Here is a 57671-nt window from a genome sequence, read left to right as displayed (position 1 = left end):
CCACCCGGACTTGTCAGAGCGTAATCCTAAGGCGCCACGCGAGGCTTATGATGCATTTGAAGATCTGGTTACCCGCTTTCCTAATAGTAAATATGCAGCCGATTCAAAATTACGCATGCAATACTTATCTAATGCGTTGGCGCGCCATGAAACGCAAATTGCGAGTTATTATTTACGCCGTGGAGCCTATGTGGCCGCTGTCAACCGTGCAAATGGCGTACTCATTGAGTACCCGCATGCTCCGGCTACACGCGACGCACTGCGAATCATGGTGCAGGCTTATGATGCGATGGGACTGAAAAGTTTGAGCGACGATTCGCGACGCGTGCTAGACAAAAATTTTGCAAAGAATGGTGATAGGTCAGTAGTCAAGCAACCCTCTGAGAATAAAAAATCATGGTGGCATTTTTGGAAATAATGCATAGAATTCATAGTTGATGCTCGAGATGGATCGTAGAGTATGGCTTCATGGCGCGCTAATAATTGCTTACTATAGCCGCACCTCCTGAGGAGGCATTCAACTTTGGGTTGTCAATGTGCCATAACGAGTCAGCACAAAGTTGTCCACGTTATCGGTCTTTTTACCCCACGTACAAAGATTAACCTGAGTCGAATTGATGCTGATGAACCGTCACATCAACATCTACCAGCAACATGGCACTTTATTCGTGGTAGACGTCGGTGGCTTCTATGACGATATGCAATATTTCTGGGGAACGTTATATTTGGCAACCAAGCTAGCCAGTCAATAATGTTTGACTGGGTGTTGTTCACACCTTTGTCGAGCGCATTTTCCGCATGTTGGACCGGATCGACCCGGCCCTCAGCGTAGTGTATATATCTTAATGATTTAAATTTTTTTTTGTCAAAGCTCTATTGAGAGTCAGGCTCGATTTAAATATTAAGGTAAATAAATCGTGACTGACCGTTCGCAGCAACAGTAGTAAATCAGGCAGATTTAAAGCCCCATTCGAGGGGTTGTCCATTATTGACAACCACTTTTCAGTGAACAGCATCCTGCACTACAGCTGGTTAATCCACATCCAGATCAGAAAATAATTGAGTGGACAAATAACGTTCACCAAACGATGGAATCATCACTACGATCATCTTGCCAGCATTTAACGGACGCTTGGCAACTTCAATAGCTGCCCAAACAGCTGCACCTGAGGAAATTCCGACCAGCAGACCTTCTTCCTTTGCCAGACGCCGTGCCATATTGAGTGCATCTTCATCTGTAACACGTACTGCTTCATGGAATATGTTGCTGTTGAGAACTTCAGGTATAAAACCTGGCCCAATACCTTGAATGGCGTGCGGGGCAAGCTTACCACCAGTAAGTACGTGCGAGGCATCGGGTTCCACGGCAATGACTTGCACAACCGCATATATTTCTCTCAATGCTTCACCCACACCAGTGATAGTGCCCCCAGTACCTACACCAGCAACAAAGATATCAATCAGACCGTCCGTGTCGCGTATAATTTCTTCGGCAGTGGTAGCTCGATGGATGCCAGGATTGGCACGATTTGAGAATTGTTGCAAGTTTAGGTAGCGAGAGTCGGCTAAAGCCATTTCTTTTGCTTTCTTCATTGCCCCGGGCATGCCGCCTGCGCTTGGAGTTAGAATGAGTTCTGCACCATAGGCTTTCATCAAAAGACGGCGCTCACGACTCATGTCTTCCGGCATAACGAAAGTGCACTTATAACCGCGAGCTGCGCAAACCATAGCAAGGCCGATGCCGGTATTTCCAGATGTTGCTTCTAGAATAATGGTGTCTGGTTTGATCATGTCTTCTCGTTCAGCAGCTTCGATCATTGACGCGGCAATACGATCTTTGACGCTGAGCGCGGGGTTAAAGTACTCCAACTTGGCGAGGATAGTGGCATCTATGCCTTGGGTCACGCGGTTTAATTGTACTAACGGTGTGTTGCCTATCAGCTCTAGAACATTTTTTGCAATCTTCATCTGTACTCCCTCTTTTCCTTCATCTGTACTCCCTCTTTTCTATTCATATTGCAGCATACAAAACATGATTAGTACGTGTGCCACGTTGGCCAAATAATACCTTGGACACCTCTAAAAACCAATAGATTTAAACCTTTCGACCTGTACTTTATGAATGCGGCCAAAGCTAGTTCAGCTTTTTCAGATGGATTGCATATTTTTGCTTATTCCATCTCGTTGTGACCATAGGTTCCACTTTTTAAGTTTTCCTGTTAAGAATGTCAGAGAGTCGCAATTTAAGACCATTTGAAATAAACTAGGCGACTTGAGGTCGTTGCTGGCTGCCATATTTTCTCAATGTGGGCAAAGATGTACTCAGTTCGAGTGCGGGTTTTGGAAATGCGATATTCCGCTTTTCCTTTCATGCCTAAAATGTGTGGTTGCGCACCCCTGCGCTAAACATGGTTGCGGTATCCCGTTTTCAGCAGAGCATCCCGCACAGCACTCGAGTAATATTTTACGAAACGGTTAATTACATAGTAGAAACTATAGTGCAATAAACTAAATTCACCGTGATATGCATGAATCATTATTTAAATGAAATAATTATGACGATTAAAAATAGCAAATTAGATAAAATTGTGCTTGATGCACGTATAAATGCAGAGAAACGTACTATGGGATATCGAGAGCAAGCGCTTAAGATGTATCCTTGGGTTTGCGGTCGTTGCGCTCGTACCTTTTCCCGTGAAAACCTTCAATTACTGGAAGTTCATCACAAAAACCATAACCATGATTATAATCCCACAGATGGTAGTAACTGGGAACTTTTATGTACCTATTGCCATGAAAATGAGCATTCGCGAGTTAAGGATTCAGCAGGTCGTTCCGCAGCTCAAAACCCAGAATCGCTTGCCACTTTTAATCCTTTCGCAGACCTTAAAAACATATTAAAAAAATAATATATGGCATTTACCATGAATAGAGCTGCGGTCATTCATAATCGTTTTGCTCCATTTGACGATTAGCCTGCTTACCCCGTTTCTAGGCAAGGCAAGGCGCGAGTAAAAATTGAACGCAGCATATTTTGATATGTAAATGATTATTTTTAGGTGAAGCGGTATGGCGGCGAAGACTAGATTTTAGAGGTGCCATTCAAGAGATTAACGTTTGCCAGGTAACATACCCTTCATGCCGCGCATCAATTTACCCATGCCACCTTTGCTGAACATTTTCATCATCTTTTGCGTTTGTTCAAACTGACTTAACAACTGATTGACGTGCATCACCTGCACCCCCGCTCCGGTGGCTATGCGGCGTTTGCGCGAAGCTTTAATGAGTATCGGGTTGGAACGTTCTTGCATTGTCATTGAATTAATGATGCCTTCAGTGCGATCGACGGCGCGGTCGTCCATCTTGGCGCCTGCCGCAGCCTGGCCAAGTTGTGCGGGTAATTTATCCATCAAAGCAGACATGCCGCCCATTTTTCGCATTTGCACGATTTGCATTTTGAAATCATTGAGATCAAACCCTTGGCCACTTTTGATTTTTTTAGCTAGTTTGTCAGCCTCGGCCTGATCAACTTCACGGTGAACATCTTCAATTAGAGACAATACATCACCCATGCCCAGCACGCGCGAAGCCATACGCTCTGGGTGGAAGGCTTCCAAGCCATTGGGTTTTTCACTCACGCCAACAAACTTGATTGGTTTTCCGGTGATATGCCGTACTGACAGGGCCGCACCACCCCGTGCATCGCCATCCAGCTTGGTGAGGATAATGCCGCTTAGTGGCAGCGCCTCACCAAATGCCTTCGCGGTATTCACAGCATCCTGACCGGTCATGGCATCCACAACAAACAAGGTTTCAATCGGATTAAGGGCAGCGTGTAATTGCTGAATTTCTTCCATCATTGCGGCATTGATCGCAAGGCGACCCGCAGTATCCACAATCAACACGTCGTGGTGGTGCTTGCGCGCGTAATCAAGCGCCGCTAGTGCTATATCGCGCGGCTTCTGGCTGATGTCAGAGTCGAAAAAATCGACTTCCAGTTGCTGCGCAAGGATGCACAATTGCTCGATAGCAGCAGGACGGTAAACGTCGCAACTAACAAGCAAAACTTTTTTCTTCATCTGCTCGCGCAGCAATTTTGCCAGTTTTCCACTCGTAGTTGTCTTGCCTGCACCCTGCAAGCCAGCCATTAGGATCACGGCTGGCGGCACGGCTGTGAGATTCAACGCATCGTTGTGTTCGCCCATCAGTTTGGTCAGCTCGCGATGCACGATACCAATTAATGCTTGTCCAGGCGTCAGGCTGCCCAGCACTTCCTGTCCTAGCGCAGCCTGCTTTACCTGGGAGGTTAGTTCTTTAACTACAGGCAGTGCTACGTCAGCTTCCAATAGAGCCAAGCGTACATCACGCAAGGCATCCTGGATGTTGCTTTCAGATAAGCGCGCTTGTCCCCGCAGGTTTTTTATTACGCCCGAAAGGCGTTGTGTAAGGTTGTCTAGCATGATATTGCTCCTGTTTTCCGCAGCATTGGCTATAGTGTAGAATCCGTGAAGTCTAAAACATCCTGACTAAAAATGTCGAATCTTACATTCTATGTAATCACTTTTCTTGCGTACAGCGTGTTAGCGGTTTATTTTTGGCGTGCACAATCTGCGGGAAAAATAGATGTTATAAACCGTGGCATGATTGGCCATGCCGTATTGCTGCCGCTAGCACTCCATGCATACCTGCTGTATAGCAATTTATTCAGTGGTGGTAATCTGAACTTGGGATTAATTAATGCGTTATCGATGATATTGTGGCTGACCATGCTGGTATATTGGGTAGCACATTTATTTTATCCGATTGCCAGCCTGCAATCGTTAGTGTTGCCGTTGGCAGCAGGTGGTGTGGTACTACCTGCGCTGTTTCCTGCGGCCCATCCCTTAACTAATAATCATTCATTTATCTTTGATGCGCATATTCTCGCAGCGATATCCGCATACAGTCTGTTTACCATCGCGGTGCTGCATGCAGGCCTGATGTCATTGGTGGAAAAACGCCTGCATCAGGCTACACTACCACTCGTACTGCAAGGCTTTCCTCCATTGCTCACCATGGAAACCTTGTTATTTCGCATCATTGGCGCGGGCTTTGTTTTACTCACTATGACATTGATGTCAGGTGTTGTATTTTCCGATCAGTTATTTGGCAAACCGTGGCAATTCAATCACAAAATGCTGTTCGGTTTCATTTCCTGGTGTGTGTTCGCAGTGTTGTTACTGGGTCATCAGTATAAAGGTTGGCGCGGTCGTACTGCAGTACGGTGGACAATGAGCGGGTTTGTTTTCTTACTGCTCGCTTATCTTGGCACTCAATTCGTGCTGGAAGTGTTGCTGCATCGTTAATGTTACTTGCCATAACTCTGTGAAGTGTCGTAGAATCTGCGCCCTTCGGCATTTGCTCACGATAAAGTAGAAACTATGGTTATTATACGATTTGCACGTGGCGGTTCTAGGAATCGCCCATTTTACAATGTGGTTGTAGCTGATTCTCGTAATCGCCGTGATGGTCGATTCATCGAGCGCGTTGGTTTTTATAATCCGGTTGCCCCTGACGGCCCTGAAGGCATGCGAATTCAACTGGATCGCGTGGCTTTCTGGCAAGAAAAAGGTGCGCAGTTGAGCGACGCCGTCGCCAAGCTGATCAAGCGCGCTGGTGCAGCAGCAAAAGCATAATCAAGCAGACTCCATGATAGTCATGGGGCGCGTGATAGGTGCGCAGGGTATCCTCGGCTGGGTGAAGATTAAAACTTACACCGAATCCGTGGATAGTCTTGCCAACTACCCAGTATGGTGGCTGGGAGACGAGAAGCATCCATGGCGGGAGGTAAGTTTTGAAACTTTTGCTGTGCATAGCAAAGGCTTAGTCGCCAAATTCCCTGGTATTAACGACAGAACTACCGCTGAAAAATATAAAGGCCTACTGGTGGCTGTACCGCGCAGTAGTCTGCCTCAGCAGCCTGAGGATGAATATTATTGGTCGGATCTAATTGGACTTACGGTAATCAATCTCGCAGGAGAATGTTTGGGGATGGTGGACAACCTGATGGATACCGGTGCTAATCAAGTACTGTGCGTGCGGGAAGTCTCGCTCGAAGGAAATCGGGGGGAATTATTAATCCCGTTCATAGCCAGCGCGATCAAGCAGGTGGACTTGACTAATAAAGTGATACATGTCGATTGGTCAGCCGATTGGGCATCAAGGCATTGAACTGCAGCGATGCGCTTTGATGCTATTACGTTATTCCCGGAAATGTTCGACGCAATTACTCAATATGGGGTGACGAGGCGTGCGGCGGAGCAAGGTAAGTTTGTGCTTCGCACGTGGAATCCACGTGATTTTACCAGCGACAAGCACCGCTCTGCGGATGATCGACCTTATGGCGGCGGTCCAGGGATGTTAATGTTGGCAGAGCCACTAGCTCAGGCAATCGCAACGTCGAAACAAAGCCAAGCCCAAGCTGGCGTGGTCAAAAGCTGCGTAATACACATGTCACCACAAGGACGACAACTAACTCACGAAGTGGTGAAGGAGCTTTTGTTGCGGAATGATGGATTGATTCTGCTGGCAAGCCGTTACGAGGGTGTAGATGAACGTCTAATACGACAGCAAGTGGATGAAGAGCTTTCCATCGGGGATTATGTGCTATCGGGTGGCGAGCTGGCAGCAATGGTCCTGATAGACAGTTTGGTGCGGCATTTACCTGGTGTGCTAGGAGATGCCGAATCAGCTCAGCAGGATTCGTTTGTAAAGGGCTTGCTGGATTACCCGCATTATACTCGGCCAGAAATTTTTGAAGGCGAGGGAGTACCGGACGTTTTACTCTCCGGGCACCACGCTGAGATAGAGAAGTGGCGGTTGAAACAGGCGCTAGGACGGACCTGGCAACGCCGCCCAGATTTGCTGGCACAACGTCAGTTAACAAAACAGGAAGCTCGGCTACTGGCAGAGTACCAGCAGGAACAAGCGTCCGTACAACAAGAGGAAGTACAATGAATCTTATCGCAATACTTGAACAAGAAGAAATTGCCCGCCTGGGAAAAGTAATTCCAAGTTTCGCCCCTGGAGATACTGTTATCGTTAGTGTCAAGGTGGTTGAAGGTGAACGAAAGCGGTTGCAGGCTTATGAAGGTGTAGTGATTGCAAAGCGCAATCGTGGCCTGAATTCATCTTTCATCGTGCGGAAAATTTCCGCTAGTGAGGGCGTAGAACGTACCTTTCAAACCTATTCAACAGCCATCGCTAGTATCGAAGTAAAGCGTCGTGGCGACGTACGTCGTGCCAAGCTCTATTATTTGCGTGATCGTTCCGGAAAATCCGCACGCATCAAGGAAAAACTTCCTGCCCGTAAAGCGGCTAAAGTCAGCAGTTAGTCAATCCCATTTCTATTTAAGAATTTGAATTGGTAAGTCGATTGCCTCCGGTGAAGCCGGAGGTTAATTGATGGAGGTATGTCCAAGGCTCTGGTGAACAATAATCCGCTTAAAAGAGGCTAAGCCGAATGGCACTAAGTTATGCTTATTAGCAAGGTTGGGCCATTGTAAAATCCACGCCAGTTCTAGATTATGTTATATCTTTAGATGCGTTGAAGTCCCTTGATTTCTTAGTGGTATTCGGTATAAGCCAAAATCGTATTGGTTGTAACGTTTGTTTTCTAGCTTTTGAAGTAATACCTAATGAACCTCTCTCAAAGCTCTAGTTTCTAGGCAGGCAACACGTGAGTAAATAAATTTTAATTACTAAATCTTTATATATAAGTGGTAATTATTCGAATAATCCCAGTGTTGTGTTGAACCGAGGGGTAAGCAGGCAAGCCGTAAATGGCAAGTCGTAAAATTGGATTTTTTGAGGTGCCCACATGAACATGTGTAAACATTAAATACCATTCAACAACATAACACTTACTTTGTAGCCTCGCTTCCTGAAGTATTTTTCCTGAATACCATGCTTGCGCAATGTAAAAATATTACGTGTTCCCGTCGCTTGGGGGTATAAACTACTTGATATTCACATTTTCATCTTGTTTAGTTTAGACTCTGACACTTTTCTATCCTGAAGCTCTTGCTTTTGGATCGGCAAATAAGTTTTAATACAACTGACATGCAGGTCAACCAGCTGTGAGCTAACCAGCGAAGTTGAGGTTGACCTCATTAAATCAGCCCAATGTTCGTATATGCAAATCAAATGAATTATCAGGCAAAGATACCTACGCCGTTTGGTATGCTTGGTATCCGTTGTGATATAGAAGCGCTTATCGGTATCGACTTTCTTGAACAGGATGCCTCGCCACAATTACCGAGCCAAGCGTTCGCTCGAGAGGCGTGCATACAATTGCAGGCCTATTTCATTGATTCGAATTTCAATTTTAATCTTTCACTCAAGCTAAATGGCACTGCCCACCAAACAAAAGTGTGGCAAGCAATGTCTGCAATTCCATCTGGGCAAACACGCAATTACGGGGAGCTCGCCAAGTTGCTCGCTTCCTGTCCGCGTGCGGTTGGTCAAGCGTGCGGTGCAAATCCCATACCCATTGTCATTCCCTGCCATCGCGTAGTTAGCAAATCGGGTATCGGCGGCTTCATACACCAGCGTAAGGGGGCTGCGCTGGATATAAAACGCTGGTTGCTGGCACACGAAAAACTATCAAACCGAAGAGATTTATGGGTCACGCTTGTTATTTAATAGCTAAGTCGCAGCTACCTGTTTGTCAAGTTTCGCCTGTCTATAAACGCGTTTTAACAATTAAATCTGGTGTGCTTGTGACCCATTTTCATGACTGGATGAGCATGAGGCAGATTCAAATCTGCTGCGGTAGAAGGTGATTTGTAGCTATATTAGATCGGCATCGGAACAGAAACGTATTCACTCAACGATACCCTGTAAATCAACTCGCGCCCCAATCTCTCTATTTTCTGAGGTCATATCAAGCGGCAAAGTAATTAATGTTGTGATTGTTTGAAAATGGAGGGGTCGAGCTGGTGTCTTTGAAGTAGTTTATAAAACTCGGTTCGATTGCGTTTGGCTAAACCTGCAGCTTTGGTCACATTGCCGGCCGTAATTTTTAGCACACGTACCAGATAATCTCGTTCGAAATGCTTACGCGCATCTTCGAACGAAACTAACCCTTCTTTCTCTTCTTTTTGCATGGCATCGTGTATCAGTACGGGAGAAATGAGTGGTGCGGTGCTTAAAACAACGCATTGTTCAACAATATTCATCAGTTGCCTCACGTTACCAGGCCAAGAGTCACGTACTAATATTTCCATTGCATCTGGAGAAAATCCATTAATGTCTTTATCATATTTTGCGCAAAGCAAGCTGAGAAAATGGTTTGCCAGCAAAGGGATATCTTCACGCCGTTGTGACAAGGCTGGGATTGTTAGCGCTACGACTTTTAGTCGGTAATAGAGATCTTCGCGAAAACTGCCTGCACCGATTTCAGCCAGAAGGTCACGGTGGGTAGCTGAAATGATGCGTACATCCACCGGAATAGTTTGCGCTGATCCTACAGGGCGTACTTGTTTTTCTTGGAGAACGCGTAATAATTTGACCTGTAGCGGAAGCGGCATATCACCAATCTCGTCAAGAAGCAGCGTGCCCCCCTCAGCTAATTGAAACAAGCCCTTGTTATCTCGAACAGCGCCGGTAAATGCCCCTTTGACGTGTCCAAATAATTCTGATTCCAATAACTGTTCGGGAATTGCTGCACAATTGACAGCTACAAACGGCCGATGATGGCGTTTGGATGCATCGTGAATGGCATGGGCAAACAATTCCTTGCCGGCGCCACTTTCTCCGTAAATTAGCACGCTGGCATCGCCCTTTGCAACGAGTTCTGCCTTGGTGAGGATATCTTCCATTACAGCGCTTTGGGTGATAATTTCTTTGCGCCAAGTCGCTTGAGATTCTACTTTTTGGAGCGTGGTGCCTGGTGTCAGTCTGAGAGCCTGATCAACCTGATCCAGCAGAATTTTGCTATCGAAAGGCTTGGTCAGGTAGCCAAATACACCTCGCTGCGTCGCGTTAACTGCATCAGGTATAGTGCCATGTGCTGTCAGAATGATTACGGGTAAAGTAGGCATTGTACGGTGAATATTCTCGAACAACTTCATTCCATCCATGCCGCTCATTTGCATATCGCTAATAACCAGTTGCGGACGTGACACGTCTAAATAATTAAGAGCTATCTCGGCACTTTGTGCTAATTCTGTTTTATATCCTGCGGCCGTCAAACGAATGGAAAGCAGCTCTAGCAGGTCTGTATCATCATCGACTATGAGAATTTTTTGATTGGATTCAGTCATTTTTATCATTGCGCTCAAGGCTTATCCCTCAGTATGAGACTTTTTTCCATACTTTTGATGTCATCAATTTTTTTTTCTAAAACTTCAGAATGCTTTTGCTCTTCTTTAAGCTTTTGCGATAGCTCCTTAACATTTTTCAGTTTTTGCGTTTGCTCATCCATATTCTTTAACTTTTGTGATAGCTCCTTCACGTTTTCGTTAATAAGCTGTTGTTCAGCAAGCAGTGCTGACAGTAGATGTTTAAAGCTAAGCATGCTAACCGACAATTTTGCGTCCTTCGGAAATTTATCGAGCAGATCAAGTGCCGCGCTGGTATCACGGAAGGATGTATCGGGCAGTACAAGAAGTAGTGCTAGTTCTGCTCTAGCAGCATCGCTTTGGGTCAATTCTAAATTTTGTTTTACTTTGTTGTGCTCTTTAATCAGTTCTGTTACAGGCATTTTTCGGATGTGATCATAATATCGCATTAACACTTCCAGTTGGCTGGGTTTAATAACAAGAGGTTGAGGAGGTGGTAATGGTATGGTTGAACATGCATTCAGGGTGACCAACATCACTGTTAGAAAATACCATGATTTTTTGAGGTTAAGGTTCATGAGTAACTTTCAGGATCATGGATTGGTAAGGTAAGGCGGAAGTGGGCGCCTTCCTTGGTTGTCTGCACTAGATCAATATTACCTCCATGAGAAAGAGCGTATTCACGCGCAATTGATAGTCCTAACCCCGTCCCTTGAACATGGCTGTCTGGCATTATTCGGCCCTGATAAAATGGCTCAAATACTTTGTCCTGATCTACATCATCTATACCTGAACCGGCATCTATTATGTCTAGTTGTACCGAATCGGTAAGTTGAGTTGCCGATATTTTTATGCGGCTGCCAAGTGGTGAAAATTTAATGGCATTTGATAAAAGGTTGTCAATTATGATTCTGATTTTTTGTTCGTCACAGTCGATCACCAATTTCGTGCAAGCTAAATCGATTTTCAGGTTTTTATTCATAATGGCGAGATTGTGATCTTGTAATACGACGCTTAAAATATCAGTCAAGTTCGCTTGATGCTTCATAAATGCAGATTTTTCGGTCTGCAATGCACTGTAATTTAATAAATCTTCGATACGCTTTTGCAATTGTATACTGTTACTGTGGATGATATTAGCGATCTGCTGTTGTTTTACTGTCAGTTCCCCAACCACACCTTCCGCAAGCAAGTTCGCTCCTTCACGCATAGATGTGAGGGGTGTTTTGAGTTCATGAGAAACGTGTTGAAGAAATCTGGTTTTTTGCTCTTCCAATTTCAACAAGCGCCGACGCATCCAATCAAGACGTTCGCCAAGGTACATTAAATCCTGTGGGCCATCGACAAGTATGGTTTTTGATAACTCACCCTGTCCCATGTTGCGGATAGCTCCGTCAATTTGACGTATTGGTCGTGTAATCAGCCATGAGAAGCCAAGCACCAGCAAAACTGCGAACGGTATTAAAGCAAACAACTCCCAAAGCATAACTGTGTGTGCATCCTCCGCCATCTTCCGCATTCCATCCATCTCTAATTCTATTAATGCATAACCGAAATCTGAAAAGCTGCGCGAAAAATCCAGTAGCAATGCGAAGCTTTGGAAGCTTTGATCCAGCTCGCGTAATTTCTCTGGCGCTTGACTTGCAGCTGATACTTTTTGGAAAATTTCGATTTCCAGCAATTGCAGTTGCTCTAACATCTGCTTCTGCTCAGTACGTAATGAGAGTTGAAATAGGTTTGTGGTTGTTTTTTCGAATTTAGTGTGTGCTTGGAAATATCCCTCAAGCAAGGATTTATCTCCAAGAATAAGCGTCTGTCGCACACTTCGTTCCATTACATTAATTGCTTTTGTTAAAGTATGGCTGGCAAGCGTGATTTGCACTGACTGATAAACAGCCTTGCGACTATGGTCTGCTAAACGGTCGATGGATACGGCACTATTAATAAGCGCAAAAATGAGCGGCAGGCTAACAAGTGCAAATCCGAGCAGAATCAGTTTTCGGAAGGATTTTGGATTGTGCCAAAATCGTCTTAAGGCGGTGGCAGCAAATCCACCTTCCGTTCCCGCAGTCTCAGTGGTTATGAATCGCCCCCATTATTTATTCGGTATCAGTAAAAAACTATAGACGATATGATCATATGGTCGAAGTCGACTAGAGCAATGAGTTAGTACATCCAATTTATGGTAGCCCATTTTTTGCCATTATTATGTGCGCAATCGGTTTATGTGGATTAAAAAAACCAAGTTGTCATAATAGTCAGTTATTCTACCCTGTTTGTAGCAATGAGGCTGACTGAAGATAGTGGACTCCAACGGGTAAATTAACTTATGCTACTTCAGTAATATTGGGCTGCCGCTATCTGGGAGGCGGATTATCCCCTTGCCAGTCGTTTGACAGGAATGCCCCGGAACATCGCGTGCATGATCAGATTATTTGTCATCCGTCTCCTGACGACATAAGCGGCCAGTTCACCATTGACTAAATCCTTCCAGGCTGACAGTTATATCTCAGTTATCGTCATCGGTCATGTGGGTAATATATAGAAATATAGTACTTTTTGCTCTCAAGTGAAAAAATAGATTCCAACACACTGAAGGACTGAATCAAGTTGGACAAGTCGTGTGCTACTAGTTCAGATAGTTTGTTTGGTTATTATATGTTTGCATTTTGCCCTCGACAATCAGGTGCACCACTGTTAAATTTCGCTTCCCGATTGCATTGAATGGATATTTTATTTTTATGGAAAAACCAACACAGCATCACCGCCTACTCATTCTTGGCTCCGGACCCGCTGGATATACTGCCGCTGTCTATGCGGCGCGTGCCAACCTAAATCCTGTGTTGATAACCGGCATGGCGCAGGGTGGACAGCTTATGACTACCACCGATGTGGACAACTGGCCCGCCGATGCGATAGGTGTGCAAGGTCCCGATCTGATGACACGCTTTCAGCAACATGCTGAACGCTTTGAAACACAAATTATTTTTGACCACATTCATACCGCCAAGCTGCAACAAAAACCATTCACTTTGATTGGCGATGCTGGTAGTTATACTTGTGATGCACTTATTATCGCAACTGGCGCTTCAGCACAGTATCTGGGTTTGCCTTCTGAAACAAAGTTCATGGGTAAGGGTGTGTCTGCTTGCGCCACCTGTGACGGATTCTTTTATCGCGGGCAGAATGTGGCAGTAATAGGGGGCGGCAACACTGCAGTAGAAGAAGCGCTGTATCTTTCCAACATTGCGCGTCATGTCACGCTGGTACACAGACGTGATAGTTTCCGTGCTGAGCGCATCACAATAGATCACTTGATGAAGCAGGTTGAGCAAGGCAAGATTACGCTGCAATTGCATCAAGTATTAGACGAAGTGTTAGGTGATGGCAGTGGTGTAACTGGTATGCGTCTTAAACATACGCAAACCGGTCACATGCAAGACATTTTGCTGGCCGGTGTATTTATTGCAATCGGCCATAAACCTAATACAGACATTTTCACCGGCCAGTTAGATATGGAAAATGGCTACATAATAACGCGCAGTGGATTGAATGGAAATGCTACAGCCACTAGTATTCCCGGCATATTTGCAGCAGGTGATGTTCAGGACTATATTTATCGCCAAGCTGTAACTAGCGCCGCTACTGGATGCATGGCAGCCTTGGATGCGGATAAATATTTAAGTGAACAGAGCCATTAAATGAGCAATGAAGAAAGAGACGGATCAGCCTGCACTTATTAATTCGGAGTTATTTCAGCAGGCACTGGATGGTGTTATTCCATTGACGCCATCCAATCGTATCTCTTTGACTCAACCGCCACGTCGGGTACCGTCACGTAGTACTGCAACTACCACCAATTTAATTAAGGATATGCTCTCCGATAATGATACAGGGGGAGATGTTCCAACCGAGTTTGTTCGTTCGGGCATGTCGCGCATGACTCTGCGTAACTTGCGACGTGGTCGATGGCCGATGCAGGACACCCTGGATTTACATGGTTTCCACAGTGATGCGGCACGTAAATTGTTGCTTGAATTCTTGAGTGATGCGATACAGCATAATCTACGCTATGTGTGTGTGATACACGGCAAAGGATGGCAAGCAGATGGTAAAGAAGGAGTGTTGAAAAGTCGTGTGCGTCATTGGCTGTCCCAATATTCAGAAGTGCTGGCATTTTGCGAAGCGCCTAGAAATGCTGGTGGTAGTGGCGCGGTTTGGGTATTGCTAAAGGCAAGTGGGCACAGCAGCGGCATGTCTGAGTAAATCGTGTCATGGTACGGGTGACATTAAGGATGAGGGCTGGATGACTTAAATTGAGACCTTTCGGATCGGTATCTGTTGTTTATTGTCTTGACTGAGGGTGCCACTTTACATAGACTTCGACGGCTTTGCTGCCATCAGCAAAATTGCCAATGCTTGTTTTAAATTGTTATATTTTAAATTGTCAAACAGGAAAAAATTATGCCCACCATCGATGTTAATGGAAAAACCTATGAAACCGACAAAGACGGTTATCTCGTCAATTATGACGAATGGAACGTGGACATCGCTAAATTCATTGCACAGGCCGAAGAATTGGAAATGACCAATAATCATTGGGAAATTATCCTATTCTTGCGCGCGTACTATAAACAACATCAAAGCACTCCAAATATTCGTGAACTAACTCAAGCAGTCAGCGAAGAATTCAACGAAGAAAAAGGCAAGAGTCCGTATTTATATGATTTGTTTCCTTCAGGTCCGGCGGAACAAGGATGTAAGATTGCTGGATTGCCCAAGCTTTTTGTAGATCCAAATGCACATACAGTTATTTAAGCTGTATATTGCATTGAAAAAAATGGCTGGCAATGCATGTTAGAGATTCTAAGAGTTTGAATAGTCAATTCAAAACTCAATCATTTTAAAAAATTACCTGAATACTTGATTCAGCTGCCAGCTGTTTACTTTGTAACAGTTGTAATTTATGTGGGAGCTGCGCTTGACCAGTGAGCTTAAGGTTCAAGCGTAGTCTCATCCATAATCTTACTCAGTCCAATCTGCTATTGTATTGTCTATGTTCTGGCTGCTTCAGTGCTCGAAGAAAGGCATGTTCTGGATAGGCGCTCAGTCAACGCATCAAGTTTACAGTATGTGTAATAACTTCCGTGCAGCTGACTACTTTTAATGCTACGCTAACTCAGAATGATTTCAGGTACCCCTAAAATCGCAATTTTCCAACAGCCATTTCGCGGCTTGCCTCCTTAACCTGTTTTGCCATATTACAGCGTTATTCTAAAAAATAATCACTCACATGTATCAACTATAACGTTGCACTCTATTTTTTAATCGTACCTTGTCTTGCTCAAAAACATGATTTGCAGAGACGCCCATGTGTAGTTTGTTCACGATGTGAGATTTGACAGGTGTGCTTTGATATTCGAATTGATTAAAAACAATATGTAGCGCTGAGTTGGCTGGGAAGATGGTTTTAACTTGATGCTAAAACTTTGGCGTTGAAATCTGGGAATAATGAATGGTCTTTGAGAATATTGCGGTTCAACTTAACTTGTAAGTCGAAGTATTTGCGTCAGATTGATTCCAACGCAAATATCTTCTTTAATTAGCTAAGATAATCAATGATTAGCGTGCTGCATTGGCCAGCGCGGCAAGCGTGTCAGCTCCTAAATCGGCACTGTAGTAACCCAAATTTTCGCCAGTTTCATCGATACTTACCTTCGGCAACAGTCCAGCATCTAGTAGCGATTTATTCTTGGCAGCACGATGTGCGTCGTTAGGATCAACGACGCCTGCATTGTTATAAACGTTAGAAACAGCGCTACCATCTTTCTTTGCTGTGTCATCGTCCAGTGTGTATATGGTGCGTTCGTTAAGGAGGGATACAGCATAAGAATCATACTCATTAAGTAGGAAAGCCAGAACGTTTCTGCCGAGTACTTCTTTCTGATTAGTTGATTTTACATGCAAGATTGCGCTTTGTACTACGCGGTGAAAGGCAAGTGTAGGCAATGTATTAATTTCGTCACTTCCAGGGACGATTTGTGTGTTTTTATTAACAAAATCAATAAGTAATCCGCGCAGCTCTTCAATGTTTACACCGCGGGATTGCAATGCCTCTACTGCCGAAGCATTATCCAACATGGCAAGCAGCAATTGCTCCACTGAGAGACTTTTATGCCGCTTTGCGCGCGCATCGATGATGATTTGCTGCAGATTGGTTTCAAGTTCTTTGCCGAGCAAATCTGCCCGATAGAGTTTCCACATTTATGTTTCCTCCAGTTGAGTTGTTGCGATTGTCATTAGTTGTTCGGCTTACACCGAATCAGTTCTACGTTAATTTAAGATCAATGACTATTTTTAAGTATATTAAAAAAGTATGTGGTGGGCAAATAAAATGTCTAACGAATAAGGTTTAGATAGTGATTTCGGTTTAGATCGTGATTTCAAGTAGTGATAATGTTATGAGCACGAGACGCGACCACTCTTTTAATTCATTCTGAATACAAGGCTTAGGTTATTGAATTATCTCTTCGAGCTGAGTCATCTCTGCAGGTCGATTAAATCTATATTTCATGCCATTTTTACGGATCGCTAACAAATGAAAATTAATATTTTCTGGTGTCAGTTCCACGCCAAAAGCTGGTTCACCTTCTCCTGACAAGCGGGCCAATATTTGGTGTCCTAATTCTTTCTTAAAGTGCCCTGCTTCCCAATAATTATGGACTATAGTCTGTTTATCGCCTGCAGGTGGGACAGTCTCACGTGCAAAATGGTGGTAGCCGCTGAAATCCCACAGGGTTACCTTATCATTGTTATAAGCAGCGACTAGGTGCACCAGCTTTCGCTTCCAGTCTTCGAACAAATCCCAGCTATTAGTGATGCGGAAAATTTCTAGTAAATGAGCATGATAGGGATAGATAACCACTTTAACTTGGACCTCATGGTCTCGCGCAACTTCCAGAATGGCGGTCACGTCCTCGAAAGCAGGGGAGGTATGAGTGTCCCGAGAAAATAAGTTTTTTGGCCGCTTCTGATAGGCACGCATATTCTCGATATCACGTTGTCGGAACAAGTTGAAATATCCCTCCTTGCGCGCAATCCACGAGTAATCATGCATAGGATTAAAACCAGCTGCAGTTAAATGTGCTATCCCTGGCTTGCCTTGTACACGCATGGTGTTGATGCTATGCACTACAGCGTCCAGAGAAGCCAGAGTGACTGCGCCATCAAGCATCATCTGAAACCAGCGTTTATTATTGATCTGTCCATCTGGCTTAAGCAAAAGCCGATGAATAATTTCTGGCTCCCAATTGCTTGCATCGGGCGGCACCAGGAAATCCATGAAATCTACCCCCAGCACGATTGTCTCGGGGGAGTGGGTTGTTAAGACATGCTCTAAGAGACGACGGGCAACACGGGTACCCGTGCCCGGCAGCGCCAAGTTGTATACTGGTTGAGCTGATTCTGGCCAAGCCTCATCTTCGGGGTCGAAGCCTACCTCTGCCCGAGAGTTACCCAAAATAAGTGTGCGCGGTGAATGTTTCAATACTAGGTAAGGTTTCACCAATCCGCCTTGAGTCGCACTATGAGGCTTCCATTCACCGTCGTTATATGGTCGATAAAGTCCATAGGGGTCGACCCAGTAATTAAGTGTCATAGCCCCGATGAGCAAGATTAGTAAAGCAAGAAACCAGATGCGCAAGTAAGTTGCCATAATCAAAACTGGTAATAGAGGAATTGTGTAGCTTGAGATAACGAAAGTACACCAGCTATTGCAAGTATTGCCATCGCCAGTCCCCAAGTAATGGTTGGTCGCCATTCCAAACGTGCTGTAACTGCTTTTGGATCGAATTCGAGCCCTGGGCGATGGCGGCGCATAAGCTCTTGGGTATTCGGTAGAAATAACGCGATAGCTAATAGGCAGATAACCCATCCCCAAGTAAATATGAAACGGCTTCCGCCCCCGAGAGAAAACTGAATGCCGAGATTTTCCAGCATTACAGCGGCTCCACCAAGACTTGACTGAAATGCTGCAGGCAAGCTGATACCATGCAATCCAATCATGCCAGAAAGCATGCTCAATGCACCTTCAAGCGTGGTTGCACGGAAAAACACCCATGCCACTACAACGGCAATGAAAGTGGATGCCCATGCCATAAGCATTCCCCATTTCCCTGTATCTCCAAGATTAGGAAAATATATTTTGCATAGGGAACGCCAACCATGGTTGATAGCCAGATACAAACCGTGCAGTCCGCCCCACAACACAAAGTTCCAAGACGCTCCATGCCACAACCCACCTAGAAGCATGGTAACCATTAGATTAATCTGCCGCCGCATGGGGCCTTTGCGATTGCCTCCTAAGGGAATATATAGGTAATCCCGCAAAAAACGCGATAATGTCATATGCCAACGGCGCCAAAAGTCGATGATATTGGCTGCTTTGTAGGGTGAATTGAAATTCAGTGGTAGCACGATGCCAAACATCCTTGAAAGCCCGATGGCCATATCTGAATAACCGGAGAAATCGAAATACAACTGTAGGGTATAAGCCAATGCACCACCCCATGCGGCCAGTAAATCCAACTTTTCTCCAGAATCTGCAGCATGAAAAGCGACATTGGCGTAGGGTGATACGCCATCTGCCAATACAGATTTTTTGAACAAGCCTATCGTGAAAATGGTCAAGCCGATGGTCATATTGTCCCAGGAAAAACGGTATGTCTCGGGACGAGCGAATTGAGGCATCATTTCCTTATGATGCAGCACGGGACCGGCAATTAGATGCGGAAAGTAAGTGACAAATAACAGGTAGTGGATGAAGTTGTATTCCCGTGCCTTACCCGACCAAGCGTCTACCAAAAAAGCAATCTGTGTAAACGTGTAAAACGAAATACCTAAAGGTAAAAGTATGTCTTGTAGAGACCAACCCGTATCTAGAATAAGGTTGGCTGTATCAAGAAAGAAATTGGCGTATTTGTAGTAGCCTAATAGCAACAAGTCAGCAATAATGCCAACCGCTAGAATAGAATTCTTACGATGATTCTGATCCGTATTGTGTGCCCGAGCTAGAGCGTAACCGATCCCATAGTTGAAGCAAATTGAAACCAGCAGCAAGCCTACATAGGCGGGGTTCCAATACCCATAAAAAATTAGGGAAGCAGCACCCAGCCAAGCAGCTGCAAGCTGTCTGCTATAGGCACCTAAGCGAAAAAAAACGATCGCCGTAACAGGTAGAAACAAAAGCAGAAATGGATAGGAATTGAATAGCATTGTTAGTTACGGGAATTGCTATTTATGTCTCATGCTTTTGTTGGCAAGTTGGTTCTGTCGCATTCACCGCAAAATGAATATTGCGCGCGAGTAAATACGTCTGTACTTAAATCTAGCTTAATGGATACGAAGTGTATCAACGAACACACACCAAAATCCTGTCTACCGGGAAACGTGTTTTTTTAGCATCGAGCATACTGTTTTGCGCAGTCATTTAAAATCAGCCAGCATATCCGATGCTAGTACGTAGCTCTTACCGGGATAGAATCGACTATTAGAGTTGGGGCTGCCTCAGTTATGAAAGGCGGGGGATTTCACACCTCAGGTCGCTAATTGAAAATTTTTCTCATATCCCTTACTTCTCATGCTGCTGTAGCCATTGCTCCAGCATCATCAGCACCCAAATCATCACGCCGTAATAAGATGCATGTCCCGAGCGGTGTTGTTCTATTAATGAATCAATATATTCTGGTCTAATATAACCGCGCCCTCGCAAAGATTTCAAGCTATCGTAGGTCAATTCTTGTAATGGGACATAAGTTTGCATCCAGACGCCAAAAGGTAAACCAAATCCTTGCTTGCTCTTTGTGAGAGTCTCATGAGGCAAAAAATCTTTGAGCGCTTCCTTGAAAAAATATCTGAGTTTCAATCCCTTTACTTTAAGTGAGGGGGGCAGTTGAGCTGCGAACGCGACAATATCTTCATCCAGCAGCGGGTAATGAACTGCTACACCTGCCAATTCACACATACGGTTAACCTTGCGCAAGTCATTGTCAGCCAATGTGAACTTTAAATCTAGATTAAGTAGGCGATTTGTGGTGGAAGTGGAATCGGTACGCCCATATTCTGCGTGCAGTAGTGCATCTGGTTCTTGGGTATTTACTTGAGCCAAGAAGTCAGCAGTGAATATCTCGTTCGGCGAAGTGCGATGTAAAAAATTATAAGATTCCAGGCGACTTGGCAATGGAATTTTGGCTTGTGCGATGTAGCTTTTTAATTTTCTCAATAGTGGGATGCGCTCAATGCCCGGCACCCCAAACATAGCCGGTTCTAGTATGCTACGCCGTAGTATTGCAGGTACAAGAGAATAAGCTTCAAATAATTTTTGTTTTGCATAGCGCGTGTTCCCACCAAAAATTTCGTCCCCGCCATCCCCCGCCAGCATCAGCCGAATGCCTTGCTCTTTGGCCAATTTGGCACAGCAATATGTAGGGACTGCCGATGCATTTCCAAAAGGTTCGTCGTAAGCTTGGGCAACCAGCGGGATTGTATCGACTACATCTTGCGCCGTAACATAGTATTCGTGAGAACGAGTGCCAAAATGTTTGCTTGTAATTCGTGCAAATTCCATCTCATCGTAGCCGTCGGCTGCAAACCCAATAGAAAAAGTATTTGCCAGTTTAGTAGATGATTGTGCGAGTAGCCCAGCGATAGTAGAGCTATCTGTACCACCACTTAGAAATGCACCTACTTGCTCATCAGTTACCGACCTTTGAAGGGTAGTTTGGAGCAATTTTTTAAGACTTTCCTGGCGCTGTATAAAGTGGCTTGGACCGGAATCAGCATACTGCAGGCGCCAATAAAATTTCGTCTCAACTCTTCCATTTTGGAATAACGCATACTGGCCGGGGAGTAGCTTACGTACATTTTTATATATACTTCCTGGAGAAGGTACTGAATGAAAGAATAAATAATTGAATATCGATTGAGGATCAATCACTCGCTCCATATCGGGATGAGCGACAACCCCATCTGTGCTGGTCGAAAAAATAAAATAGTTGCGTGGTGCGGCATAGCAAATGGAATAAATACCCAGTCGATCAATGGCAACAACGGCCGTAGCATCCTGTGAATTAATGACTGCAACACAAAAGGCTCCATGCATATCTTCGAGAAACGCTTTCCCTGACTGGGAATAGGCTTTAGCTATTGCAGCAGCTGAAGTTTCCGTCTTAGCCAGCTCATTTAATTCATCGTTTTCCCAATATACGTTACCTACAACCGCTACCTTAAGTGAGCCTTCTTCATGGCAGCTAGCTTGATCAATCTTTGACCAGGCTGATATCCCATCACTATGACTATACAGTGTTCGTATTGAGTCGATTTTTACGTCAGTCATGGCATCCACCATGTCGTCGGTTATTGTTTTAGCAAGAATGGGATCTTTTTCGTCACCGTACCAACCACACATTCCCTTCATGCAATCTCCTTGTAGTATTTTTCAAACATAAATATTTATGAAATGGTTGCTCGTTTGCCGGAAAGACATTGAAGTTTTAAAGTACAAGCTTTCATACTATTGCAATGTGCAGCTCAAATTTGAAATGCAGTTTTTGTATGCGGATTATTAGGTGACAAACCGCGTTATTATCGGGGTCACATGCACTATCAAGTAAACCGAGAGCGCTTTTGAAAAAATATTCGCCGTACATCAGCGGTCAACGATACCAGATTTACGGGTTGAAACAAGCGGGTTTGAGTCATACTTAGATAGCACTAAAGATTGGAGTGGATAAGTCGAAGATTTCACGAAGATTTATGCGGAACAACTGCGATTGCAGTTGGCGACCAGAATAGGTGGAGTTCTTATCTGATGTGCTTAAGCAAAGGTTTGTTCAAATGCAAGCGATTTTGATTGGATGGTTAGGTGAAAGTAGAGTGTTAGCTTCGAAAAGCCCTCGGCCCAGAAACATTTTGTTAAACGCCAGTTAAATAGTTAATTATGAGGCAGTCTTATTGATACAGTTACGTTCAAAGACTCTCATTGTTGATGGGGAATGTGGAGTGACATTGGTAATAATACAAAGGTGAACTGGTGGCGCAATTAAGGAGTGTCGCGCTTTGCGCTGACAGGACGTATACGCAGCAAATATACCGATGATGAAAGGCGGTGCACAGACATGGGCAACGAGGATTGTCAGTCCTAATAAAAATATAATGCCACGCGGTTCTACAGCAAAGATTTTGCAGGAACTGAACGTACGTCACAGCAGAATTACAAATTTCGAACTACTTTGCTTGTCTATACATATTTTACTTGAAGCTTTTGCAACGAATAATTGTAACTACAAATCTGGCAGTCTGCTAAAATCCAATCGACTTTCTCTACTTATAAAGCTAAAAGTTATTGCGTCGCCATAATAATCGCGTGCTCCAGGCGGATAACTTCACACAATCTACATTATGTTAATGGTAGTGCTGATCAGTAATATAAACATCGAGAGCGCCCTGTGAATCAGGCTTCCTCGCTACTCTTAAATGCTGAGTCTGAATATCCCCCGCTAATTGTTGACTTGGACGGCACTTTAACGCCAACGGATACGCTAATTGAGTCTATCATTCGGCTGGTTAAGCATAACCCGCTGGATGCGCTGAAACTTCCATTTTGGATACTAAAAGGTCGTGCTATTTTTAAGTCAAATATAGCTTCGCGAGCTAATTTCTCAGTTGAAAATCTGCCCTATCGTCAGCCATTCGTGGAATATCTACGCAGCGAGAAAGACAAAGGTCGGCGGATTATCCTTGCCACGGCTGCTCATCGTAGCATTGCTGAATCTGTAGCAGCACAACTTGGATTGTTTGACAGTGTGCTTGCAAGTGAAGAGGGGCGAAATCTGAAAGGTACGGTTAAGCTCGCAGCCATCCGCGAAAAGGTCGGTGAGCGGTTTGTCTATGCTGGCGATAGCGTGGCCGATTTGCCCATCTGGAAGGAGGCCGAAGCTGCGGTGTTGGTTGGTGCATCGACACGAGTCTCTAAGGCCGCTCGGCTTATAGCTCCAATTGAGCGAGAATTTCCGCGAGTAAATCCAAGTTTGATGATTTGGTTTCGCGCGCTCCGGGTTCATCAATGGCTAAAAAACCTTTTACTGTTTGTCCCGCTGTTAACGGCTTTTTCTTTCTTCGACGCCGTCAATCTGACGACAACGATTGTTGCCTTTTTTGCCTTCTCACTCGCTGCATCTGCAACTTACGTAGTAAATGACCTATGGGATATTGAAAATGATAGGTCGCACCCACGAAAGCGTAATCGCCCTTTTGCTAGCGGGACTATACCGATTCCGGCTGGCATCACTGTAGCCGGTGGCACCCTGATAGTGGCGTTAATATTGGCGTCATTTATTTCGAAGGGCTTTCTCCTGATGCTCCTACTTTATATTGCACTTACCAGTGTGTACAGTTTGGTGCTCAAAGAGTACGTGTTGATTGATGTGCTGACGCTTTCTTTACTTTATACATTTCGCATTCTTGCAGGAGCAATCGCCACCAACATATCAACCAGCTCTTGGTTGCTCGCATTTTCAGTCTTCATCTTTTTCAGCCTTGCTCTAGTAAAGCGTTGTTCTGAGCTTGTTTCTCTCGACCAGTCAGGTGGAGAGGCGGCCTGTGGACGTGATTACCGAGTAACGGATCTGATTGTGCTTTGGCCATTAGGGATTGGAGCTGCTCTTTGCGCCGTTGTAGTGTTTGGATTGTTTCTTAGCTCTGCGGAAACACAGGCAAGATATGTAAATGTTGAATTTTTATGGCTGGTTGCCATCAGCTTAATCTATTGGCTTTCACGACTATGGATCAAGACTGCTCGAGGTGAAATGCATGACGATCCATTGATTTTTGCGATCAAAGATTTGGGTAGTCGTGTGACGATTATTGTGATGATCCTGGCGACTTTCGTTGCTCATTCCGTAAATATTGGATAGGTTATGGGTACGCTAATAATGGCCATAACCAGTGTTATTATTTCCGTTGCAGCGCAATTTGCACTAAAAAGCGGTATGTCCAGCATGGAAGTAAAAGAGGCACTATCTCAACCAGCCACTCTGCGCACCATACTTGTAATACTGACAAACAAATTCGTGATTAGTGGTTTTGTTTTGTATGGTTTAGGCGCTGTAGTATGGCTTGGAGTCCTTTCGCGTTGGGATGTAAGTAAGGCGTATCCATTAGTCGGCATGGGGTTTGGGCTAACTGTCATTGTTGGGCTACTGATAGGTGAACAAATTACAATCTCTCGCGCTATCGGAGTCGCACTCATTTGTGTGGGTGTTGTTGTAGTTGGCCGGAGCTGAGAAGTTTATGATTCTAGATTTTTGCATTTCTGCGAGCTTAATTCAGGCCTTCTTGAAGACAAAGGGTCGTCAAAAATTTGCGAATTGTAACAGTGCAGTAGACACACGCTGCTTGGAGCGGAGCGCTTTATTTTTATTTGATCTCTGCTAACTTTATGCGAGCAGCTCGACTACCAATTCTCGCAGTCGTAATCATCAGTGTTTTGATGATTGCGCACCTATTTTTACGTGCCCCAATTTTTCCATTTTCCCCAGATAGCGCAAATTATATTGAACAAGCTCGAGCCTTAATTCTAGAGGGTTTAGCGCTAAATACTTCGTCTGGTCATGGTGAAATGGATGGAGTGCATAATAAGTTGTTCCCGATTGGATTCCCTGCTGTATTAGCACTTTTCAGCATTTTTGGCTTTGATGCACGAGAGGCCGCAATTGCTGTAGGGTGGCTTTCTGCAATTTTATTGCCTGCACTGCTCTATATTTGTTTCAAAAAACTAATTGGTCCTTCATACGCAGCTATATTGGTTGGTCTAAGTGTCTTTTCACCGGGAGTACTTTTGTATGCTCCAATGGGTTTAACCGACATATTTTCTCTGATACTTGCTGTTGGTGTTATTGGATTAGTATTGAACGCGCGTTCCACCGTTTTTTACTTAGTGAGTGGAGTAATTGCTGGATTTGCATACGCAGTTAGAAATGCACATATAGTTTTGCTCATGACACTCGCTGTGTATTTTTTATATCTGTGGGTTAGCAATCCAGCACAACGTAGTCAAACAGTAAAGCATGCTGTAGTTTTTGTAGTAGGTGCGTCGATAATTATATTGCCATTATTGTTACGTAATTTAATGCTCTTTGGTGCGCTAAATCCCTATGAGATGGAACTATCAACCGTTACTGTCTTGCAAAACATACGAGTGTATGTTCAAGAGTTTATATATGACGTGTCGGCCTTGCGCAGTCTGGGAGTTTTCGTTGGGTGGTCTATTCAGGGATTAATATTTCTCTTGGCTGCACTGATTGGCGGAAGCTGGATGCTTGTGGCTCTATGGAGAGGGCAATTATCGGGGGAAAAAAAGAATACAATATTCCTGTGTGTCACGTATTCAATAATTGGTGCATGTGTTGTAATTGCTGCACGCTCACGTTATGAGTGGGGGGAGATGATTAATGTACGACATACCTTACAGTACACACCATTTTTTTTAGCAGCTACTCTTGCTGCGATTTCTGGTTCTAGTAATAATGTATCTTTATTGTTTGCACGAAAAACTGGGCTTGCCTTAGTATTTTTTCTTGGGATTTTTCACACATTTTATGCATATAAATTAGGGGCAGAATATCAGCAAAATATGCTTAGAAGTTATGACGCCATGAGTGCATATCAGAATGGAAAAAAACATTTTTGTGTGTCTGAAAAAAACAACTTTCTTGTGTCAAATTGGGAGTATGTGTTTAGTATTCAATGCGCTGCACGTGTTCAAAAGATGGAGCCTGCTAATTTTCGATGTGACGGATCAGGGTCTTCGATCATTGGAAGGTCTGCGAGTTGTAATGCATTAGTTAGTGATATATTGAATTTGTCAGATAAATTTGCAGGGAAATCAATCCGGGCTGGCTTTTTTCCTGGTCGCGGCGGGGTAAGCGCTAAAGATTTACCACTTTCAGACGTAGAAGTTATAAGTTTGCAAAATTCCGGGTGGGATATTGTTCAAAATAATACGAGCGGACTGTTACTGACTCATCAATAAAATAAAAAAACTCTGGCCATGTTTTGAAGAGCACCTCTGAAAATTCAATTTTCGTCACAATGCTGCGTTATTCGAAAAAATTTAACGTTTAAATATCAAATATATGCAGCGTTAAAATTTTTACTCGCGTCTTGTTTAGCATAGTAAAGTGGTAAGCAGACAATCTGCTAAGTCGCTGCCCGCAAAATTTAATTTTTAGAGGCGGCCTGAAGTAAATCGCTAACAAAATATATCAAAGTAGCTTGAACATTTTGTTCACTCTATGGCGAGACGGTGACTACGTGTCATGTTACAGAGAGTATGAGTTTTAATCTCTATGGATTTGCTTCACAGCTCCTTTCTTCGAAGCTGGCTGTAAGTCTCAGCCAGTTGTACGAATACCTTAAACTCATCGCTGTTTGTAGCGAAGTGATTATTTAGTAAAAATATGGTTTTTTAATACTACTATTCTAAGATGCTGACCTGAGTTATTGCACTTTTGATTATGAGAGAAAATTTTGAGTGAATTTTGGTGTAAAGTTAAAAAAACCCTTGAATTTCACTCTTCTCGAGTGGTGCGTGCGGCGCGTGGTGCGTGGTGGGACTTGGCGAAAACTCGATCGCATAAACCTATTTTTATTGTTGGTTGCAGCCGTGCAGGCACTACCGTAGTGTACAAAACCTTCTCCAAGTCTAACGCCATCGGCTCGCTGAATCGTGAAACTCATGACTTCTGGGTGGACATGCACCCGCTTTCCAACAAAAACTGGGACACGCATGGTCTTGATGCAATTGATGCCAGTACCGCTGACCAAGACTACGTTTCGCGTTATTTCTATGCTTGGACGGGGCAATCCCGCTTTGTAGATAAGAATAATCAGAATGGGTTATGCGTATCCTATCTATATTCCTTATTTCCTGATGCTCATTTTATTTATGTAAAACGCAATCCTGGTGACAACATCAACTCTCTGATTGAGGGTTGGAGCAAGCCAGAAGAATTCGCCACTTGGTCCGATGTATTACCGGAAAAGGTCACTGTAGAAGATGGACGTTATTCACAATGGTGTTTTTTTCTTGCGAATGGTTGGCGTGATTACATTAGCGCCTCTATAGAGGATGTATGTGCATTCCAGTACAACGCTATCAACCAGGCTATCCTTGATGCTAAGAGCGTTATTCCAACGGCACAGTGGAGTGAAATATTCTACGAAGATATAGTGCGCCAACCGGTAGAGAGTTTTCGCATACTATTCGAGGCGAGTAGTTTACCTTTTGATGCGCAACTGCAGGTGCATTGCGAGAACGTTTTAGATACGCCTTACAATGCTTTCTCCGAAATTCGTCTGGATAAGTGGAAAGATGGCCGCAATCGCGAAAAAATTGATCGAGTTTTAGCCAAAATTGAAGTTACCGCTGGTGCCATGGGGTATAAGCTTTGAGTCGTTTCACTCGAGTATTTCATTTGTTTGGCTGGGGCAGTGTAATCGGTTTGCTATTGTTGGCATTGGTGGAAATCTGGCTACACTCAGATGATTTTCTGTATCGTTATCGTTCAGTATTTGCCACAGGTCGGGCCATGGATAAGCTGCAGTATGTGAGCTCGCATACCCCGGCCTTGCTGGTGTTAGGAAATAGCCGTATCGATAATGGTTTTATCCCGCAAGTCTTGCTGGAAGGCAGTGTTGCGGACGTCTCTGGCTTTAATATGGGTATGCCGGGCGCTAATGCGGGCATTCTTTACGGCGTGGTGAAACGTTTGGCGAATGAGGGCAATTTAGGCGCAAAAGGTATACGCGCTGTGCTGATTGGCCTGGATGAGCATCTGTTACAAGCCGAGGACAGCCTCGGGTATGGTGTGTTTTATAGTGACCCCGCATGGCTATGGCAGACTCGTGACTGGCGCGGGATGTTGGCGAACAGCATACGCCTGTGGGGGTTTTCTGCAAATTTGAAGCAATTGCGGGAACCGGCCAAGGCATTGGGATTTTATCAGGCAAGCTTTGCCGCTATGGAACCTGTCGGTGGCGGTGCGGCAATGCATTTAGGCTATCGAGCTGGTTTTGGTGGCTTGCAGGATGCAGGCCAAGTGCGCCGGCAGCAGGAAAGCTTTGATGAGCCACCCGACGTAAACCAAATCAAGGCTCTGTTTGCTACGGTGGCTCTGTTGCAACGGTATGGTGTAGAGGTGGCAGTGGTATACCCACCGTTGCTGAATCGTGAGCTTTTGTACCTTACGCCGCAGTTGCCGGCAGCACGTCTTTATCTCGCTGTAGCTGAACGCTTGACTGCTGAGGGTGTCCCGCAGTTGACACTAGAGACGGCTGCACAGCGTAACCCGGAAATGTTTGTAAACTCCGGTCACTTGAATGATCTCGGCGCGCACTATCACAGTCGCTTGCTAGCACGGCAATTACGGGCCATATGGCCAACCTTGTATGCCCAAGAGGGGGGCGCATGATTTTCAGCAGCATGAGCTTCATGGTGTTTCTGGTAGCGGTTTTATTTCTTTATGCCGCCACCAATAACTACCGTCAGCGTGCCGCCATCATTCTGGTAGCGAGTTTAGTGTTTTATGGATCCTGGAATCCTTCCTACCTACTTTTGCTGACAGCCTCGCTTACCCTCAACTATGGCTTTTACCGTATCCTCCAGCAAACGCGTTCCCGCGCTTGGCTCAGTCTGGCTTTGGTGGTTAATTTAAGTGTATTGATATTTTTCAAATACTTGGGATTGTTTTTCCAGTCTCTCATGACCTTGGGTGGCTATTTCCAAATTCTTGCGCCCGTCGATACACCTAGTTGGGCGCAATGGGCACTCCCACTAGGAGTGAGCTTCTATACTTTTCACATGCTCTCGGTGATGATAGATGTTTATCGGGGCGATTGGGTACGGCCAATCAGCTTTCGCGCATGGAGCATGTACGTTACCTTTTTCCCGCACATGATTGCCGGCCCCATTCTGCGTGCCAGCGAGCTGGTGGATCAGCTGGAAAAACTCGAACCACTTAAGCTGAATGAGGTGCGATTGGGCGCGCTGATTTTTATTGGCGGGCTTATCAAAAAGACGTTATTTGCCGATAATCTGGCAGGCATTGTAGAGCCGCTATACGCTCACCCTGAGCAACTTACTTTTTACACCGCTTGGTTTGCCACGCTGGCCTTCGCCTTGCAGATTTATTTCGATTTTTCCGGGTACAGCGAGATGGCCGTTGGTCTCGCTCGGATGTTTGGTGTTACCCTTCCGCGTAACTTTCTTTACCCTTATGTTAGCCGCAGTGTGAAGGAATTCTGGCAACGCTGGCACATTACGTTGTCGCTTTGGCTTAGAGATTACCTTTATATTTCGCTGGGCGGTTCGCGTTGCTCCTTCCCACGCAACATGGGCAATCTCATGATTACAATGTTGCTGGGTGGTTTGTGGCACGGCGCAGGCTGGAACTTTGTGTTCTGGGGTTTTTTGCATGGCAGCTATTTGATACTTCATCGCTTGTTGCTGCACGCTTACACTTGGGCAGGCGTTACGGCGGGTTCTGTTATTGATCGCATTCTGTCTTGGCTGGGCTGGCCTTTTACGTTCATTTTAGTGTGCTTTACTTGGGTGTTTTTCCGCGCCAATTCTTTCCCCGATGCTTGGCATATTAGTGCAACTATGCTTGGTCTGGCTCAGCCCAGTGAGACAATCCTTGTTATCCGCCTCTCGGAACAGGCTATGATCATTGCGGCGCTGTTGTTGGCGTTGATAGAACCACACATCGTGGCATGGTTTCAGCGGCAGAACCCCCTTAGTTGGTGGCGGGTAGTTGCACCCGTGCGTGGTTTTGCATATGCGATACTGGTATTGGTACTGGTATCGTTCGGTGGTGATACCCAGAAATTCATTTATTTTGATTTTTAACGTAACGATACAAATCTGGTTGGGCGGAATAATAATAGCTTGGCTGTTAGTGCAAGTTATGTTGCTGCTTGCCTATCGCCATATACTGGTCGCTTATTGGCGGGAACCAGTGTTCCGTTACCCGATACTGGTTTTCGAGGGTGACGATTGGGGCGCGGGGCCGCTGGAGCAGGCGCAAGCACTAGATGCACTGCGACAGATACTAAAGAGTCATCGGGATCAGTCTGGTCATTACTCAGTGATGACTTTAGGCGTAATCCTGAGCATTGCGGATACTGAAGCCATGCGCGCTGATAAAGAAGCAGAGTACATTCGGCTTTCACTTGATCATGCGCGTTTTGAGCCTGTGTTGGCAGCAATGCGTGCGGGTATCAATGAGGGCGTATTCACTCTTCAATTGCATGGTATGGAGCACTATTGGCCGCCTGCAGTAATGGCAGCCGCAAGAATAGATGCTCAAGTGGCTGCATGGCTCATAAAAATCGGTATAGCGCATAGCGAAGAACTGCCTTCTCGCTTGCAAAGCCGCTGGATTGACGCTGTTTCACTTCCTTCGCAGCCGCTGCCAGAAGCAGAAATTTATGCGGCCGTAGTGGAAGAGGTTAAAGTGTACATGCAAATTTTCGGCGCAAAACCAGTCATTGCGGTGCCCACTACTTTTGTTTGGAATAACGTAGTGGAGCGTGCATGGGCTTCCCAGGGCGTGAGCTGCGTTATTACTCCCGGCACTCGTTTTGAAAGTCGTGATGGGCAAGGGCGCCCGCAAGGAGATGGCAAGTTAATATTGAACGGCGAGCGTGGTGAAAGTGGTGTGATGTATCTGGTACGAGACAAATATTTCGAACCTAAACTGGGCCATCGTGCCGAAAAAGGCTTGGATGCTTTAGCGTTGCAAACCGAGTGTGGTCGCCCGACTTTGCTGGAAACGCACCGCTTCAATTTTCTTGGTGATCCAGCTCAGTCCAAGGCTGCATTGGCAGAACTGAACCGGCTACTGGTAGAAGCTCGAGCGCACTATAGCAAGCTGCGGTTTTTGTCCACGCACGATATCGCTGAAGCAATTGTAAGCCAGGATACGTCACTGATCACAATTGTGCCGCGAGTACGTTTACATGCATGGCTCGCGCGTATCAGTAAAGTATCGCGCTTTTGGAAGCTTGCGCGGCTCACAGGATTAGTCGTGCCGCTGTGGTTGTTAAGGAAATGGGCAGCATGAGCGCCCCGCGTTTCTCTGTCGTTATTCCTGCTTACAATGCGCAAGATACTTTGGCGCGCGCACTTGATTCAGTGCTGGCACAAATTTGGCCCGCGTTTGAAATTATCGTTATTGACGACGGCTCCAGTGATGCTACAGCTGCTGTGGCTGCAAGCTATGGTGAAAAAATTCGTTATCTGCGCCAGGACAATGCTGGCGTTTCTGCCGCTCGTAACCATGGTGCACGCATAGCTAGTGGCGATTGGCTGACTTTTCTTGATGCTGATGACTGGTACTATCCAAACAGACTACAACGGCATGGTGAATGGATCTCCCGTGACGTGGGCCTGGATTTTCTCACTGGTGATTATGAATATCGTGATACCAGTGGCGAGTTGCTGGGCTGCTCCATGGAAAGCAAGGCGTCAGGTCGTGCCATGTTGGCCAAGGCTGCAGATAATTCTGAAGTTATTATGCAGGAGGAAGAGTTTGAGGCCTTCGTTGCCGATCATTTCGGCGATACTCATACCTTGAGCTTGCCACGTGCCACTTTTCTGGAATTGGGCGGCTATCCATTGGGATTCAAAGTCTGTGAGGACGTGCACCTTCTGACCCGCCTGGTAGCATGCAGCCGCCGTGTGGGCGTGGTGTGCGAACCATTGGCTGTGTATTCCATCCACGCCGCCAGTGCGACCCGTGCGGATCCGGTACGTGCGCAGTTCGAAAATGTTCGTACCCTTATTGCTCTGGGTGAAGAGGCCACCAACTTGCCCGCCGTTGTGCGCCGTGGTTACACCACGCGACTACGTCAGGCACGGCTTAATCTTGGCTATGCGTTGAGCAGAACAGGTAGTCGTGTGAGTGCGGTGCGGGCTGTATTGCCTTCGCTAATCGAAGCACCTAGCCTAGTCAGTGTGCGTAATCTATTGTCTATTCTTAGAGGCTAAATATGCCCCGTTACTTGGTGCTTACTGAATTATTTTTACCTACCAAAGGCGGCACCGCTGTCTGGTTTGCCGAGGTATACCAGCGCTTGTCAGGCAAGGAAACCCACATTGTCACTGCTGATGTGCCGGGTGCGGCGGCGGTAGACGCGATGCATTCCAACACAGTACATCGTATCCGCATGCATCGGGTGGCGTGGCTTCGACCGGAATCTTTGGGCATGTATGCTAACCTGTTTATCAAATCCTTATGGTTAGCACTTACCCACCGTTTCACTGCTATTCATGCCGGTCGTGCCCTGCCAGAAGGTATTACAGCCTGGCTGGTAGCACGGCTTACTTTGCATCCGGTCGTCATATACGCTCATGGCGAGGAACTTACCACTTGGGGGCACGGCCGCAAGTACAAGGCTATGCGCTTTGCATTGCGCCACGCTGACCGGGTCATTGCCAACAGCGAATATACTCGCGACACACTCATCAAAATGGGCGTGAATCCTGACTGCATTACACTTATCTATCCTGGTGTGGACGTGACCCGCTTTCGCCCAGGTTTACCTTGTGCAGAGTTGCGTCAATCAGTGTGCGTAACAGATGCTAGTAAGCTGGTTTTGTCGGTGGGTCGTCTGTCACGACGTAAAGGGTTTGACAAAGTGATACAGGCTTTACCTGCACTGATTCATGCGGGATTGGATATTCAGTATGTGCTGATTGGTATTGGCGAAGATTATGAATATTTATTTGATCTCGCACGCAAGCATGATGTGGCTGACCGAGTTCACCTGTTGGGTCACGTCACTGTTGAAGACTTGCCATGTTGGTACAATGCTTGTGACGTATTTATAATGCCTAACCGTGAGATCAATGGTGATACTGAAGGTTTCGGCATGGTGTTTATCGAAGCAGCAGCATGTGGCAAGCCTGCTATTGCTGGGAATGCTGGCGGCACTGGGGCAGCGGTGGTGGATGAGGTGACAGGTTTCAGAGTGGATGGCACGGACACCGTTGCAGTCACCATAGCAATGCAGCGGATACTCGAAAACACTCAATATGCACAGCAGATTGGGAACTGCGCATTAACAAGAGCAATCCAACAATTTGACTGGTCTATCGTGGCTAAAAAAACTCAACAATTGCAAACTAAATAATGCCTGTCTGTTCGTAGTTGCAGCATTGAAGTCGCGTTTAAAATAAGGAGAGCAGGATGAGTCTAATAAAATTACGGCACTCTTTTACACTGACAATACTGGTGGTGTTTGGATTGCTTGGAATGAAACAAGCAATAGCGGTTTTGCCCTTTGAGGCAAGTGAGGCAGAATTATCCAGGCTACCAATCTTATGCCAAGTCAAATTAGGCTACAGCCTCAAATCCACTCAAGCCAACATAAAACTTTATGCTGGAAAGGTTGGCCCGGATTGGCAGCACATCCACCATTACTGCTTTGCACTTAAATTCAGTAATCGGTATAAAAATGCTTACGGTAACAAAGGTGACCAGAAATTTTACTTTCAAAGTGCAATGGGTGAGTTTAAATATATATTTGACCATTCGTCACCTTCTTTCTGGATGCGCCCCGAGATGCATGTTCAGAAAGGCAAGTTGTTTGCTGCCGCACGCAGCAATGCCGAAGCTGTAAAAGAATTTGAGCACGCATTACAAATAAAACCAGACTATATTCAAGCGTATGTTGCGCTCAGTGATCTTTATAAGAATACTAGTCAAAAATCGAAATCTATTACGGTATTGGAACAAGGGTTAGAGATTGCACCACATAGTAAATCCTTGCAAAGAAGATATAACCGGCTGACAGGTAAAGTTTTTACACCACCCCCACTTACAGCCGAGCAGACCACACAAACCGATTCTCCACCTACGCCAGTTGAGCAGGCTGCTGCGGCAAGCGTAGTTAATTCGACCACTACGCCAGCTGTTTCTGCTTCACCGCCAGTTGTCGCGCCCGTAAAGATTGGTACCCCTAGTAACCCATATTGCCGTTTTTGTCCGCCAGAGTAACAATAATAAAATACAGATCTGCGCACGTGTTACTGACAATGTATTTGAGGCTATATATTCATTGAATCCAGTTACTGTTTAGTTTTAGAACATTTCCCCATCCAGGCAAGTAGCTGTTGTTTCATGGCTTCTGTCAGCTCAGGTTCGTCAGCGATGCGGTTATGTTGGCAGGCCAGGTCGGTTTCCAGATCGAACAATTTGTATAACACACCGCCTACCACAGGCTGGTAAACCAGTTTCCAGCGCCCAACACGGATCATTCTGTCCTTGGCTTCAATCACCGTGTCGTGGTACTGCAGTTTGATCGCCAGCGTGCCGCTAGCTTTGTCTGGAATTTCCAGCAGTTCCAGTAAGTCGGGGTAGCGCAGGTGGTCTTCGTGCATACCTGGCAGGTCGGTCATCCAGATACCGGTTTCGTTAAAGGCGGGCAACCCCAGGTCATGTTTTTCACCACGTACTATATTTGCCAGAGATACGCCTTCCATCGATTTCGGAATAGTTAGCCCGGTTAGTGCCAGCAGGGTTGGAGCAACGTCGATGCTGCGGACTACCTGATTGATTTTTCCGCAGGTGGATTCACGCGGGTCGTGTATCAATAGCGGAATACGTGGACTGAAGTCACCAACCGCAGAGTTACCCTGACCCCAAGTTTCGTGCTCGAAAAATTCCATACCATGGTCAGAATAGACAACGACAATAGTATTGTCTGCCAGACCGCTGACGTTGAGATGGTGCAGCATCTTGCCCACTTCATCATCAAACTCTTCTACGCAACCATCGTATAAATTAATGATTTGATCGAGGTCGAACTCCTCTTTTGGCGCTCCTTGGCGGCGAATAATATCGAATGGATCGTTTAGCTTGGCCATGGCGAATTTAGATTCACTGTCATAAGTAGGGTCGGCAAAACGCGAATACCATGGCCATTCCGTGGCAAATGGAGGGTGTGTGGTGGAATAAAAGACATTGAGAAAGAATGGTTGAGTACTATCTGCCAGACGAGAAACCAGGCGCCGTGCATATTTACCCATTGGTTGGGTCAGCGGCACGCCTCCCAGATAATAAATTTCTGGCAGCAGCAGTTGGCCCAATCGATTGTGGGTAAACAGTGATACGAAAAGGCGTAAATCTTTAGGCCCCTGCCGGATCAGATATTTTAGGTTCCACTGATCTTCTGGTAGATCGGTGTGATCGAAACCGAAAGAAAATTTTCCCATATCGCTGCCACACCAATCTGAAATTACAGCAGTGCGATAGCCCTGCGCCTTGAGCAGATGGGGCAGGGCATCGACTTTCAGTCTGGCAGCATCGTCCGCATTGAAATTGTCGCGAATACCGTGGGTATGCGGCCAAGTGCCTGTCATCAGGGAGATCAGGCTAGGAGCGGTTCGAGCGCAAGGCACATAGCAGTTGGCAAACAGTACCCCCAATTCGGCCAGCTGATCGATATTGGGCGTGAGGGCACGTCGATATCCCAGTTTACCCAGACGATCTGCACGCAAAGTGTCTGATCCGATCATTAAAATGTTGGGTGGTGCGTTGGCTGCGCTTTTGGGAGTGCGGCGGGATGGGCGAGCCTCGGGCAGCCAGGCTGCCCAAGTAATTGTGCCTGCGAAGAATAGCACCGCAGCCCACAATGCAATTAGATCAGCCGTCTGCTTCTGCTTGATCAATTGCAATGTGGTGGTGATTAACAACACCAAAGTGGCTGAAATATACACAAGCTGCATCAAATAGATGCGTTCCGGTGTCATCCAGCGCCACAGCCCATAAATTCGGCTTATACGGTAATGCATGGAGGCAACCAGCAGCCCTGGGTTAAAGCGTAGCTTGCGGATGAATTGCAGTTTGATCGCGCCCAGAATACCCAGTACTGCCGCGAGTGTTGCAAGATCTCTTGACCATTCGCCGTCCAGACTTACAGTCAACATGTAATATAGCAATACGCCTGCACTGCCGGTGAATAGCATGATAAAAAATGACCAAACAGATAGACGGGCGAGCGCAAACAGGGTGTAGCGTCGGAAATGAGTGAGTACTTCTTGCTGAATGCGTGGTCCGGTTTGAGAAAAGTCCATTAGAGACTTTGCCAGCAAAACCATAGAGCCCACGCCTGCCACAGATAACGCAGGTACCCCCCCGGCCCAGCGTTCATTGCCGCTGGCAAACCAGGCGATCAACCCACAAGTCACTGTCGAAACTGCCAGTGCTGCAATCAGCAAAATGCCACGATCAGGGGGAAGCGAAAGGTCTTTACTACGATGGCCCGATTCTCGGCGGCCTTGCAATTCTCCCAGGGCGGCAGCCGTACGCATCCAATAGAAGCGCCGCTTGGCCCATGATCGACTGAACATGCTGTGAAGTCCGTATTCCGCCAGCTTTCGCCACATATAGAGTGGGACTTGGCCGTTGCCCTGAATGCGTGAAGTGGAGCGAGTGCGCTGAAAACTTTTTTTAAGTAGATAGCTGAGTTTCAGACGATCAAGGTCTACATAATGATGTTGCACGATGTCCGGCGTGTACTGGCAACGTACCCCGCGAATCATGGCACGCAATACATATTCGCTATCTTCGCCGCCACCCAAATCGTGACCGTGCGGCCCCAGTTCGGTTGAAAACTGCCCGGCAAGGGCAAACACATGACGTCGCACAACGAGATTGCCCCCCCCTGGGATAGGACCTTCTTCCGCCGTTATTGTTTTGGGTGTATCTCCTTGGTTATAGCGTGGTACTGGCAGCGGATAAACTCGATACGGTCCTTCGTCATGTACCCATGCAGGCTCAGTGCCATTCCAATCAGGCAAGATGCGACCACAATACAATCCTGCATCGGGCCAGCGTTGCGCAGCCTGAGCAATTGCAACCAGATAATTTCCATCGACCCGATGGTCATCATCGACAAAAGCAGTCAGCTCAGTATCGATTTCCGGAATGGTCCAATTGAGCGCATGCGACTTACCCGGTGTGGGAACTTCAATCAAGCGTAGTGGCAGCCAACCTTTACTGGCCTGTTGAGACTGATATTCCAGCATGCGAACCACCGTATCATCAGTACAGGCATTAGCTGCTACCAAAATTTGCACCCGCATGGTGGGGCGCTGTGCAGCATTTAGTGAAGTTAGAGCCAGTTCCAGCAAATTTGCGCGGTTGTGGGTACAAATGAGTATGGTAAGCGCGTCGTTCATATTGGATCGCGCAACCAACCCCAAAAGTACCCGGTGAAATATGCTGCGTTCATTTCTTGCCGTAACGAATGGCGTGCACCTTGTTTAAAACGCTGCATGATTGCTCGCCCGTGAGCGCGAGCTAATTGCGGAATGAGATAAAGCGGCGGAATACGCGAGGCAACGCCTCGCTTCCGTGCGCCTTCCATGCGTCCTTGGCGAAAGTGTAGTTGTAAGAAATACGTACGACGCAATTTCCAAGACTCTATACGATGATGAATCATTGCTTTAGGCGCCCAGCGTACTGTCTTTTTCAGGTTAATCAAGCGCTGGTAGAGTTCAGTGTCTTCACCCCCAGATTGAATATTACCGCGGCGTCCCAAATTGCCATCAAACCCACCTGCGTCCAGAATGGTTTGCCGGTGAAAAACTGCATTACCAGTGAAAATCGGGGTAGAAATTTCGGTAAGTTCTCGTTCTACAGACCCATAATTCAACTCACCCAGGAATCCCAATAACTCGTCTGTAAGCCAATCAGGACAGTCAGTGGGCAAAAGAGCGCGTATTCGACCACCAATGGCGGCAGGACGATAACAGTCAATAGTCTGCTCCAGATTTACCAACCAATCCGCCTCAGGAGTTTCGTCATCATCCAGAAACACCACGTATTCACCTTTTGCTTCCGCGAGCGCACGGTTGCGGGCATGAGCTACGCCCAACTGATTTTCCTGCACTACCCGGCAGTCGATATCTATCCGTTGCCAGTCACCTTGAGCAAGCCATGCTCCAGTGCCATCTGGGCTGGCATTATTTACAATTAGAAGTTCCCAGGATCCTTGGGGGGGATGCAAATCATGCAACCCGATGAGCGTTTGTTTGAGAGCTGCCAGATGATTGTGGGTACAAATGGATAATGTCAACTTCATCCCAGTCCCAGTCGAAGTTTTAATTGATTGAGGTAATATCCAGCCCAGGCTATAAGACGACCATCATTGCTGCCCAGCGTAATTTTTCTAAGCAGCATGGCTGATGTGTCAGTGCCGAAAATATCCAGGCGACGGATACGGAAGAGATCCACATCGGATCGGTTAAAGCCGGGCTGTACTGAAAAGGCTGCTTCAAAACCTGCCATTTTTACAGCGGTCGCTTCCCGCTCGCTGAAACGGCCATAAGGGTAAGCGAAATAACGGCACGATATGCCAAGAAGTTCTAGTTCCGCCTTACAACCTGCTGTTTCATTAACCAGTTCAATGTCATTCAATGCGGTGAGATCTTTGTGGTTACGCGAATGGCCATGAAAACTGAATCCTCCTTGCTCCATCTCGGCAATTTCATTCTGATTTAAAAGAGGATACGTACGCCCTTCAGGATTTTCATTTTTAGACCACGCATCATCCTGCCCGATCAGATTGCTCACCAGAAACATGACTGCTGGCCACTGATATTGACGCAAAATCGGCCAGGCATGTTCATACACACCTTTAAAACCATCATCGAAACTAATCAGAAATGCCTTTTCCGGTAAAGTTTTTTTACCTTGCCGCCAAGCCATGAAGTCGTCAACAGAAACAGCTTGCCAATTAGACTGTGCCAAAGCACTCATGTGTTCTGCAAAGCACTTTGGGCTGATGCAATACTTGCGTTCCCACTGATTATGGGCATCGTCCACGCGGTGATACATGAGAATGGGAATGCGTTGAGCCGTGTTCATTAGAAATTCAACTTTTTTTGGCTGCGAGAATGGTGCGATGAATGCTTAACGGCAGCAGGCACGGCAGCATGCGTAATTTTGCTGAAAGCGAGCCGTGACCAGCGAGTAGTGCTTTCCGGAAAATGGGTCGCGCATTTTCGATGTCGCCCTGCCAGTGCAGGATATTACCTTGCTGGATCAGCTTGCCCCAAGTGAGAGAGTTAATTTTATCCGGCCCGATCTGTTTTGCAATTTCTGGATGTCGACGGAAAAAAAGCTGTTTTGCCCTAAAGGTGTCAAGCGCAGCTAACGCTTGGTTCTGTGTGGCCTGCACGCCGTCGTGGTGATGATACTGGGCAAGCACCTCGGGCACACGGATGATAGTGCCGGTAACGGATACTTCCAACCAGAGCAGATAATCCTCGGCAATGGTGAAATTGGTGTCGAACCCACCTGCTCCGATAATAGCATTGCTTTTGGTAAGGCAGGCATGAATGGGCCAGCGGCAACCCTCCAGCAAGGTGGTCACCTTATCTGGGTTTTCGTAATCAGATGGGACGAATGGCTCTCCACGCGGTCCGGGCAAACCCAGGTTCTGCCACCCGCAATAAGCGAGAACGGCCTTGCAATCAGAAGCTAGCGCCGTATGCATTTTCTCCAAGAACGCTGCGTTCCAAGTATCGTCGCTATCGAGAAAAGCGATAAAAGTGCCACGCGCTTCTTTCAGCCCCAAGTTGCGCGCGCGGCTGACACCGCGTTCCAACAGGTTAAACACCCTGAGGCGGGAGTCATTCACAGAGTCGAGGATTTCAGGCGTGCGATCAGTAGAGCCGTTATCTACCACGATGAGTTCAAAATCGTTAAATGTCTGCTGCAGCACGCTGTCGATGGCGGCCTGAATATGTTGCATGCCGTTGTAACAGGGCATGATGATGGAAACGGTAGGATGCATGATGTTTATAAGCGCATTCGCGTTGCTGTAAGCTGTAAGGCGAAGCAAGAGACCGTTTGGCTGTAAATACCGAACCCGTTCCTTCGAAAAAATCGGGCTGGCTCCAGACGCGCAACAAAGAGACAGGCAAAAGCCGAATCCAGAATTTTTTTTCTGAGAATAACTGAACCTTGCTGGTCGGCACTGCGATGCAGATTAAAAGAAATGGGATCAATCATCGCCTGATTTTACTCATTTTAAATAGTTGGTCCATTGCAATAATTTGTTTTTAAACCGAGTCTGAAAGTGAGCACGCTGATCTAACTGTGATGCTCTTTCATGGGCTTCACGAATTTTTTTCAATAATCCCAATGCAAAATCAGCCACGGCGGTTTTGTTATTTGGAGGAGTATTGTGCAGCACGCTTTCGGTTATAGCGAGAAACCCTTTGGCATATGCCTGTGCAGAATACTTATCCAGCACGCTTTGCCTGCCTCGTTGTCCCAATTTTTCAGCTAAGCCATCATCATGTAGGACGCGCAACACAGCCTGTGCACAGGCGTCTTCATCCCCCAATGGTACCAGCAGTCCATCTACTTCGTGCTCGATGCATTCGCGTAAGCCCACGCAATCCATTGCAACCGCAGGTTTGTTTAATGACATGGCCTCAAGCGCAGCTAAACCTTGTCCCTCAAATATTGCAGTGGAGAGAAATACATTGCTTTGCGCCAGCAGGGCAGGTGCATCGTTTCTTGCCCCTAACACAAACACCCGACCATCGAGCCCCAACTCTTTGATCTGCTTTGGTAGCGCCTCCGCCAATTCACGTGCTTCGACCGGTCCAACGATAACAAAGCAAACGCTTGAATGCGTATCCGCAACGCGCCTGGCCACTCGAACAAACGTGGCAAAATCTTTTTGTGCCGAGATACGCCCCAAACCCAACACCAACGGGATATTTGCGGGCAATCCTAATTCTTCCCGCAATGGCTTACGCGGCTGTTGCGCGCGAATATCCAAGTCATCAACATCGATACCGTTATACAACGTGCTGATTTTTTCTGAAGGGAGCCATTCCAGCAAACTGGTTCGCACATCCTCCGAGACCCCTATGACATGATTACCCAGCTCGCCCAACAACCACGCGTAAGCAGCAGGCTCCATGAAACGAATATAGCGCTCATAGTCGATCTCAAAAGGGGCATGGATATGCCAGATCACCGGCACATTGGCCTTGCAGGCTGCGATAGCGCCATCGAGCAGATGACCCGTATTCAAGTGAATGAGGTCAAAATCCCCTTCGCGCAACCAGCTCTCGATCAATTCCGCACGGGTAGCCGCGTGGGCCAGATAGGCCAGCTCGGCAGGCTTGCTTGGCCCTGTACAACATCCCAAAGAGGCAACCCGGTAAGGCACGCCCAGTTCATCCAACGCTTGTGTAACATCACCCGGATCAGGTACCAAGGCACTGACATCTACCCCGAGTTGACGCAAAGCGCTCAGCAGGGTAAGGGTAGTGCGGTCCACACCGTTAACTAGGTTGGAATAATGAAAAACATGCAAGATTTTCATTTGTACAATCTTATAGGTTTACGGAATTTAGTATAACCACGTAACAATAGTCGCCAAGGGCCACACAGTGAAGCAGTCAAGGTGCTGCGTTTGCGAAGTTCACCGATTGCGATGACTGGATAGTGTACAAGAAGATATTTAAACACGGGATGAAATAACGTCGTGCGAGAGAAGCGGACAATAAACTCAGCGATCAGGGAGGCGTTTCCTGGGTGGATGCACAGTTTGTTTTCCAGAAATCTGGCATCGAGTTCGCGCACTCGTTCCAATCCTTGAATAGCCGACAATTGTGGCCAAGCCCAAGAGACTGGAACGCTGCCCAAGCCAGTGTCCAGATACCAAGTAACCAAACGTTGTACCAGGGTATCCATAATATTATTAGCGAGCCCAATTTTTGGGGCAAACTCGATATTGCGTATAGGCAATATCAGCGGTTCAGAACAAGCAAGCAGGCTGCGGGCAATTGTCCAACTAGTTGCCGGCACGATTTCCTCAAAGGCAACCGGGATGGCACCAATCAATCCGCGCCGAAACACCATGCAACTCAAGTTGCCTCTATCCTTTCCCAGTAAGGTCTGCCGTGTCCAGTGCGGCTCCGGGCTGGGATCTTTGACGGCGTTCCCATTGCAATCAAGGGCATCCGGGTAATACACATCCGAAGGTGAGTAGACCAGTGACAAATTCGAGTCTGATTGCAAAGCAGCCAGGCTTTGCGAAAGAAATTCAGGATGATGACGGCATCCCGCTGCGGCACAGGCAATGAATTCGCAGCGGGTTTCTGACAAAGCTTTCTGCCAAGCGTGTGTAATGACAGCGGCTGTGGGCAAAACGCGCAGCCTGGGGTGCATCAGTGACGCAGGTACGTTTGCCTCAGTACCATCCGTAGAGAAAACAATAATCTCGGCATTCTCTGGCAATCTTACAAGGCTAGCCTGAATGCGGTCTATTAGTTCGTCATCACTTGCTTGGGTAGGGATGAGCAAAACCAGCTCAGAGGAAGTGGCAATTGCCGGGACAGGGTTTACGATTTTATTGGGAGCCATCATCATGCAGCCCGCCTTGCCAAGAGTGAGTTGCCCAAGCCAGGGCAGACCTTCCCGCTGCAATAACTCAGCCAACTGTTCTGCATAATCTCGTTCATTGCATAACCAGTCCACGCAAGCAGCCTCCAGATCAGAAACGAGCCCACGCGCTGCAAGCTCACGCCATCTGAGCAAAGCAGGGCTAGGCGTGGGATCAGGAATCAAATGCGAAACTCTCTCGTCAAACCAGCTTCCAGCAGGAAAAGTCCGAACCAAGGTCAACGCAAGCGAGTCTGCACAATTGTTGTCCTGTTTCGTCATTTTCATGAAGCCTTTAGCCCGAATGCTCAAGCAATCTTCCGTCTGCGGGCCCGCGTTGTCATGTGTGGCACCACTCGGATTCAATCGCCAACGAGTCAGTAGATAAGGCAAGTTGGTCATACGGTGCCCAGCGAGCAGAAGATTAAAAAATAACCCATAGTCCATACACCCTCGCCTGATTTTGGTGTCATAAGCGCCACAAGCCAGGATGGTTTTTTTGCGTGCCATGATAGTTGGATGATGCATGGCGAAATAAGCGAACATGAGTGTAAACAGACTATCCGGATCTGAGGGTTGACGGTCTATCCCTTTAATTTCGCCTTGGATATTCATGGTGAACCATTGGCTGCCTACAGCCGCAATGTCTGCATGCTGATCCAGATAGTCTGCCTGAATGGCAAGCCGCTCAGGCATCATGGCATCATCACTGTCAAGGATGGCAATATAAGGTGCGCGAGCGAGTTTCAAAGCCTGATTAGAGGCACCGCCGATGCCCTGATTCTCCTGTCGGTAAACAACCACACGGGCATCTTGATCAGCGTAACGTTTCATGATCTCTGGTGACTGGTCGGTGCTGCCATCGTCGACGAGGATGAGCTCCAAGTCAGTCATGGTCTGTGCCAGAACGCTGTCAATGGCTTCGCCAACATAAGCCGCGCAGTTATAGGCGGCCATCAGCACGCTCACACGGGGCATAGAATCGTCTGCCCGTTGAGGTGAGTCAGCTGATTCAGCTTGCGATTTCATCCGGCTTCGCTATAAGCTTTTTTCTGATAGAGGAAGGGCAATCCCCAAAACGGCGGCAAACGTAATCCATAACGCCGTAAAATTGTGCCTGATAATAAGGCTGATGTCGCCGCCGGTTTATTTCACGAACATAGCGCGTGGTTTCCCAATATAACCGTTGAGCTAAACCATGTTGACCCGGTTCACCTATTGAAAAGCCCGGCAACCATCGCCGCAGAATTTTTTTCGCAACCCGCATGCGCTCGCGCAGAGAAAGATGCCTGCGCGCCCAAAGCAATTCATTCCGCGTCATAAAATAATTCCATAACGGCGATTCTGCGCCACCGAACGATACTGAAACCTTGTGCCACAACTTGGCGTCAGGCACGGCGTATGAAGAATAACCGGCCGTTCTTGCCTGATAGCACCAGTCCATCTCTTCAAAGTTCAGAAAAAATGACTCTTCCATCATTCCAATTTTTTGAATCATGTCGACGCGACAGAACAAAGCACAACCAATGACATACTCCACCTCAAAGGGCGGAACACAAGACACCGCAGAGTCGTGCTCCCCTTGACAAATAAACATGATCTCACTGGTGCTACTATCCCATTTACCGCCTAATGTCCAAATGATGTCCGGCTTAGAATAATAATAACTTTTAGCGCCGAAAATACCTGTTGCCGGGCAAGATGAAGCTGCGTCAACAAACGCGGTTAAAATATCCGGGTCCACAATCGTGTCATTATTAAGCAGCAAAATGAACGCGGGCTGTTCGCTCAATGCATGAGCTATTCCAGCATTGTTTCCGCCAGCGTAACCGAGATTTTTCCCTGTTTCCAGCAGTTCAACATCGGGAAATGCGTGCCGAATCTGGGTTACGGATTCATCGCTAGAGCCGTTGTCGACAACCAATATGCGAAAGTTTGGATAATTTATTTTTTGGACCGACCGCAGACATTCAAGTGTATCCTTCCATCCATTCCAATTGAGGATGATGATAGATACCAAGGGTTTATCAAAAATAGGTGTAACACTCGCCATGTTTACTGCCTTAAATGTCTAAAACGTGCATCAACGGTAAGTTAGCAAACACGAGATGTAATTTAGTGCTTAACACGGTCACTTGACTCTCCGCAGTAAATTTTCGCCTAGAATGCGGCGTATTTTTTTGAAGAGGGAGAATTGCCCACGTGATTTCTCATCAACGAATGGCAGCAAAGCGGGATAAGACTGAGAAAACGTGTCCCATTCACGCAATAAACTTTGATCCCCCAAGCGATTGGCAGCATCAATTGCCAACCAACGGGTGCCGCGTGTCCTTTTTCCAAGTTCCTGTGTCAGATCAAATGGTGGATTGCGGTTCATAGCTAAATGGCGCAATGGCGCATAGGCAGGCAAGAAAACGAAATCATGCAACATGGAAAGGATGTCCAACTCGATTCCATAGTTGTGTTCAGCATTTTTGGCGGTGGTACTGTTGTTGTGTACGCGAAACGTTGCCAACGATCGAGGAATGTAGGTAATCCCCGTGTGTACAGCAATCCGTGTCCAGAACTCAAAATCACAAAGCTGAATAAGTGCCGAATTAAACCCCCCAAACTTGTCGAATATGCTGCGGTGGAACATAACAGCTGTTGGTTCACCCACAAAATTAACCGCGAAGTGGTCTACCACAGCTTCGCTGTATTCCTTAACTGAGATTGTTGCAGCGCCTGGAAAGAGTGTCGAAAGAGTAGGGATGTTCAGGTAATACTGCCGCGTACTATTACTTACGCCTTCCTCAAATGCAAAATTTCGCTGGCACGCAACAATGGAGCTATCCTGCGTGTTTGCATCAAGCATTGCTTCTAAACACGTTGGTTCAATCCAATCGTCCTGAAAAACAAACTTGATCCACTCACCTTGGGCTAATTCAATACAACGGTTCCAGTTACCTACCAGCCCAAGATTTTTTTCATTATGCACTAACCGGATTCGCTCATCGTTGGCTGCAAAATGCTCAAGGATCTCTAAAGTGGCATCGGTTGATCCATCATCAACCACAAGTATCTCGATATCTTTGTAGGTTTGCTGCAATACGCTGTTCAAACAGGCTTCCAAATATCTGGCGCCGTTATATGTGGGTATGCAGATGCTGATTTTAGGCACAATGGAACTTGAAATAAAATCAGATGTTTTATTTGGTGTTGTCACTAAGTGATCAACCGGACGCCGCCATGTTTTGATGCTAGTCCATCGCCATTTTAAATAACTTTGCCAGCTGCGCAGACTTGAGTGAGGAATCCTGCAAATTGTTAGCAAGAAAGTAATGATTGATCGCTTATCCGCAGCAATCTTCAGAGCTTCCCATAAATAGGGGCGGGCATTTGGATATCCAATTTTGTACAAGTCATGCGCACAATCAGCCAAGCGCTGACGTAGCATCAGTTGTTGTTGCTTGGTCATGCCTTGGTCGGATAACAGTTTCTTTGCAATAAGAAAATCAGAGGTAAATCTGGTGCTGTCCCGCGCCCATAGAATCTTGCGCGTCAGGGATGATGCTACAACTCGGTATTGAGTTGTTATGTGTGGGGAATACGCAAATTTGAAATGCCTTGATATCCGCAACCACATATCCCAGTCTTCATAAACTAGACGCTCATCATATTTTCCCACCTTGGCGTAAGTCGTTGCACGAATCAGTGTGGACATCGCCGGGATAAAGTTACCGGCGAGAATTATCGGAAAAATATCACCTTCCGGCATCGTCTTGTTTGAGCGGTGTGCTTCTATAAACTTCGTGGTGAGTCGACAGCCGCTCTCATCAATTTGGTAAGCATCACTATATAGGACGCCAACTTCTTCCGAGAGGTTTTCCATCTGTGTGACTTGATGAAAAAGCTTTTCTGGCATCCACACATCATCTGTTGCAATAATCGAAATGTATTTTCCTTGCGTCAGTTCCAAGGCCTCGTTGAGGGTGCGACATAGGCCCTGATTTTTCTGGTGGGCTATAAATTTGCACTTGATCTCGTAGCGCTCGATCCATTCATGGATAAGCTCTACAGAATCGTCGCGCGAGCAATCATCCATGATGATGATCTGCACATGAGGATAGGTCTGGTGACGAATGCTATCAAGGCATTCAATAACAAAACGCGCATGGTTATAGCAAACAGCTATGACCGTAACGAGCGGTTGCCCAGTCATGTTTTGCAAAGCTCAACAATCGCTTCTATCACTTGTCCCTGCTGGGCAGCACTTAAATGTGGGCCGATGGGCAAGCTAAGTACGCTGTCAGCCATGGATTCCGCCACAGGGAAGCTACCGGCTGGCCAACCAAGGTCGGCATAAGCGGTTTGGCGATGGGGTGGAATAGGGTAGTGGATAAGGGTCTGAATGCCGCGAGTTTGTAAATCACGTTGCAGTGTTTCACGCTGTGGGTGACGTACCACATAAAGGTGCCAAACCGGTGTGATTTCAGGTGGAACGACGGGTAGAAGGAGTGCGCACTCTGCCAGCGCTGCTTTGTAAGTTGCGGCAACATGGACACGCCTAGCGTTCCATGTATCCATATGGCGCAACTTCACACGTAATACTGCGGCTTGCATTTCGTCCAGACGGCTGTTGTAACCCTGCACCTCATTTACATATTTAACCCGTGAGCCATAGTTGCGTAGTATGCGGATACGTTCTGCGAGTACTTGGTCGTCGGTGGTAACTGCACCGGCGTCACCAAAGGCCCCAAGATTTTTGCCGGGGTAGAAGCTCCAGGCAGTCGCATCGCCCAGCCCTCCGATAGCTGCACCATGATAGCGTGCGCCGTGGGCCTGTGCTCCGTCGGCCAAAACTTTCAGACCATGCATTTTGGCACAGGCAAGTATGGGAGCCATATTCGCTGGCTGACCATAGAGGTGGACAGGCAGTATGGCACGGGTGCGGGGGGTAATGGCCTCTTCGAGCCGCTGTGGATCTATGTTGTAGGTGTATTCGTCCGGCTCTACCGGCACGGGGGTTGCGCCGGTTTGACTTACCGCTAGCCAGGTTGCGATATAGGTATTGGATGGCACTAGGACTTCGTCACCAGGGCCGATGTCCATGGCGCGTAGGGTCAGGTGTAGGGCTTCTAATCCGTTGCCAACGCCGATACAATAGTGTGCGCCGGTGTAGGCGGCGTATTCCGCTTCAAAGGCCTCCAGTTCAGCACCGAGTAGATACCAGCCACTTTCTAGCACTCGCGCTACAGCGGCATCTATTTCCGACTTGAGTTCGTGGTAAGTGGCACCGAGATCGAGGAAGTGCACGTTATTCATGGTTTGTCTTCCTGACTAAGCAAGCTGAGGAATTCGTCATAGTTACGGATGTAGTCTTCTGGCCGATAAATGTCAGACGCAAAAACTAGAAGCATTGCATCCGGCGTGTATTTGTAGTGAGTTCTCCACAGCATTGCTGGCACAAATAAGCCTATAGTCGGGGAACTCAATTCCACCTCTTCTCGCAACTGTCCATCGTCTAAAGTAACCGCACACTTTCCCTTTACACAAACCAGAAATTCTTGCAAAGTCTTGTGTGCATGTTCGCCACGAATTTCTTTGTTAGGCACATCGAAGACAAGAAAGTAGCGCTTTGGGATAAAGGGAAAATGATATTTGAAATCACCAAACGAAAGCGCGCCGCGCAGATCTTCAATAAGTGGCATTCTGTAGAGCGCGGCATCTTTAACGGAGAGTTTGCTGAGTTTCTGTTCGCTTGGGAGAGAAACTAGCTGTTCTGAACTGTGCTGAGGTGTTTCAACGTACCCGACAATGTTGGCTGGATTTCCCACCACAATCGCGTTGGGAGGTACACTTTTCGTTACGACAGCGCCAGCACCGATCATTGCATTCACACCAACCGTAAGACCCGGCAACACAGTGGCATTTGCACCAATAGACGCACCTTTGCGGATGAGTGTCTTGGCGAATTTTTCAGGATATTGTTTACTCCTTGGAAAGCGATCATTGGTAAACGTTGCGTTTGGCCCAACGAAAGTGTCATCCTCCAGCGTAATCCCGTCCCACAATTGCACACCACACTTAATTGTTACTCGATTGCCAATTACTACGTCATTTTCAACAAAGACGTGGTCACATATATTGCAATCTTCGCCGATCTGAGCATTTGGCAGAATGTGAGTGAACGCCCATATGCGACTTCCCTTTCCAATACTGTGTGTTTCAACAATTGCATTCGGATGAATGTAGTAGTCCTCCGATCGCTTTTTCATAAAATGTAACACCTTTGCTGTGAACTAAACTGGTAATTGATCACGAAATTGAATATTCCAGCCGCACTCTGATTTATCCATTAAAAATATCGGTAGCCCCATAAAAAATAACAGGGAAGAAGCATTTGTCATAGTTGTATGACTTCGTAACGCGGAAAATAAGAGCCTAAATCCTCACCACACCGTATATCAAACAAATTTCGCTGAGCTGCACCACTTGAGGATTTCTGAATCGCTAGCAGACGTCAGGACTCCAACAAGCCTCAACCGCAATCCCATGTAAACCTACAGCGCTGCTTAGTTTTTCATACCTTAGAGTTACGTGATGTGTGATTTGATAAACTTCTAATTTGATTAAATCTCCATTTTAACCATCTGCTGCCATCATAAACAAGGCTCACCAGCTTTTCTAGAATTTTGGTCCAAGTTGGCAGCTGCTCTCTAGAGAAAACATATCCAGCCGTTTTCAAGTCTGCGTCATCCTTGAAGGCAGTAGCGACAATGATATGCTGCATTGTTGAAATTTCATTCCTCCAACTCTCAACTCGCGAAGACTCAGGCGCACGATAGTACATTTCTTTGTTGTACCAAACTCCATCGACCCCCACTTCACCATCGTGCTTTTTTTTCTCTGGAGTGAGCATTTCACTGTTCCATAGAATTCCCAGAAAGCCACAAATCTGCTGCGTCATTTTCTCTGGAGCTGCCACCAACTCTTCATATTGAACAAGCAACACACGATCCGGATTTTCTCGTAGCGCTCGAAAGCCCATCTGGTTACAACGCTTCACCATTGAGATGGCGCATCCAATTTTTCGAGTAAAATCCGGCGCAGTTTTTGATGACTGAGCACGTTTTCCAACTTGTAGCATTGAGGACACTACAGCGCGTGGGTCACGTACACAAAATATAAATTTTGCTGATGGAAATATCTCAAGCAGCGCCGTGAAATGCAACACGTTCCATGGAGTCTTCTCACTCAATATTCTGCGGTTTCGCTTTCTTGTATAAGGGGCGAATAGCCTTTCGATAAAATATCCAATTTCTCGATCCACTTCGTCTTTTGTTAGAAAGACAGAGATTCGACCGTTGTCGATTGAATTCATGAGCATGTTTCTCAATGCCACCACATCTGGTACTCGATCAAATTCTGGGCCACCCGCAATATCAGGATGACAATCGAGCATGTTTTGAAGCATCGTCGTTCCCGAACGAGGACTTCCTCCTACGAACACTAAGTTGGCTCCCTGATCAAAATCTAGGCCTGAATTCAGAATAGTCATACGTTTTAATTACCTAAGTTCATGTGGTAAAAATATTTGGATCAGGCAATACGCCGACAGTTTTAACCAAGATTGTCCATTTGAGATTCTAAGGGGCAGTGTTGCCGCCATTCCAGACCTTAATCAGTATCGATCCAGAGCCCCTCAAATTAAGCTTTTCGTTGTCGGCTTCCTGCCAAGTTTAGTCGTTGTTCGTCCGGGCTTTGTGCTATGCAGTCCCTACTGCAAATTCTTTATGATGTAAGCTCCAGTGGCATAAAACCATTGACGTTGAAGCTGTTTAAACCAAAACCTGCTTTGAGTTCTATATTTCGAGGCATCGGCTATACACTTCACGCGCCATCCGACTCTTCATCGCCAAAATATTGACCGTTCAATTTCCATTCTGTAGCTAAACTGAGCTTTCGCATTGGTGGCTGCCGCACTTCCATTGCTGATGGCGCGACACTAAATGTCTTAAGCGTTTCTCCAGAAAATAGCATCCTTTTATTACCATCAAACATGGCCACCCTAAGGCAATATACCCCACTCACCAATGGAAATGATTTAACGAGGTACTCCACTTCGTGTTGGCCAGCATCGTAGTGTGGCCGATTCTCAAATATAATCGTTGACGCTGCACTCAAGTAAAGGAAGTCGGTTGTATGGGTGCCAACGATTATCTCTAACTGATCAATTGATCGCTTTAACTCGAACTGGACACGAACGCGCAAACTGTCCCCGGATGCGATTTCCTGAATAGACTGCCCATCTGCATTCAGAACCTCAATATCGAGAATATCGACTTCTCCCGAGGAATTAATCTGTGCCTTGTGTCCATCTCGTTGGTTGGCGAGAACTTTTTCGTTACTCTTGCGATAGAAATCTTCACATACATCCAAAGACTTGCCATCAGTATTGATTTTGCCATGGACTAGTAAGATTGCCCGTGAGCACATACGCTCAACCTGTCGGATATTGTGTGACACCAACAAAACTGTTTTTCCTTGTCCCTTGATTAAATCCTCCATCCGGTCAAAACATTTCCTCTGAAACGCCAGATCGCCCACCGCCAGCACTTCATCTACGATAAGGATGTCTGATTCCACGCTGGTAGCGATGGCAAAGCCCAGTCGCACCTGCATGCCGGAAGAGTAACGCTTAACCGGTGTATCGATGAACTCTTCAAGTTCAGCGAAGGCTACGACATCATCGAACTTGCGTGTTATTTCTGCTTTAGGGATGCCCAAGATGGCACCGTTGAGGTAGATATTTTCGCGCCCAGTGAGATCGCCCACCAAGCCTGCGCCTACCTCGATCAGTGGCGCTACCTTGCCCTTGACTGTGATGCTGCCACTTGAGGGTTTAGAAATATTGGCCAACAGCTTGAGCATCGTGCTCTTGCCGGCACCATTCTGGCCAATTATGCCGACAACTTCGCCTGCTTCGATGCTGAAATTTACGTCATCCAGCGCCTTGAACGGGGCACGTTCTTCAATCGGTTGACCTGTAAGCCGCCGCCACTGATTTAAAGCAGTGGTTTTCATATTTTGTAATTGGCCGAGCTGATATTCTTTGGTGACTTGGTTGACTTCGATGATGGGCATAGTTATTTAAAGTCTTTCTTACTTAGAGCAGTCTGTCTGAGAATATAGGTAAACGTTTTTTACAATACTTTCTTCTTTTGGATCAGGAAAAATCGCGATTTTATCACCTTTGCGAAATTTCCTAGGGCTGCCATTTTGGAAAATTAATAGATAAAATCGTGCCTCTGTCTGACATTATCAATTGCCCTTAATGTTTAAAGCTCAATCACTGACAGCGTATTCCTTAAGCAGAGCTTCTACATAGGGTACGATGTATAGGCTTCTATTTCTCAAAGTAAAGCTCGCACTAGGGTATCTTTAAAAATCGCAATTTCGTGAACAGTAGCCTCGCGCTTTGTCATATCTGGAAAAATGAATTTTAGAAGCTCCCTGAATTTGGTGCGAATTAGCCTATAGCTTACTCAAACATGCAGTGTCATCTCAAGTTTGATAGTGACAAACTTCGATTTCGACTCTTTGGCTAGAAACTTGAGCGTTTGACACTTATTGACGTCGTTGTGACCGGTCTTGTATTTCTTGGTGGTGTGATTAACTTCGATGATTTCCATAGCGGTTAGTCTTTAGTGGATAGTCTATAAGTTGTACGATCTCGCTTGATATCTTCCATTCGGAAATCAATATAAACTCAGTTGTGTCATGTACAGAAGGCGACTTGGACAGCTTCTGTATCTGTTCATAATTGTTTCCAAGTTCTGGATGACCGCCTTCGCTGGAATGACGAAATTGTAGAGACACCCTTTAATGCCTATCCGCTATCCTTAAATTACGTCCGCGAAATAAGATTCCGCACGCTTAAAGAAGGCGTAGCTTAGTGGGAGCAAGATTGCAACCAAGATAAAGCCGGGTACCATAGCTGCCAAATCCGGAGGCTCATTTCTCAGTACAACACTTTGAAATGCGTCAATGATGCCCGCCAACGGGTTAAGGGTATACAGGGTATAAAGCAAATTGGACCACTCGCCGGCGGCTTGTTGCTCTAAAAGTTTACTTTTTACTAACTGCAATGGGTAAATCACCGGAGAAGCGTACATGAGTAGAGAAAGCAGCACGGGCAGGGCGGCTCCTACATCTCGATAGTAAACGTTGATTGCAGCGCCGACAAATGCGATGCTTAAAGCTGCCAGAATTGTATATAGAATAATGAATGGTACCCATAGGATGTATATGCTGGGTATGTATTGAAACCAAATCATGAGCCCAGCCAGAATAAAAAAGTTGATGCCAAGCTCAACGAGCTTGGTGACGACTGCTGTTATGGGGAATATCTCGCGCGGGAAATAGATTTTTTTGATTAGATTGGCATTGCCTACCACACTGCTTACTCCCTCAGATGCAGATTCTTGAAAGAAAATCCAGGGCATGAGCGCAGCGAAAGTCAGGAGGGGATAAGGGATGTTGCCACTATCAATGCCAACGAAGCTTTTAACCAATGTAAAGATCAGCATGAGGACAAGTGGCTTCACTACCGCCCAGGCAATGCCTAGATATGCCTGCTTGTAGCGCAGCGTGACGTTCTTCCAAGCAAGTACACCCATCAATTCGCGGTATTCGACAAGATTTTTTACTACGGCAATCATGTTCGTTGTTGCTCCCTAAGTTATTTTGTTGATGGATTGCTATCTTGAGTTGGCCGTGCTTTTGGATGTCAGTCTAGCTGGCACTAAATCCATTGCTCGGTGCGGCTTGCACCAATTGCTGCCAGCATGTTTTCGATTTTATTAATGGTATGTTATGAGCTTGCGGAAATTGAATTTTAGAGCCTGCGGAAATTGAATATTAAATGGCATTGTTTGATTCAGACTTCTGGATCAGCTATTTTAAAAATTGTCGTCGGCTATATAATTTTATAAAATACCGAACAGGCATTAGCATAATGAACGACTTTTCTACTTTTGATCTTAACATTTTTACTCAATCACTACCTATTAAAGTAGGTAGATTGAAATTCCGATCATCATCCACAAAAAAAGTGGGGGATCCGTGGCAGACTGCGCTAAAACCATATTCATTGAACGTATGATAAAGCTCATAGTGTTTAAAACCTGAGATGTAGCAATTATGGCTCTGTGGATTGTAGAGCACTCTAAAAAGTAATTTTGCGAGCAGCTGCCTGACGTTTTGTCTTCTTTCCTCACTATCGGCACAATTCGGCGATACTAAAAAAAATTATCGAATGCATATCAAAATATACGCTGTGTTCAATTTTTTACTCGCGCCTTGTCTCACCTGGCAATTGGGTAAGCAGGTAGGTTGCACGCTAAATTGAATTTTTTTAGATGACTTTATGGCACTTAGCGTTCGGACGTGGCCGCTCTCGAGAAGTTTATATTAGGTCACCCTGTGGCGCTAACTACGCGTGTCATCCAGCTCTCGAGAGATTATGTATGCAGTGGCAAAGCAATTCGACGGAGTTAGTACGAAAGCAAGGTGGAACGGCAGTGAGTAGATTGCTAATTCAACTCAATAAGCAAGATAAATAGTAAGAGCGTAGGACATTGGACACCGGGTGCGGAATAAAAAACGCCTCATTGATCGCTACTCTGTACGTTAATATAAGTACTTCAAGAGCAGGGTGGCGGCGATTCGTTCCTTCTGTTCAGTATTTCTTTAGCATTATGTGAATCTTCTGTTGTCCAAAGTTGCGATTTTGCTATTCGCTGTGTGCAGTTCGCTTGACCCTGAATGTCTAAGCTTGAGAATCCATATGCATCATGAATTTTTATTTTGTCGAAATTTTTTACAGTTGACCTATTAAAATGCTCCTGCAAGTGTCTTATACCTGCAAATAAATATTTAATGCTTTGTAATTAATAATTATATTTTTAAGAATGGCTTAAAAGGTATGAATTTTGCTTAACAATTTTTGTTGATGTGCAAGCGATAACTTTTTAGTATTGCCAATTTGTGTCGATAGAGAGGTAAGTGGGCAAGCCGCAAAGCGGCTGCTTGCTAAATTCGATTTTTCGAGATGCCTTCTAATTACAGAAAATTGAGTCTGAAAGCGCATTGGAATTGATTATTTCCCTTGCGTTAAACATTTACCTATCGATACGGCCAAGCTATGTTTTAGTTTGTCAGCCAATCAGCTGCACAGTGAAACACCTGTTGCTTCAAACTTTACTGGGTCGTGTCAATATATATTTTAGGATGCTGAATCATATGCGTTACCCCTTTGGAGGTACTTCCATGCCAAGACAACTACTTTTTACCTGTTTGATCAGCCTTGTAATTGCACTGCCGGCACGAGCCATGAGTGTGTTACCACTTTACCTGGATGAAATCGTCAACGATGCCGCTATCGCATTTCAGGGCAAATCCATTGAGAACCACAGCGAACTTGATCCACAAACAAATGCAATTGTAACTTTTAGTACTTTTGAAGTTCAGGAGGTGCTCAAGGGTGAAGTTGGAGCCACACATACCATTAAGCAAATCGGTGGAGAGCTACAGGGGAAAATAAATCAAATAACAGGCATACCTACTTTTACAGTGGGGGAGAGTTACGTGCTTTTCCTGTATGGCGTTTCGGCATCAGGTTTCTCCAGTCCTGTGGGTCTTGGTCAGGGAAAATTTAATATCATCTCGGTGCCAACCGGCTTTGATGTAACCAATGGCAGAGATTTCAAAGAAATGACCTTGGGCTTCCCAACTTCCTTGGTGACCTTACCCGCTTTAAGTAGAATGCAGAAGGCGCCTGGGCCCGTCAAGCGGCTTGATCTCGAAGAATTTAAGCGACTTGTGCGTCAGCAAGGGGGAACGGTTAAATGACTTTCCTGAGAATTATGCGCGGCCTCGTGGCTGGCGCGTTAATTATATTTTCGGTTTCTGTATTTGCTGGTGGCCCATTAGTAGTCTGCTATCAGCTGCCTACAAAATATCCTGGCGCGGGCTCGGTGTCGCTTAACTACGATCTAGGCGCTCTTGGTTCCCGTACTAACGCGCAGGCAGACACGCTAGTTACAGATGCGGTATCTCGATGGACAAATGTGGCGAGCTCAACAGTGTCGCTCTCTCGCGGGACAGATCTTACAGTGGATGTGACTTCCAGTAATTATTCGGCGTTTCTGTATGATTTCTCGGATGGCTTGAATCCAGTGATTTATGACACCGATGGTTCAATTGTTGATGCCATATTCGGTAACGGTGCAAGAAATAGCGTACTTGGTTTTGCTGGTTCTGGCTGGAATAATAACGGTTCACAGTGTGAATATTCAGAAGGCCGTGCCGTGATCAACGGCAACATCTCCATTAGTGATACGACTATGAAAACCGTTCTTGCCCATGAAGCCGGACACATGATCGGCTTGGATCACACACAATTGGATAATTCACAAGGGTTGGTTACTTCAAGCTATCCATTAATGTACCCCATTGCATATCGGAGTTTAAATTCTTTACACGAAGATGACATTGCCGCAGTGAGCGCCCTTTATCCGGATGCATCGCTGGACAACGTTTATGGTCAGCTTACCGGAATTTTCACCCAAGCCAATGGTACGCCTATCCCTGGCGCGAACATCTGGGCAAAGGAAGTAAGCACTAATAAAGTGTTTAGCTTTGTTTCTGATTATCTCATTCAGAATACCGGTTACTTTAAGTTGTTGCTGCCCCCTGGCAACTACACATTGCACGCCGAAGCCATTCAGACAGAGTTTACTGCAGGCTCCAGTGTCGGGCCCTATGCAGATTCATCCTCCGGTCTTTCGTTTCAACCACCACTTTACAATAATGGGGTGGCGATCGCTCCAGTTGTATTTGGAGGGAGTTCGCCGACACAACTTGTTATTACTGCTGGATGCGTGACATCGGCCACTTTTAAAATTGATGGAACTGGAACAGTCAGTGGGGGTTGTGGCGCAGATAATTTATCACCGACCGTACCGACAGGTCTTTCTGCCGTGCCGATCAGTTCCACTCAGATTAACCTGAGCTGGACGGCTTCGACGGACAATGTGGGCGTATCGGGCTACAAAGTTTATCGCGATGGTTCTCTGGTTGGCAGCCCGGTTACGACGAGCTATAGCGATACGAATTTGACTGCCTCGACCAGCTATAGCTATACCGTGTCGGCCTGTGATGCTGCAAACAACTGCTCGGCGCAGACCGCCCCGGTATTGGCAACGACAACGTCTGCAACGACGAGTAGTAACCTCGCGCTTGCCAGCGTTGGTGCGGTGGCTTTGGCGTCGTCCAGTGTTAATAGTGACTTTCCAATTGCGGCGGTCAACAACAATCAGCGTACTGGTGCACCTTGGGCTAATGGGGGAGGCTGGCGTGATGCAACGTTCAATGCCTATCCAGATTGGGTGCAAATCAACTTTAATGGTACGAAGGATGTCAATCGGGTAGTGCTCTACACGCTACAGGATAACTATCCAAATCCGATCGAGCCGACTGATACGTTAACTTTTAGCAATTGGGGTGTAACCGGCTTTACCGTCCAGGGCTGGGATGGATCGGCCTGGGTTACGCTTGCTACGGTAAACGGAAATAATCTGGTTAAGCGGACAGTAAACTTCGCTTCGTACACCACCGACCGAATTCGGGTGAACATTACCAGTGCACTTTCCAGCCATTCCCGTATCACTGAAATTGAGGCATGGGGTGTTGCCGCGTCTAGTACTGACACGACTCCACCGACCGTACCGACAGGTCTTTCTGCCGTGCCGATCAGTTCCACTCAGATTAA

Annotated in this window: 47 protein-coding genes (1 of these 47 running past the window's edge); 24 read left to right on the top strand and 23 right to left on the bottom strand. The window is 46.3% G+C overall.

Annotation, left to right across the window (positions count from 1 at the left end):
• Both MJ770_RS05445 and MJ770_RS15395 read left to right on the top strand, forming a co-directional pair.
• On the top strand, positions 1–418 hold the 3' portion of the coding sequence (locus MJ770_RS05445) for an outer membrane protein assembly factor BamD (RefSeq protein WP_239250593.1). It extends 389 nt beyond the left edge of the window; the window shows 418 of its 807 coding nt (coding positions 390–807); the start codon falls outside the window, past its left edge; the stop codon is at positions 416–418.
• A gap of 199 nt (positions 419–617) precedes the next feature.
• Entirely contained in the window at positions 618–752 is a 135-nt protein-coding gene (locus MJ770_RS15395; protein ID WP_256448800.1) for a hypothetical protein, read from the top strand.
• Between the two features lie 280 nt (positions 753–1032).
• Here the strand turns inward: MJ770_RS15395 and cysK are convergent, their stop codons facing one another.
• Complete coding sequence (cysK, locus tag MJ770_RS05440) at positions 1033–1968, bottom strand: cysteine synthase A (protein ID WP_239250592.1); 936 nt, start codon at positions 1966–1968, stop codon at positions 1033–1035.
• Positions 1969–2528: 560 nt separating this feature from the next.
• Here cysK and MJ770_RS05435 point away from each other — a divergent pair.
• Positions 2529–2909: a YajD family HNH nuclease gene (locus tag MJ770_RS05435; RefSeq protein ID WP_256448799.1), complete on the top strand. Its 381-nt coding sequence runs from the start codon at positions 2529–2531 to the stop codon at positions 2907–2909.
• Positions 2910–3110: 201 nt separating this feature from the next.
• Here the strand turns inward: MJ770_RS05435 and ffh are convergent, their stop codons facing one another.
• Positions 3111–4460, bottom strand: a complete 1350-nt coding sequence (gene ffh, locus MJ770_RS05430; protein WP_239250591.1) for a signal recognition particle protein — start codon at positions 4458–4460, stop codon at positions 3111–3113.
• A 72-nt stretch (positions 4461–4532) separates the two neighbouring features.
• Here ffh and MJ770_RS05425 point away from each other — a divergent pair, with 72 nt between their 5' ends.
• The 6 genes from MJ770_RS05425 (at position 4533) to MJ770_RS05400 (ending at position 8682) form a co-directional block, all read left to right on the top strand.
• A complete protein-coding gene (locus MJ770_RS05425) occupies positions 4533–5345 on the top strand; it encodes a cytochrome C assembly family protein (RefSeq protein WP_239250590.1) in 813 nt (270 codons plus the stop codon).
• 75 nt (positions 5346–5420) lie between these two features.
• On the top strand, positions 5421–5675 hold the full coding sequence (gene rpsP, locus MJ770_RS05420; RefSeq protein ID WP_239250589.1) for a 30S ribosomal protein S16: 255 nt from the start codon (positions 5421–5423) through the stop codon (positions 5673–5675).
• A 13-nt stretch (positions 5676–5688) separates the two neighbouring features.
• Positions 5689–6210, top strand: a complete 522-nt coding sequence (gene rimM, locus MJ770_RS05415) for a ribosome maturation factor RimM (RefSeq protein ID WP_239250588.1) — start codon at positions 5689–5691, stop codon at positions 6208–6210.
• A gap of 9 nt (positions 6211–6219) precedes the next feature.
• Entirely contained in the window at positions 6220–6996 is a 777-nt protein-coding gene (trmD, locus tag MJ770_RS05410; protein ID WP_239250587.1) for a tRNA (guanosine(37)-N1)-methyltransferase TrmD, read from the top strand.
• A complete protein-coding gene (gene rplS / locus MJ770_RS05405; protein ID WP_239250586.1) occupies positions 6993–7373 on the top strand; it encodes a 50S ribosomal protein L19 in 381 nt (126 codons plus the stop codon). The genes trmD and rplS overlap by 4 nt, the downstream gene beginning before the upstream one ends.
• Before the next feature lie 811 nt (positions 7374–8184).
• Positions 8185–8682 carry a methylated-DNA--[protein]-cysteine S-methyltransferase gene (locus MJ770_RS05400; protein WP_239250585.1) on the top strand — a complete coding sequence of 166 codons (498 nt, stop codon included), beginning with the start codon at positions 8185–8187 and terminating at the stop codon, positions 8680–8682.
• Positions 8683–8939: 257 nt separating this feature from the next.
• Here MJ770_RS05400 and MJ770_RS05395 read toward each other — a convergent pair whose 3' ends face one another.
• From MJ770_RS05395 to MJ770_RS05385, 3 genes are read right to left on the bottom strand one after another with little or no spacing between them, the layout of a single operon-like run.
• A complete protein-coding gene (locus MJ770_RS05395; RefSeq protein WP_305855779.1) occupies positions 8940–10313 on the bottom strand; it encodes a sigma 54-interacting transcriptional regulator in 1374 nt (457 codons plus the stop codon).
• Positions 10314–10318: 5 nt separating this feature from the next.
• On the bottom strand, positions 10319–10900 hold the full coding sequence (locus MJ770_RS05390) for a dihydrolipoamide acyltransferase (protein ID WP_239250584.1): 582 nt from the start codon (positions 10898–10900) through the stop codon (positions 10319–10321).
• Positions 10897–12204 carry a HAMP domain-containing sensor histidine kinase gene (locus MJ770_RS05385; RefSeq protein ID WP_239250583.1) on the bottom strand — a complete coding sequence of 436 codons (1308 nt, stop codon included), beginning with the start codon at positions 12202–12204 and terminating at the stop codon, positions 10897–10899. The genes MJ770_RS05390 and MJ770_RS05385 overlap by 4 nt, the downstream gene beginning before the upstream one ends.
• A gap of 859 nt (positions 12205–13063) precedes the next feature.
• Here MJ770_RS05385 and trxB point away from each other — a divergent pair.
• The 3 genes from trxB (at position 13064) to MJ770_RS05370 (ending at position 15140) form a co-directional block, all read left to right on the top strand.
• Complete coding sequence (trxB, locus tag MJ770_RS05380; protein WP_239250582.1) at positions 13064–14023, top strand: thioredoxin-disulfide reductase; 960 nt, start codon at positions 13064–13066, stop codon at positions 14021–14023.
• A gap of 7 nt (positions 14024–14030) precedes the next feature.
• A complete protein-coding gene (locus MJ770_RS05375) occupies positions 14031–14588 on the top strand; it encodes a Smr/MutS family protein (protein WP_239250581.1) in 558 nt (185 codons plus the stop codon).
• 198 nt (positions 14589–14786) lie between these two features.
• On the top strand, positions 14787–15140 hold the full coding sequence (locus MJ770_RS05370) for a TusE/DsrC/DsvC family sulfur relay protein (RefSeq protein ID WP_239250580.1): 354 nt from the start codon (positions 14787–14789) through the stop codon (positions 15138–15140).
• 804 nt (positions 15141–15944) lie between these two features.
• On the opposite strand, the gene MJ770_RS05365 is transcribed toward MJ770_RS05370, so the two are convergent.
• The 4 genes from MJ770_RS05365 to MJ770_RS05350 form a co-directional block, all read right to left on the bottom strand.
• Entirely contained in the window at positions 15945–16586 is a 642-nt protein-coding gene (locus MJ770_RS05365) for a Clp protease N-terminal domain-containing protein (protein ID WP_239250579.1), read from the bottom strand.
• Between the two features lie 250 nt (positions 16587–16836).
• Positions 16837–18036: a hypothetical protein gene (locus MJ770_RS05360; protein WP_239250578.1), complete on the bottom strand. Its 1200-nt coding sequence runs from the start codon at positions 18034–18036 to the stop codon at positions 16837–16839.
• 2 nt (positions 18037–18038) lie between these two features.
• On the bottom strand, positions 18039–19595 hold the full coding sequence (locus MJ770_RS05355) for an MBOAT family O-acyltransferase (RefSeq protein ID WP_239250577.1): 1557 nt from the start codon (positions 19593–19595) through the stop codon (positions 18039–18041).
• 355 nt (positions 19596–19950) lie between these two features.
• A complete protein-coding gene (locus tag MJ770_RS05350) occupies positions 19951–21795 on the bottom strand; it encodes an asparagine synthetase B family protein (protein ID WP_239250576.1) in 1845 nt (614 codons plus the stop codon).
• Positions 21796–22825: 1030 nt separating this feature from the next.
• On the opposite strand from MJ770_RS05350, the gene MJ770_RS05345 reads away from it, so the two are divergent.
• The 10 genes from MJ770_RS05345 to MJ770_RS05300 all read left to right on the top strand — a co-directional run bounded on the left by MJ770_RS05345 (position 22826) and on the right by MJ770_RS05300 (position 34438).
• Positions 22826–24292, top strand: coding sequence for a UbiA family prenyltransferase (locus MJ770_RS05345; protein WP_239250575.1), 1467 nt, complete (start codon positions 22826–22828; stop codon positions 24290–24292).
• Between the two features lie 3 nt (positions 24293–24295).
• The gene (locus MJ770_RS05340) at positions 24296–24661 is read left to right on the top strand and encodes a hypothetical protein (protein WP_239250574.1); all 366 of its coding nucleotides are present in this window, start codon (positions 24296–24298) and stop codon (positions 24659–24661) included.
• Between the two features lie 206 nt (positions 24662–24867).
• A complete protein-coding gene (locus MJ770_RS05335; RefSeq protein ID WP_239250573.1) occupies positions 24868–26409 on the top strand; it encodes a glycosyltransferase family 39 protein in 1542 nt (513 codons plus the stop codon).
• 497 nt (positions 26410–26906) lie between these two features.
• Positions 26907–27830: a sulfotransferase family protein gene (locus MJ770_RS05330; RefSeq protein WP_239250572.1), complete on the top strand. Its 924-nt coding sequence runs from the start codon at positions 26907–26909 to the stop codon at positions 27828–27830.
• A complete protein-coding gene (locus MJ770_RS05325; RefSeq protein ID WP_239250571.1) occupies positions 27827–28849 on the top strand; it encodes a hypothetical protein in 1023 nt (340 codons plus the stop codon). The genes MJ770_RS05330 and MJ770_RS05325 overlap by 4 nt, the downstream gene beginning before the upstream one ends.
• Positions 28846–30285 (top strand): MBOAT family O-acyltransferase, encoded by a 1440-nt coding sequence (locus MJ770_RS05320; protein WP_239250570.1) that lies wholly within the window; start codon positions 28846–28848, stop codon positions 30283–30285. The genes MJ770_RS05325 and MJ770_RS05320 overlap by 4 nt, the downstream gene beginning before the upstream one ends.
• Positions 30215–31501 (top strand): hypothetical protein, encoded by a 1287-nt coding sequence (locus MJ770_RS05315; RefSeq protein WP_239250569.1) that lies wholly within the window; start codon positions 30215–30217, stop codon positions 31499–31501. Before MJ770_RS05320 ends, MJ770_RS05315 begins: the two co-directional genes overlap by 71 nt.
• Complete coding sequence (locus MJ770_RS05310; protein WP_239250568.1) at positions 31498–32427, top strand: glycosyltransferase family 2 protein; 930 nt, start codon at positions 31498–31500, stop codon at positions 32425–32427. Before MJ770_RS05315 ends, MJ770_RS05310 begins: the two co-directional genes overlap by 4 nt.
• 2 nt (positions 32428–32429) lie before the next feature.
• Entirely contained in the window at positions 32430–33572 is a 1143-nt protein-coding gene (locus tag MJ770_RS05305) for a glycosyltransferase family 4 protein (RefSeq protein ID WP_239250567.1), read from the top strand.
• Between the two features lie 56 nt (positions 33573–33628).
• Positions 33629–34438, top strand: coding sequence for a hypothetical protein (locus MJ770_RS05300; RefSeq protein WP_239250566.1), 810 nt, complete (start codon positions 33629–33631; stop codon positions 34436–34438).
• Between the two features lie 71 nt (positions 34439–34509).
• On the opposite strand, the gene MJ770_RS05295 is transcribed toward MJ770_RS05300, so the two are convergent.
• From MJ770_RS05295 to MJ770_RS05230, 14 genes are all read right to left on the bottom strand, one after another.
• The gene (locus MJ770_RS05295; RefSeq protein ID WP_239250565.1) at positions 34510–37623 is read right to left on the bottom strand and encodes a sulfatase-like hydrolase/transferase; all 3114 of its coding nucleotides are present in this window, start codon (positions 37621–37623) and stop codon (positions 34510–34512) included.
• Positions 37620–38528: a glycosyltransferase family 2 protein gene (locus tag MJ770_RS05290; RefSeq protein WP_239250564.1), complete on the bottom strand. Its 909-nt coding sequence runs from the start codon at positions 38526–38528 to the stop codon at positions 37620–37622. The genes MJ770_RS05295 and MJ770_RS05290 overlap by 4 nt, the downstream gene beginning before the upstream one ends.
• Complete coding sequence (locus MJ770_RS05285) at positions 38525–39313, bottom strand: polysaccharide deacetylase family protein (RefSeq protein ID WP_239250563.1); 789 nt, start codon at positions 39311–39313, stop codon at positions 38525–38527. Before MJ770_RS05285 ends, MJ770_RS05290 begins: the two co-directional genes overlap by 4 nt.
• A gap of 7 nt (positions 39314–39320) precedes the next feature.
• A complete protein-coding gene (locus MJ770_RS05280) occupies positions 39321–40244 on the bottom strand; it encodes a glycosyltransferase family 2 protein (RefSeq protein WP_239250562.1) in 924 nt (307 codons plus the stop codon).
• A 231-nt stretch (positions 40245–40475) separates the two neighbouring features.
• The gene (locus MJ770_RS05275; protein WP_239250561.1) at positions 40476–41795 is read right to left on the bottom strand and encodes a glycosyltransferase; all 1320 of its coding nucleotides are present in this window, start codon (positions 41793–41795) and stop codon (positions 40476–40478) included.
• Positions 41792–43885, bottom strand: a complete 2094-nt coding sequence (locus tag MJ770_RS05270; protein ID WP_239250560.1) for a glycosyltransferase family 2 protein — start codon at positions 43883–43885, stop codon at positions 41792–41794. The genes MJ770_RS05275 and MJ770_RS05270 overlap by 4 nt, the downstream gene beginning before the upstream one ends.
• Positions 43869–44909, bottom strand: coding sequence for a glycosyltransferase family 2 protein (locus MJ770_RS05265; protein WP_239250559.1), 1041 nt, complete (start codon positions 44907–44909; stop codon positions 43869–43871). The genes MJ770_RS05270 and MJ770_RS05265 overlap by 17 nt, the downstream gene beginning before the upstream one ends.
• A gap of 78 nt (positions 44910–44987) precedes the next feature.
• Complete coding sequence (locus MJ770_RS05260) at positions 44988–47057, bottom strand: glycosyltransferase family 2 protein (protein ID WP_239250558.1); 2070 nt, start codon at positions 47055–47057, stop codon at positions 44988–44990.
• Positions 47054–48160, bottom strand: a complete 1107-nt coding sequence (locus MJ770_RS05255; protein WP_239250557.1) for a DegT/DnrJ/EryC1/StrS family aminotransferase — start codon at positions 48158–48160, stop codon at positions 47054–47056. The genes MJ770_RS05260 and MJ770_RS05255 overlap by 4 nt, the downstream gene beginning before the upstream one ends.
• On the bottom strand, positions 48157–49113 hold the full coding sequence (locus MJ770_RS05250) for a WxcM-like domain-containing protein (RefSeq protein ID WP_239250556.1): 957 nt from the start codon (positions 49111–49113) through the stop codon (positions 48157–48159). Before MJ770_RS05250 ends, MJ770_RS05255 begins: the two co-directional genes overlap by 4 nt.
• Positions 49114–49418: 305 nt before the next feature.
• Positions 49419–50396, bottom strand: coding sequence for a sulfotransferase family protein (locus MJ770_RS05245; RefSeq protein WP_239250555.1), 978 nt, complete (start codon positions 50394–50396; stop codon positions 49419–49421).
• A 332-nt stretch (positions 50397–50728) separates the two neighbouring features.
• Positions 50729–51982: an ABC transporter ATP-binding protein gene (locus MJ770_RS05240; RefSeq protein WP_239250554.1), complete on the bottom strand. Its 1254-nt coding sequence runs from the start codon at positions 51980–51982 to the stop codon at positions 50729–50731.
• 401 nt (positions 51983–52383) lie between these two features.
• Complete coding sequence (locus tag MJ770_RS05235; protein WP_239250553.1) at positions 52384–52530, bottom strand: hypothetical protein; 147 nt, start codon at positions 52528–52530, stop codon at positions 52384–52386.
• A 210-nt stretch (positions 52531–52740) separates the two neighbouring features.
• Positions 52741–53559, bottom strand: a complete 819-nt coding sequence (locus MJ770_RS05230; protein ID WP_239250552.1) for an ABC transporter permease — start codon at positions 53557–53559, stop codon at positions 52741–52743.
• Between the two features lie 1609 nt (positions 53560–55168).
• Between MJ770_RS05230 and MJ770_RS05225 the strand changes: the two genes are divergently transcribed.
• Both MJ770_RS05225 and MJ770_RS05220 read left to right on the top strand, forming a co-directional pair.
• The gene (locus tag MJ770_RS05225; RefSeq protein ID WP_239250551.1) at positions 55169–55750 is read left to right on the top strand and encodes a hypothetical protein; all 582 of its coding nucleotides are present in this window, start codon (positions 55169–55171) and stop codon (positions 55748–55750) included.
• Positions 55747–57671 (top strand): fibronectin type III domain-containing protein (locus tag MJ770_RS05220; protein WP_239250550.1); only part of this gene is annotated, 1925 nt, incomplete at its 3' end. The genes MJ770_RS05225 and MJ770_RS05220, both read left to right, overlap by 4 nt.

Origin of the sequence: Candidatus Nitrotoga sp. M5 (assembly GCF_927904885.1) — a bacterium.
GTDB lineage: Bacteria > Pseudomonadota > Gammaproteobacteria > Burkholderiales > Gallionellaceae > Nitrotoga.
This window is presented reverse-complemented; position numbering and strand designations above follow the sequence as displayed.

What these genes read in the sequence shown, in the direction of transcription:
- MJ770_RS15395 (WP_256448800.1), top strand. Translation starts at nt 618, where the DNA reads ATGCTGATGAACCGTCACATCAACATCTACCAGCAACATGGCACTTTA.
- cysK (WP_239250592.1), bottom strand. Translation starts at nt 1,968, where the DNA reads ATGAAGATTGCAAAAAATGTTCTAGAGCTGATAGGCAACACACCGTTA.
- MJ770_RS05435 (WP_256448799.1), top strand. Translation starts at nt 2,529, where the DNA reads ATGAATCATTATTTAAATGAAATAATTATGACGATTAAAAATAGCAAA.
- ffh (WP_239250591.1), bottom strand. Translation starts at nt 4,460, where the DNA reads ATGCTAGACAACCTTACACAACGCCTTTCGGGCGTAATAAAAAACCTG.
- MJ770_RS05425 (WP_239250590.1), top strand. Translation starts at nt 4,533, where the DNA reads ATGTCGAATCTTACATTCTATGTAATCACTTTTCTTGCGTACAGCGTG.
- rpsP (WP_239250589.1), top strand. Translation starts at nt 5,421, where the DNA reads ATGGTTATTATACGATTTGCACGTGGCGGTTCTAGGAATCGCCCATTT.
- rimM (WP_239250588.1), top strand. Translation starts at nt 5,689, where the DNA reads ATGATAGTCATGGGGCGCGTGATAGGTGCGCAGGGTATCCTCGGCTGG.
- trmD (WP_239250587.1), top strand. Translation starts at nt 6,220, where the DNA reads ATGCGCTTTGATGCTATTACGTTATTCCCGGAAATGTTCGACGCAATT.
- rplS (WP_239250586.1), top strand. Translation starts at nt 6,993, where the DNA reads ATGAATCTTATCGCAATACTTGAACAAGAAGAAATTGCCCGCCTGGGA.
- MJ770_RS05400 (WP_239250585.1), top strand. Translation starts at nt 8,185, where the DNA reads ATGAATTATCAGGCAAAGATACCTACGCCGTTTGGTATGCTTGGTATC.
- MJ770_RS05395 (WP_305855779.1), bottom strand. Translation starts at nt 10,313, where the DNA reads ATGATAAAAATGACTGAATCCAATCAAAAAATTCTCATAGTCGATGAT.
- MJ770_RS05390 (WP_239250584.1), bottom strand. Translation starts at nt 10,900, where the DNA reads ATGAACCTTAACCTCAAAAAATCATGGTATTTTCTAACAGTGATGTTG.
- trxB (WP_239250582.1), top strand. Translation starts at nt 13,064, where the DNA reads ATGGAAAAACCAACACAGCATCACCGCCTACTCATTCTTGGCTCCGGA.
- MJ770_RS05375 (WP_239250581.1), top strand. Translation starts at nt 14,031, where the DNA reads ATGAAGAAAGAGACGGATCAGCCTGCACTTATTAATTCGGAGTTATTT.
- MJ770_RS05370 (WP_239250580.1), top strand. Translation starts at nt 14,787, where the DNA reads ATGCCCACCATCGATGTTAATGGAAAAACCTATGAAACCGACAAAGAC.
- MJ770_RS05365 (WP_239250579.1), bottom strand. Translation starts at nt 16,586, where the DNA reads ATGTGGAAACTCTATCGGGCAGATTTGCTCGGCAAAGAACTTGAAACC.
- MJ770_RS05360 (WP_239250578.1), bottom strand. Translation starts at nt 18,036, where the DNA reads ATGGCAACTTACTTGCGCATCTGGTTTCTTGCTTTACTAATCTTGCTC.
- MJ770_RS05355 (WP_239250577.1), bottom strand. Translation starts at nt 19,595, where the DNA reads ATGCTATTCAATTCCTATCCATTTCTGCTTTTGTTTCTACCTGTTACG.
- MJ770_RS05350 (WP_239250576.1), bottom strand. Translation starts at nt 21,795, where the DNA reads ATGAAGGGAATGTGTGGTTGGTACGGTGACGAAAAAGATCCCATTCTT.
- MJ770_RS05340 (WP_239250574.1), top strand. Translation starts at nt 24,296, where the DNA reads ATGGGTACGCTAATAATGGCCATAACCAGTGTTATTATTTCCGTTGCA.
- MJ770_RS05335 (WP_239250573.1), top strand. Translation starts at nt 24,868, where the DNA reads ATGATTGCGCACCTATTTTTACGTGCCCCAATTTTTCCATTTTCCCCA.
- MJ770_RS05320 (WP_239250570.1), top strand. Translation starts at nt 28,846, where the DNA reads ATGATTTTCAGCAGCATGAGCTTCATGGTGTTTCTGGTAGCGGTTTTA.
- MJ770_RS05315 (WP_239250569.1), top strand. Translation starts at nt 30,215, where the DNA reads ATGCGATACTGGTATTGGTACTGGTATCGTTCGGTGGTGATACCCAGA.
- MJ770_RS05310 (WP_239250568.1), top strand. Translation starts at nt 31,498, where the DNA reads ATGAGCGCCCCGCGTTTCTCTGTCGTTATTCCTGCTTACAATGCGCAA.
- MJ770_RS05305 (WP_239250567.1), top strand. Translation starts at nt 32,430, where the DNA reads ATGCCCCGTTACTTGGTGCTTACTGAATTATTTTTACCTACCAAAGGC.
- MJ770_RS05300 (WP_239250566.1), top strand. Translation starts at nt 33,629, where the DNA reads ATGAGTCTAATAAAATTACGGCACTCTTTTACACTGACAATACTGGTG.
- MJ770_RS05295 (WP_239250565.1), bottom strand. Translation starts at nt 37,623, where the DNA reads ATGAACGACGCGCTTACCATACTCATTTGTACCCACAACCGCGCAAAT.
- MJ770_RS05290 (WP_239250564.1), bottom strand. Translation starts at nt 38,528, where the DNA reads ATGAAGTTGACATTATCCATTTGTACCCACAATCATCTGGCAGCTCTC.
- MJ770_RS05285 (WP_239250563.1), bottom strand. Translation starts at nt 39,313, where the DNA reads ATGAACACGGCTCAACGCATTCCCATTCTCATGTATCACCGCGTGGAC.
- MJ770_RS05280 (WP_239250562.1), bottom strand. Translation starts at nt 40,244, where the DNA reads ATGCATCCTACCGTTTCCATCATCATGCCCTGTTACAACGGCATGCAA.
- MJ770_RS05275 (WP_239250561.1), bottom strand. Translation starts at nt 41,795, where the DNA reads ATGAAAATCTTGCATGTTTTTCATTATTCCAACCTAGTTAACGGTGTG.
- MJ770_RS05270 (WP_239250560.1), bottom strand. Translation starts at nt 43,885, where the DNA reads ATGAAATCGCAAGCTGAATCAGCTGACTCACCTCAACGGGCAGACGAT.
- MJ770_RS05265 (WP_239250559.1), bottom strand. Translation starts at nt 44,909, where the DNA reads ATGGCGAGTGTTACACCTATTTTTGATAAACCCTTGGTATCTATCATC.
- MJ770_RS05260 (WP_239250558.1), bottom strand. Translation starts at nt 47,057, where the DNA reads ATGACTGGGCAACCGCTCGTTACGGTCATAGCTGTTTGCTATAACCAT.
- MJ770_RS05255 (WP_239250557.1), bottom strand. Translation starts at nt 48,160, where the DNA reads ATGAATAACGTGCACTTCCTCGATCTCGGTGCCACTTACCACGAACTC.
- MJ770_RS05250 (WP_239250556.1), bottom strand. Translation starts at nt 49,113, where the DNA reads ATGAAAAAGCGATCGGAGGACTACTACATTCATCCGAATGCAATTGTT.
- MJ770_RS05245 (WP_239250555.1), bottom strand. Translation starts at nt 50,396, where the DNA reads ATGACTATTCTGAATTCAGGCCTAGATTTTGATCAGGGAGCCAACTTA.
- MJ770_RS05240 (WP_239250554.1), bottom strand. Translation starts at nt 51,982, where the DNA reads ATGCCCATCATCGAAGTCAACCAAGTCACCAAAGAATATCAGCTCGGC.
- MJ770_RS05235 (WP_239250553.1), bottom strand. Translation starts at nt 52,530, where the DNA reads ATGGAAATCATCGAAGTTAATCACACCACCAAGAAATACAAGACCGGT.
- MJ770_RS05230 (WP_239250552.1), bottom strand. Translation starts at nt 53,559, where the DNA reads ATGATTGCCGTAGTAAAAAATCTTGTCGAATACCGCGAATTGATGGGT.
- MJ770_RS05225 (WP_239250551.1), top strand. Translation starts at nt 55,169, where the DNA reads ATGCCAAGACAACTACTTTTTACCTGTTTGATCAGCCTTGTAATTGCA.